Raw genomic sequence first — 57,671 nt, 5'->3', positions numbered from 1 at the left:
CAAATAATTTTACGGACAACTGTTTCTTGTTCATCTGGAGGAAACTTATAAGCAATTGCCCAGCGTGGCACTTTTACAGTATTACCTACTTCTTGATGAACTTTAAAAGGATTAGCTTTAATTACAATGCCATCAATATCGTAACTTAATGATGGACGTTTCTTTTGATATTTATCAACGTATTCAAAGATTTCGGCTTTATTGTGGGCAACTTGATAGTCTGGGTCAACTTTAAATCCCCATGATCTCATTTTAACCAATGCATCACTTTGCGTTGTTACTCCAAATTTTTCTGGTTCCATTAAATAATAGATAAATGTACTTAATTTACGTTCAGCAGTAATGCGACTATCTAATTGGCGCAATGATCCTGCTGCCGCATTACGTGCATTTGCAAAAACTTGTTTTCCAGCTGCTTCTTGTCGTTCATTTAGTTTCACAAAAGATTCTTTGGGCATATAACATTCACCCCGAACTTCAACATCAACTGGTTCTGAAAGTTTCAACGGAATTGAATTGATTGTTCTTAAATTTTGAGTAATATCTTCACCAATTCGCCCATTTCCACGAGTTGATCCTTGGACAAAAATTCCATTACGATAAACTAATGAAATTGCTAATCCATCAATTTTTAATTCACAATTATAATCAATTTTTTCATCCACATTTTTATCTAAGTTATCAACAAATTCGCCTAACTCTTCTTTTGAAAAAACATCTCCCAATGATAACATTGGAATTTCATGATCAATTTTTTCAAATCCCTTTAAAACCTGTCCTCCAACACGTTGCGTGGGTGAATCAGGTGTAATTAGTTCAGGATGTTTTTTCTCAATCTTAACTAACTCTTGATAGTTTTGATCATAAACATCATCAGGCACTGTGGGTTTATCAAGTGAATAATATTCACGTGCCCACTGATTTAATTTATTTCTTAATTCTTGTGCATTTTGTACAATTGAGGCTTCTGTCAATGACAACACCTTCTTTATTTTTTAGTAATTGGAGCAAAAGCCGCCAGTAACCGTTTAATTCCTTCATTCTTAAAGGCGATATCTAATTCCATATTTTCACCTTCGCCGGTCACTTTAACAATGGTTCCTTCTCCCCAAGCCTTATGCAAGACTTTTTCACCAACACTCCACGTCTTTTTATCTGCACCTGTGCCTTTTGGTTTTTCCACCATTCCGGCAGGTTTACGATAAACTGGAGTCTTCCGTGCAAATGGTGCTTGCGTTCTTCTAGCAAAACGTTGCGTTGCTTCGTCTTGTTCATTTTCACTTTGAAGTAAATCATCCCCAATTTCATCGATAAAGCGAGAAGAAGCATTCACTTGACGCTTCCCATAAAGCATCCGTGACAGTGCATTTGTAATATATAATTTCCGTTGTGCTCGCGTAATGCCTACATATGCTAGTCGGCGTTCTTCTTCTAATTCATCCTCATCTAATTGTGCTCTTGATAATGGGAAAATCCCTTCTTCCATTCCCATTAAAAAGACTACCGGAAACTCTAGTCCTTTAGCAGCATGCAATGTCATCAAAGTAACTTCATTTGAATCATCAACATCATCTTGATCAGAAACCAATGCTAAATCTGCTAGAAAATCTGCAAATGGATCACTGTTTTCCTCTTCTGGTTCCCATTGTTCATCAAATTGCTTTGTAACTGTTAAAAATTCATCCAAGTTTTCTAAGCGGCTTTGATTTTCTAATGATTTAGTTTGTTCAAGTTCAGCCTTATAGCCTGTCATTTCTAAAATATCTTTAGTCAATTCAGTGACATTTTCTGTTTTTTCTAAATCATGTAGTTTTCGAACTGTATGTGCAAATTTCGTTAATTCATTAGCTGCTTTTCCTTTAATCTCAGTTAAAGCCACATTTTCAGCTGCTTCTTCAAAGGAAAGACCGTGCATATTAGCAAAATCTTGTAATTTGCGCATGCTTGTAGCTCCAATTCCACGTTTAGGTGAGTTAACCACCCGTTCAAAACTTAGTGAATCTTGTGGATTAGTTGCTAGTCGTAAGTATGCTAATACATCAAGAATTTCTTTTCGTTCATAAAACTTGTGGGCTCCTACTAATTTGTAAGGAATGTTAGCCTTAACTAACGTTTCTTCGATTTTCCGTGATTGTGCGTTTGTACGGTATAAAATGGCAAAGTCACGGTAAGTATAGCCTTCTTTTTGCATTTGGTCCTTAATGGTTTTAACTACGAAGTTAGCTTCTTCACTATCAGTATTTCCACGGTAATAATGAATTTTTTCACCTTGTTCATTTTCAGTCCATAAAGTTTTAACTTTACGGTTAATGTTATGTTCAATTACTTTATTAGCAGCATCTAAGATTGTTTTAGTTGAACGATAATTTTGTTCAAGTTTAATTACCTTTGCATCAGGATAGTCGTTTTCAAAATTCAAAATGTTTTCCATGTTAGCTCCTCGCCAACCATAAATACTTTGATCCGCATCCCCAACAACACAAATGTTGCGATATTGATCTGCTAACAAATTAACCAATTCATATTGAGCTTCATTTGTATCTTGGTATTCATCGACGTGGATATATTTAAACTTCCGTTGATAAAATTCTAAAACCGCTGGAGCTTCTTTGAATAAATCGATTGTCTTCATAATTAAATCATCAAAATCCATTGCTTGATCTTGTTGTAAACGATCTTGATATTCAACATATGCTTTAGCAACAATCTCTTCAAAAACGCCACTGGCTTTTTCTTGATATTGTGTTGGAGTCAATAAATCATTTTTAGCATTTGAAATTGCACTTAAAATTGCACGAGGATTATATTTTTTAGGGTCAATATCTAAATCTGCCATAATATGTTTCATCAAAGTTCTTTGTTCACTTGAACTTGCAATGGTGAAACCATGAGCATATCCAATTTTTTCACCATCGCGCCGCAAAATTCGAACACATAATGCGTGAAATGTAGAAACCCAAATTTCATCAGAACCTTCATCAATTAAATTATCAATTCGTTCACGCATTTCACGTGCAGCTTTATTAGTAAATGTAATTGCTAAAATGTTCCATGGATTAACATTTTTTTCTTCAATTAAATATGCTACGCGATGAGTTAAAACGCGGGTTTTTCCACTTCCAGCACCCGCCATAACCAAAAGTGGACCTTCAGTTGTTTGGACCGCTTCTGCTTGTTTATCATTCATTTTTGCTAATAAATCTGTAACAGCCAATTTATTTCCTCCTATAAAAAGATACAATCAAATTTAATTATATCAAAAGCGATGTGGATTTTTAAGGCGATTCACTTTAAAATCTTTTTCATTGAAAATAAAGTTAAATCATTCTAACTATTAAAATAAATATGAGCTTATTATACAGCAAAAGAGACTGCAACTACTGCTACAGTCCCTCTATTTTTTACTATTAACCTGCTGGTTTTTCCTTATTATCCCAAATTCCAGTTGATTCAACTTGTTCACGTACAGTTTCAATGGTTGGTCCTAGTGCTAACAAGTACCCTTCAGTATTTTGTACTCGCATTGAAAGTGGATACCGGAAGAAATTGTAATACCAATTATCTTTTAAAACCCATTGAGTTCTTAAAGCATCCCGATCATGGCTTTCAATTGTAATTGCCACGGTTGGTTCCATTAATTCAGTTTTTACTAATGGCATTTGTGCTAATGCCCGTAAATGTTGCTCAAACATTGTTACATTAGTTGCTTTATCAAAAACATATCCACTTGCATGTAATCCAGGCACAACGCGTTTAACATAAATTGCTCCACTTTCGGTTAAGAAAAAGGCAATTTGTAATGTTCCCACATAGTTCAAGTTTTGTGCAATTTTAGCAGCTAATCTGCGCACTTCTGCTTCAATATCATTATTAACCATCGCTGGAACTAATGATTCATGTAAAATGTGATCATGATAAATATTTTCAACTACAGGGAAAAAGTTGATGGTTCCCTTCACCTCTTTAGTTAAAACCACTGATAATTCTTTGGTATATGGAATCCATGATTCTAAAATGTAAGTTCCCATATCAATAATATCAGCACATTTAGCAATATCAGATTGCTTGCGAATTACTTGTTGATGGCTTTTTCCTAATCCTTTTTGAATTGGTTTTAATACGCAAGGATAGCCAATTGAAGTAACTGCTTGATAAACATCATCTAAGTTAACAATGGTTGCATAAGGTGCGATATTTACATTTAAATTTTCAAAAAATGCACGTTCAAGTAAGCGATCTTGCATGTATTCCAAAACTTCGCTTCCTTGAGGAACTTTTGTAAACTGTTCAAGATACTTAATTACTTCTGAATTTACATGTTCAGATTCATAAGTAACTACGTCACAGCGTTGTGCAAAATTTTGTAATTTATTTTTATCATTCATTCTACCAACAATTTTGACATCTGCTTCTGCCAATGTTGGACTTTCCTCAAACTTACTATACGCAATAACTTTATAGCCCATTCGTTTAGCTGTTCGTGCTAACATAATCCCATTTGGACTGTCACCAATAATTCCCACTGTACTACCAGGAAAAAGTGTTTCTGTCATTTTTCCTCACTACTCTCTATTTAAAATCTCAAATATTAAGTTCACTTTCTATAATACCATAGGTTACAATTCAAAATATTATAAATATTCTTTTAGAATTACTGATCATATTGATCTAAATTATATTTTTCAATAATTGAAATTAATTTTGATGCATAATCTGGATCAGTTGCATACCCATTATCTTGTAAGGCTTGTGCTGCTTGTTGATAATTTTGTGCTGTTAAAACTGCTTGATAATGATTAGCATCTCCATCAATTCCATTCACAAATAACTTAGTATGTGCTTCAATTGACGCTTGCCAACTAGAATACACTACAAAACTTGCTTTCGTTGTAATCCATTGTCCATTGACATATTCTTTCGTAGTCATTTCAGCACTATTAGTTCCAGTACCTTTTACTCCAAATAAATTATTATATTTTTGCGATAACTCACTTTGACCCCAATCAGATTCTAAAGCCGCTTGTGCAATGGTAATGCTTGCTAAAACATGATACTTCTTTTGTTCTACTTGAGCGATTGGAGCTACTTTTTTGATAAAATTTTTTTTGACCTGTTCAGTTTGATCTGTTGAAGTAGTACTTTTAGTTTCTTTTTCTGTCCATTTAACTAGCTGCATTGACCCAATTAAAACAACAATGATGATTAAAACCAAGTCTGCTGCTCTTAGATTCTTTTTAGTCATGAAACGTTTGAGTTGATTTTTCCATTTTGAAGCAACTGATTTTGACTTGTTTGCCATCTTGCTCTCCAATCTATTTCTTATCCAATAACTTGATTAACACACTTGCAATTAATGGCACGGTGATCATTGCGGCAATCATTTCTGGAATTCCATTAGTCCCAACTACCCCCATTAAATAAGGTAAAAGTTCTTTGACATTTACCGCATATAGTTGTGGGGCTTGATTATGATAAAATAAATAAATTTGTCCTAATACTAAAAAAGTATTCGTTACGCTCCCTGCTCCTGCAGAAATCATCATTGCAACTTTATCTTCTAGATGATTCTTTAATGCTAAATATCCATAACCTGCAACTACTCCTACTAATACCCGTGGCAAAACGGAAATTAATGGATTAGTGAAACAAATTGCTGCAAGTGGACTGGTCGGCCATACAAATGCGCGAATAAAAGTTATTAATCCCCACACTAAACCAATTATCATTCCTGGTTTTGGTCCTAAAACTATCGCTGCCACAATGACAGTAATATGCATTAAAGTAATACTTAACGGACCAAGGGGAATATTGCCTAAAAAAGGCACCAAATTTTGCATAATAATAATTGCCACAAAAATTGATAAAAATGTGATACGCCGAATTTTTTGCTTTGGATTAATCAAATATCCGATTCCCTTTCTGACTTAATATCAGTGATTATAGCATTTAAATATTGATAAAAAAAGAACAAGATGTGATAAAAGCATTAAAATAAATTCATCCAAAATTGTATCCTTATGTTAAAACTATAGATAATAAAAAAGAAGCTGTGATTCTCATCACAACTTCCATAATACTTATCCAAATTTAAATAAATTGTAAAATTCCCATTAAAACTGGCACAACTACGATGAATAAAATTGTACTCATAACCACGATGTTAGTTGCATATTTTACATCACCATGCGCTTCATCTGCTAAAATTGGCAATACCGCTAACATTGGAGTTGCTGATTGGACAATTAGGGTTTGTTGCATTAAGCATGGTAAATCAAAGTGTAATAAAGGTGCACCAAACTTAATTAAAAGAATTAAAACAATTGGAGATAATACAAATCGTCCAAGTAATGCCACAATTGAATCACGATCAAATTTGAAATTATTTAATCCCGCATCGCATAAAACAATCCCAATATAAATTAATGAAAGTGGCGTCACCAAATTACCAATATATTTCAATGTTTCAAATAAAAATGATGGTTGATCATTTGGAAGACCTAAAAGTAGCCAAATAATTGCAACCACCAATCCAACTAATGGCATTGGCAAAAGTTTTTGCCAGTTAAGTTTATGTTTTTGTTTATTATTTTTATCTACCGTTGGATCGTCGTTATAAATTAAGAAAATCCCAAATGCCCATGTAGAAACAGTATTAATTAAGTAATAAATTAAAAAATATGGCATTGCTTTACTTCCAAATAAAGCATTATTTAAAGGCATTCCAATAAAAATAGTATTGGCATTAACGATCGCATTCATCAAAATTCCTCGCCGCCCAGGACGAACTTTCATGACTTTAACTACAAGATATGCAATTAAATATCCAATCATTACTCCTAATGCTGGAAATAATAATCCTTCTCCCAAACCGCCAAAGCTTGAACGCGTCAAGTGTTCTTGAACTGATACGAAAATTGATGCCGGCAATGCTATTTTTGTAATTAAATTAGAAATATTGCCTGAAAAAGCATCACTAAACCACCCAAATTTTCTAAGTAAATAACCAAGCGCCATAATCAAAACGATTACCACAACACTTGAAACTGAAGTCAAAAACGTTGCCATCCTAAATTCTCCTATTCGTAATTAATATTTTGGTTCCCATTTCATCTCACTGACTGTTTTTTTAGCATCTGTTATTTCAGATAATCCTTGATCAATTGCACTTTGAGCAACTGTCTGAGCGACTGTTTGAGTAAATTCAGTCAACTGAACAACTGGCGGTAATACTGCTGCTCCTGCCTTTGAACTATCAACAATGCCACCTAAAGCATGGGCTGCTTGGGCTAACATTTCTTCATTAACAACTTTAGCTTTTGCAGCAATTGCACCAAAGCCAACCCCAGGATAAACTAACGCATTATTTGCTTGGCCAATTGTATACTTAACTCCTTTGTATTCAACTGGTGCAGAAGGAATTCCAGTTGCTACTAAGGCTTTTCCATCGGTCCATTTGATTAAGTCTTCTGCTTTAGCTTCCAATAACTTAGTTGGATTAGAAATTGGGAAAATAATTGGTCTTTCAGTATGCGCAGCCATTTCCTTTACAATTGATTCAGTAAAGGCTCCCGCTTGCTTAGAAGTTCCGATCATCACCGTTGGATGAACTGCTTTAACAATTGCTTCTAAATCAGTTAATTCATCTGGATTTTCAAATTCACTTCGTTGCCGTACAAAAGGCTTTTGGGCTTTAGTTAGCCCTTCTGTATCTTCAAAGAGCAATCCTTGCTTATCAACTAAGTAGAAATGTTTTTTAGCTTCTTCTTTTGATAATCCTTCCCGCACTAATTCATCACATAACATCTTAGCAATTCCACATCCAGCAGTTCCGGCGCCAAATGTAAGGAAAACTTGGTCAGTTAATTTTTCTTTTGAAATATTTAAAGCTCCTAAAACTCCGGCTAAACAAATAATTCCAGTTCCTTGAATATCATCATTAAATACAGGAATTTGATCTTGGTATTTTTCCAAAATGACATCTGCATTAGAACGTCCAAAATCTTCAAAATGAATCAAAACATCTGGGAACAATTTACGTGCTGCAGTTACAAACCGGTCAACCATTTCATTGTATTTATCACCATAAATACGTTTATGATGATTTCCTAAATATAATGGATCATTTAATAAGGTTTCATTATCAGTTCCTGCATCTAAAGAAACTGGTAAAACATTTTGCGGATCAATTCCCGCAGCTGCAGTATAAACCATTAATTTCCCAATTGAAATGTCAACACCTTGAGTTCCCCAATCACCAATTCCTAAAATTGCTTCTGCATCTGAAACTACAATTAATTTAATATCACGTCCATTTGCTGCATTTTTTAAACTTTCTTCAATTTCGTCTTGAGCATCAATTGAAAGAAATGCTGCATCTTGTGGTTGTACAAATACATGACTGTAATTTTCAATTGAATCTGCAATTACTGGATCATATACAATTGGCATAAATTCTACTAAATGTTGTTCCATTAAATAGTAAAATAGTGTGCGATTAGTATTAAAAATCTCCATTAAAAATTTTCTTTTTTCAAAATCAGTTGGTTTAGATTGAAAATGTGCATAAGTTTGATCAGCTTGTTCCTCAAGTGTTTGTACATTAACAGGTAAGATTCCAACCAACCCTAAAGCTTTTCTTTCTTCTTTAGTAAATGCGGTTCCTTTATTCAAAAAAGGATCATTTAGTACATCAAGTCCACGTTTCATATTTAACGCCTCTTTTATCTTTATTAATTTACAACTGCATTTTAAGTTACTAAAATAAATATAGTCAAATTAATGGTATACTATAAATATAATTTATATGATAACCACAAAATCAGTCATAATAGGTGATTAGAATGAACATTAAAGATTTAAAATATTTTAATGCATTAATTGAGAGCAAAAATTTTTCGCTTGTTGCTCAAAAATTTAGTGTTTCTCAACCTACCATTACGATGGCAATTAAACGACTTGAACAAGAATTTAATACTAAATTTTTCATTCGTGATCAATCTCATAAAGAACTTTTGATTACAGAAGCTGGTCATCAATTCTATGCTCATAGCAGTCAAATCATTAAGGAACTTGAAATTGCTAATAAAGAAATTCAACACGCTAATTTACACAAGATTACTTTTGGATTACCTCCAATTATTGGAACTTATTATTTTCCTAAGGCTACTCCTGCACTTTTACGACATAACTTATTAAATAAACTCAACATTATTAGTCGTGGTTCTAAATTTTGTCATCAAATGTTATTAAATGGTGACTTAGATTTAGCGTTACTTGGAACTCTTAATCAAATTAAGCATCCTGGAATTGTCGCTGAACTATTTGGAACATCATCATTTAAAATCATTGTAAGTAAAACTCATCCTTGGGCACATAAAAAAATGGTTAGTTTATCTGAATTAAAAAACCAACCATTTATCATTCAAAATGAAAGTTATATTCATAACCAAGCATTGACAAAAATTGCTCAAATGGGACACTTTCATCCTAATGTTATTGTTCAAACTGATAATATCAATATTTTAAAAGCACTCGTTTCTGAAAATGTGGGCATTGGATTGCTTGCAGATATTGCCATTGTACCAACCGAGCAACTTCATTCGATTTCAATTAACGCAACTGAATTTCCAACCTTTAATATGTCAATTGTTTATCGAACTAACCATGTTTTAACTCCTAATCAAAAAGAGTTGCTTTCAATTTTAAGAACGTCAATCTAGTTTAAATATTTACTTGCTTGAATTCCTGCTTGGCGTCCAAATACAACTGTTTCGGCAATTGAATTTCCGCCAACGCGATTATTTCCATGAAGTCCTCCTGAAACTTCTCCTGCTGCAAATACTCCCGAAATTGCCTCTCCATTTTCATTTAGCACACATGTGTGTTTATCAATGTGAATTCCTCCCATGGTGTAATGAATTGCCGGCGCAACATGAATAGCATAAAATGATGCTTGATCAATTATTTGCATACCTGTAGTGCGCTTAAATTGATCATCTTTTTTTTGATTGACATTTGTATTCCATTGATCAATCGTTGCTTGTAATTGTGTTTGGTCAATGTCAATTTGACTTGCTAAATCTTTAATTGTATCGGCCTTAACTACCAGGCCGATTTTTTCATAAAAATCAAGTGCCTTAACGCGTTTACGCACCTTTTGATCTAAAATTAAGTATGCATGCTTAGTAGGTTGTGCAATAATGGCATTTGAAACGTTTTTGCGTGTATCTAATTCATTGACAAATCTCTTACCTTCTGAATTAACAAGAATTGCACCTTCACCCCGAACTGTTTCTCCAATTAAGTATGTATGTTCATTATCTTGTTGGACAGTTGGATGAATTTGAACTTGGTTTAGCTGAATTAGTTGAGCACCTAATTGGCGTGCTAATTTTAATCCATCTCCTGTTGTCCCTGGCTGATTAGTTGTTTTGTAATTTGCATATTGAGGAGCATGTTTAGCAATCATCTCTTTAGCCGCTCCAAAACCACCAGTAGCTAAAATTAATGCATCACAAGTATATTCAACGCGTTTGCCATCTTCTTCAACCATTAATGTTAGTGAGTGATCGTCATTTTGAATTACTTTAGTTGCCTTAGCATTAACTTTAATTGGAATATGTGCATCTTGAGCTGCTTGCGCTAATTTTTTAACCAAATAAGCTCCAATTGGTGAAGTATCAGCAGGACGATGCGCACGTGCAAGACTCATTCCGCCAAGAGTTGTTAAGTCTCCTAATTGAACATCAAATTGTTTTAACCATTCAACTGCACCATTCGTATGCGTCGTGAAATATTCAAGTAATGCGGGATCATTCATTTTCCCACCAGCTTTGAAAGTTTCTTGATAAAACTGCTTTGCACTATCAATAATGCCATTTTTTAGTTGCAAATCTGTTTCTGTTGCATTCATTCCTGAAGATGCACGCATTGAATTCCCCCCAATTTTAGCCATTTTCTCTAAAATCAAAACATCTTTTCCAATTTCATGAGCTTGCAATGCAGCCGTTAAACCTGCACAACCTGCTCCTAATACAATTATTTGATACTTTTCCATTAACATTCACTCCTTAATAAAAAAATAGCAACAAGACTATTTGCATTCACAAATAGCCCTGTTGCTTTAACTTATTCTTCTGTATTATCAATAACATCAAGCGTAGTTCTTAAAACACGCTTAAAAGTTGCTAAATCTGCAGCAGAAACTTGTTCTTCTAATCCATCTTGTAAGTTTTGCCAAAATTTAGTATTATTGTCGATCATTTCTGTATATTTCGGAGTAACATTTAAGTGAAATACACGCCGATCGCGCTTATCCATACTTTTTTCGATCAAGCCTAAATTGATCAATTTTTTAATATGATAATTTGTATTTGGTGTTGATTGTCCTAATAAACGTGAAACTGTACCGATCGTTGTATTTTTAGTTTGATTAATTGCTTCTAAATAATAAACATCAATTGCACCTAATTTTTCAAATTCATCATATTGGTTTAAGTGATTATGAAGTTGGACTTTTTGTAATAAATCAATCATTGTTTTTTGCAATGAAAGCATAACTTACACTTCCTAATTATAAAATTATCTTAGTTTATGCGTTTTAATATTATACAACGTCAAAAAAAGATTGTAAATAATTACTAACGCACAACTAGTACTGATATGGGCGCATATTTTGCCATATAAGCAGCTTGTGATCCAAAATATTTTTTAAGTCCTTCTTTAGCAAGTGCACCAATCACTAAAAGATCTGGCTTAATTTCTGGAATAACATTTTTAACAATTGTTTCACCTGGATTACCTTCCGCAATCACAGTTTCAACCCGTTTTACTCCCGCTTCAATTGCTACTTTTTTATATTTTTCTAAATGTTTTTCAAGTTCTTTTTGTTGTCCATGAACATAATCAGCATTTAAAGCTTGAAAAACATTCATTTCATGTGATTCTAAAATTGATACAATGTACAATTGAGCATCCAAGTCAATTGCACGGCGCATTGCAACGCGAAATGCTAATTGCGCATCATCTGAATCATCTACTCCAACTAAAATGCGTTTAACATTTTTGATTGGTTCTGAAGTCATTTTAATCAACTCGCTTCCCTTCAAAATTAATCCCTACAATTAGGTAAACAATTACACTTTAAAATATCAGGTGCATCCTTCTTTTTGGCAGCCAATGTTTTTTCTAGTTGCTTAATGTCTTTTTTAGATAATGGAACTTGATTCAAAACAAAATCAAGGGTTTCACCAACGTGCATTTGACAAATTTTATTAAAAGCATTCATAATCTGATGATTAATCGTTGGTTGTTCAGAAACATTTGGATAATAAATAAAACTGCGCCCATCTTCTTTGATTCTGACATAATTTTTATCAACTAGACGTCGCAATAAAGTTTTGATAGTCGCATCTTTCCAGTCAAATTTTTCAGATAATAGATCAATCAATTGCCGACTAGTTGCATGATTTAATGTCCATAGTAGCCGCATAACTTCCCATTCTGCATTACTAATCTCAACTTTTTCTGCCATCCCCACTACCTTCTTTTATTAAACTTTTACGTATTATTTTACAATGAAATCAGCATTATTGTAAATGGTGTAGCCTTTAATTTAAAGGTTTTTTTGCCTATCAATAGACATAAATTTATCTATAATAGTATAATTAAAGTGTAATCGTTAACATAAATTTTGGGAGGGATTAGCATGACAAAAAGTAAAGCAATGATGATCGGCGCTGGAATTGCCAACATGGCAGCTGCCGTATATCTCATTCAAGAAGGACATTGGGATCCTGAAGGGATTACTTTTTTTGCATTAGATAAACACGGTGCCAATGATGGATCTACTGCTTCAGAAGCGGCTGAAGAATATTGGAATAAAAATCATCCAATGGAAAATACTAAAGGATTCATCGCACGTGGTGGTCGAATGTTAAATTACCGCACATACGTTGATTTAATGGATCTTTTAAGTCGGATCCCTTCAGTTACTGAACCTGGAATGACTGCTGCGGAAGATACGCGTGATTTTGATGCACATCATCGTACATATGATGTTGGTCGTTTACTTCAAGGCGGTAAAGGAATTGTTGATGGCCATAAACTTGGTTTAAACAATACCGATCGTTTATTACTTACAAAATTAATTTTAATGCGCGATGACGAAGAAACTCAATTAGATAATGTTTCAATCGCTGAATACTTCAAAGATGATCCTCATATTTTCCAAACCAATTTTTGGTATATGTGGGAAACAACTTTTGCATTTAGAACGCAATCTAGTGCTCAAGAATTACGGCGTTACATGCACCAAATGATTTATGAATTTACCCAAATTGAACATTTAGTTGGAGTTAATCGGACTCGCTATAATCAATTTGAAAGTATCATGCTTCCATTGATCAAATATTTAGAAGGTCAAGGATGTAAATTTATAATGAATCGGCGCGTAACTGCATTTGACTTTAAAGAAACTAAAATGCAAGACGAAATTACAGTAACTGGCTTAGAAATGGAAAATGTTGAAACTAATACAATGGAACATGTCAACGTTGATGATGAAACGGCGGTTTTCTTCACCAATGGTTCAATCACAGATTCAGCAACTTTAGGAGACTACAATACCCCTGCACCTGAAAATCCTGATTATGGTGCTGCTTCCTCACTTTGGAAACAAGCAACTCAACATTTTTACAATCTTGGTAATCCAGATAAATTCTTTGCAGATCGGGATGCATCCGAATGGGTTAGTTTCACATTAACTACCAAAGATCACGTTTTGTTAAATGAAATTACTCGAATTACTAACCAAGTTCCTGGAAATGCATTAAATTCATTTATTTCAACTGAACCAATCACGCCACTTGGTCAAAAAGATGTAAATATGTCAATTGTAGTTCATCATCAACCACACTTTACATCACAAAAGCCAAATGAAGCTGTTATTTGGGGATACTTCTTATATCCACGGCGTGAAGGTGAATTTGTTCATAAACAATACATCAAGATGACTGGAAAAGAAATGCTTGAAGAATTAATTGGTCAATTATCGAAAGTTGATCCTGGTCCAATTAACATTAAGACAAAGAAAGATGAAATCTTAGACAGCGTAATTAACTGTATTCCAGTTTACATGCCATATGCATCCGCATTATTTAACAATCGAGCTAAATCTGATCGTCCAAAAATCATTCCTGATTTTTCAACTAACCTTGCCTTTACGGGTGAATTCGTTGAACAACCATATCAAATGATCTTTACTGAACAAAGTGCTGTTCGCTCGGGTGAAATTGCGGCTTTCCATTTTGCTGACGTTCCAGAATCTAAGCTCGTTAAAACTCCACGTTATGATCATGATCCGCTTACATTAATGAAAGCTGCTAAACGAATGTTTGATTAGTTTATCTAAAACACTAATTAAAAAGTCATAAAGTGCGTTACAAAATTGAATACTTTATTAAATTAAACCATTAAGAACTGAATTCTAGATTTAACAAAATTCAGTTCTTTTGTTTTTACCCTAATTTCTTCATTACATACAAATATACTGATATATTACCTATTATTAATTTATATCAAAAATAATCTAACCAATTCGTTTCCTCCTGCCGCTCTACTAATAACAATTTCTTTCGTATTTTTGAACATTAATATCTTTTTTTGATAAAACTAATATATTAACTATTTTATATTTTGTAAATCTAATTAATAGCTTTTGTTATTACGTTTTTCTTAATAAAAATGCGATTTTACACTACGTGGTAAAATCGCATTTTTATTATCTTTTTATCCCAAGCCAATTCATAAAATTAATTTGATAACGCAATAATTTTAATTATACTAATATATAAATTAATCATCCTCTTTTTTTGCTAATCCGAATATTGATAAAATACCGGATAATGCAATTAATATATTTCCCCACAAACTATAATGATTTGATTTCTCGCCTGTTTGCGGCAACTTATTAATAATTTCTTTTGATTCATTTGAGTTATTATCATGTTTATTACTTAAAAAGTCTTGTTTAATTTCTGCACTTCTATTTGTTTTTCTAGATTCCTCTTCTAAAGTTTTTTCCTTTAAAACACTTCGCAATATTTTATTTTCTCGACTATTGATAACCTCGGCGTGTTCCTTGTTTGATGTATAAGTGATCATTTGTGGGTTGCCACTATTTCCTCTATCTACATCGACTGCTATACTTGCGCTTACACTTGGTGTATTTGCTGTGTAAGTGATCGTTTGCGTGTTGTCGCTGCTTCCTTCATTTACATCAACTGCCGTACTTGCGCTTGCACTTGGTGTGTAACCTGTGATCGTTGGTGAAGTTACTGCTGGGAATTCTTGGTTATCCGGTGTCCAGTCTGTATATGTGATCTCACCTGTGACGTTGTTCTTCGTTGCGTTCCGGTGGAACGTTATTTGAGCAGTTGCGTCTGGTGCGGCTTGACTGCCATCACTATATACATAGTGAATCGTTTGATTTACCGTGTGCGTCAAATCTAAGTTGTCTGGGTTGTTATCCGGTGTATATGTTGTTGTCNTTACATCAACTGCCGTACTTGCGCTTGCACTTGGTGTGTAACCTGTGATCGTTGGTGAAGTTACTGCTGGGAATTCTTGGCTATCCGGTGTCCAGTCTGTATATGTGATCTCACCTGTGACGTTGTTCTTCGTTGCGTTCCGGTGGAACGTTATTTGAGCAGTTGCGTCTGGTGCGGCTTGACTGCCATCACTATATACATAGTGAATCGTTTGATTTACCGTGTGCGTCAAATCTAAGTTGTCTGGGTTGTTATCCGGTGTATATGTTGTTGTCCCTTCATTCAAGTGAACTGTGTACGTTGGTACTTGTCCATCTTGTGTGAACTTGATTTGATCGTTGCTTGGTAGATCGCTGCTTCCGATCGTGTAACCTTCGTTCTTCAACTTGTTTTCTTCACTTGTTGGATCGTAGGTCGTTGTGCCACCAAATGTTCCGTCGACTGTTTCACTTGCGACAACTTTACCTGTCGCGTCGTCTACGTAGTTAACTACCGCGTGTTCCTTGTTTGCCGTGTAAGTAACTGTGACTGTACTATTACTATCCGTCGGTAAAACATCGTTATTAGCCGTTGTTGCAGTCACATCAGGAGTATAACCAGTAATTGTAGGTGATGTTACAGATGGATAAGTTCCACTTACTGGTGTCCAATCTCCTTCGGATACAACTTGATGAGTTACCTGATCAACCGTTACACTTCGATTAAACGTAACTGAATTTGTAACCGAATCAGCTGCTTTTGTCCCGTCACTATATACATAGTTAATCGTTTGTTGAACAGTATGTGTCAATTCATCAGCTGGAACATTGTCTGGATTATCACTTGCTGTATCTGTTCTTGTATTATGTTCAAATACGATCTTGTATACCGGAACGGTTCCATCGTAGTTATAAACTACCCCATTTGCAGGAAAATCATCACTTGAAAGTTTATAACCTTCATTAATATATTTCTGAATCGTTGATGCAGGGTTATAACTATCCGTTGTCCCATATGCTCCGCTTAAATCAGCTGTTGATAAAACTTGACCTGTTGTTCCATCAATGTATTGAACTTGTGCTCTTTCTTGATTAGCAGTATACGTAATTGTTTGAACATTATTACTTGAATCCGGGGTTACACTAACTGCCTGACTTTCTTCTTCACCTGGTGTTACTGTATATCCAGTAATCGATGGTGACTGAACTTGTGGAAATTCACCTGTTGCTGGTGCCCAATTACCATAAGTTTTTTCCCCAGTTACTTGGTTGGTGCTTACATCTCTTGTAAACGTCAAAGAAGTATCTTTATCTGGAGCAATTTGTTTACCATTAGAGTCAACATAATGAATCGTTTGTGATACTGTTTGAGATTCAGTTGAAGTTGTAACATTTTCTTTCAAAATGACATTATATGACTTTACAACTCCATCTTCATCAAACTTAGCCCCACCTGTTGGATAATTATCTTGTACTAAAACATATCCTTGTTGCTCTAAAGCCTTAATTTCATCAGCCGTTGTATATGATGAGGTTGTATCATATGCACCCGTTAAGGTATCTGTTTTAATTGTTTTTCCGGTTGTCTGATCAATGTAATTTACATTAATTTTTTCTTGATTAGCGGTATAAATAATATTTTGAACATTATTTTGAGACGAACCATCTACATTGGTTATCTCCTGACTCCGTACCTGACTTGGAGTGTATCCGGTAATCGTTGGTGACGTTACAGATGGAAACTCTCCACTTGTTGGTGACCATGGACTATATTGAATAGCACCAGTAACATTATCTTTCATTGCTGTTCGTGTAAAAGTTAATTGCTTATTTACAGAATCAGCAGCTTTTTGTCCATCAGAATAATTATAATTAATTGTCTGTGTAACCGTTGAACTTTCCGTATTTGTAGTATAAGTATGTTGGAAATTAACGGTATATGACTGTGGACTATTAGTATAAATCAAACTTGAAGGTAAGTTACTACTTACTTCCTCATAGCCATTTTTTTCTAATCCGCTAATAATTGTATTTGCATCGTAATCTGGGCTTGAATTATAATTTCCACTTAATGTATCTGTCTTAATTACCTTTTTACTTGTTTCATCATAGTAAGTGATTGTAATTGAAGACTGCGTTGGACTATACACAATTGTCTTTTCAATATTTGCATCTGTGGCTTTAACATTATCAATTTCTGGAATACTTGAAACGTCTGGAGTATATCCTGAAATTTCTGGAGCAGTAACTGCTGGAAAATCATCGCTACCTTCTGCTGTATATGTCCCATCAGCATTTCGTTTGAAGGTAATCGTTACTGTTGTCGGTGCGTGTAAAACAACACCACTACTATTAATATAGTTAATAGTTTCCGTAACTGTTGCTGTATCATCTGTAGGTGTTTGAGAACTCCCATTTTTTGTATAAACAATTGTTTCATCAGAGTCTGAAGAGTTACTGTTTACTGGAACCGTTCCACTATCCTGTTGACTCGGAGTATAGCCATCAACGATTGGAGAAACAACTGATGGAAATTCAGCTGGATCAGTCGTTGTTGTCCAATCCGTATAGGTAATATTACCAGTAACATTATCCTTCGTTGCGCCACGGGTATAAGTGATCGATTGTACAACATCTGGAGCAACGGTCTTTCCTGTTGAATCAACATAGTGAATTGTATGGGTAATTACTTTTGTTAATCCTTCTGAATCACTTGGTAAAGTTGTTGTTGTATGGGTAAAGTCGACTTCATAGTGTTGATTACCAGAATTATCAAACTTCAATCCACCTGATGGAATTGTATCTTTAGCAATCTTATAACCAGCATTTTCAAACTTTTGAATTATACTTTGGTAATCGTAATCAGGTGAAGTATTATAATCACCTTGCAAAATATTTTGTTGTAACACCTTATGCTCGTCCATATCATAATAAACGATGGTCATTTCTTCTTTATTTGCAACATAGGTAACTGTCTGATTATTATCGGACGAATTTGCTGTAATTCCCGTAATAGCAGTCGATTGACTAGGACTAGCAGTATACCCTGGGATTTGTGGAGATTGAACTGATGGAAATTCATCCGTTCCCGTCTCATTTGTCCATGAGCCATACGTAACATTTCCAGTAACTAAGTCTTTGGTTGCTGGTCTTGTAAATGTAATTGTCGTTGTCTTAGTTGGTTCTGCTTGCGTCCCATCTGAGTATTGATACTTAATCGTTTGTGTAACTGTTTTCGTATCTGTACTACTTTGTGTCTTATGGGTTAACTTTACTTGATAAGTTGGAACGGTCCCATCATTTGAACTATTCCAAGTGATTGAACCTGGCCAATTATCTGATTCGACATTATAGTTTGGATAATTTGAATTTAAGTAACTATTAATATCATACGTAGATGTTGATCCATATGTTCCGTTAACAGTTACAGTATCAATAACCTTGCCGCCTTCAGAATCATCAATAATTTGAATTTTAGCGGTCTCTTGATTAGGAGTATATTCATACGTCACTGTTTGCGCATTCTTTGTTACTGTTCCCGTTGCGTTTGACGGTGTTTTGCTTAAAGTATACCCCGGAATAGTTACAGGAGTGGTAGTATACGTATATCCTACATACGGCGTATCACTTGTTTCGCCTGTACTACTCTTATATGTTGCTGTCCCGGTTTGCAATACCTTTCCTGTTGTTGAATCAACATACTGAACTGTAACTTTACCACCTTGAACTAAAGGTGCTTTGTTAAACACGATTGTTATATAGTTATACGAATACCCATTTACATTGTTATATAAACTATCACAGTGGTCATACACATAACCTTCACTTTCAATCTTCTTTACATATGAGGTAACAAAAGCCCTTGCTTTACTTGAAGAAGCATCCGTACATCCTACCGGATAATAAAGAGTATTCCCATTTTGGTCAACAAAGAAGAAAGTCCAAGTTCCATAGTAAGGATCATAAGCATACGAACCGCTTTTAGCCAACTTTTGCATCATATCATCGGTAGCTGCATTCGTTGTTTGAGTAACATTTCCTATTGCTGCATTACTTTCTGTACTTACTAAAACTGCTGTGGCACTATTTTCACTACTTACTGAACTTGATACTGTACTACTTTCTTTACTTGCTGTACTCTCACTTGCTGAACTTGATACTGTACTACTTTCTTTACTTGCTGTACTCTCACTTGCTGAACTTGATACTGTACTACTTTCTTTACTTGCTGTACTCTCGCTTGCTGAACTTGATACTGTACTACTTTCTTTACTTGCTGTACTCTCGCTTGCTGAACTTGATACTGTACTACTTTCTTTACTTGCTGTACTCTCGCTTGCTGAACTTGATACTGTACTACTTTCTTTACTTGCTGTACTCTCGCTTGCTGAACTTGATACTATACTACTTTCTTTACTTGATAAAACTGTTACTTGATTTGCACTAACTGTTGAATATGAACTTAATCCAAAAGTTACAACTGTTAATGAAGCTGCTACCCACAATTTTCCTTTTTTGTATAATTTTATTTTATTAACTTTATTTCCAAAATAACTCTTACTCCGCATATTTTTTCTCCTTTAGCTTACACATATCTATATAGTTATCTTTATAGTATTATCAATTTTTTGTTTTTACAATTTTTTCTTTTTTTTTGCATCTATCTTAACTTTTTCTTATCTATCTTAATTTCTTCTTACTCAATCTTATTTTTATCATTCATTAAAGATCCGACTTATTATCCAATATTTAAAATTATTTTCACTTTACATTAAAATAATTTAATTATTATAGTATTTTCTTCTTTTTTTAGATAAACTTAAATTATCCTAAAAAAGAAAGGCAATATATGAATTCAACAATCACAGATTTTATAAGTAACTACGGATATGTAGCAGTTGCGTTATTAATTGCAATTGAAAACATCTTTCCACCAATTCCTTCTGAAGTAATTTTAACTTTTAGTGGATTTCTTTCGCTTTCTGCGAATTTAAACATTGGTGGTTTAGTTTTAGCATCTACAATTGGTGCTTTAATTGGTGCAGTTGTTTTATACATGCTTGGTAAATTGATTTCATTTGAAACACTTGAACGCTTAATTCAAGGAAAATGGGGAAAAATTCTTCATTTTAAAATGGAACATCTTCAAAAAGCACAAAAATTCTTTGATAAACATGGAAGTTTAACTGTTTTTTGGGGAAGATTTTTACCAGTGGTACGCAGTTTAATCTCTATTCCTGCCGGAATGGCTGAATTTTCAATGAAAAAATTTCTCTTATTTACTGTAGGCGGTTCTATTATTTGGAATACAGCATTAATTTTAGTCGGACGTTTTGCTGGAAACTCATGGGAAAAACTTTCTGTACTCATTGAAGAATATAGTTTCATCGTATTAGGAATTGTAATTATCCTCGGTGGAGTTGGATATTTAATTTATCGTAAAAATCGAAAAAATAAAAGTAATTAATTGGCTTTTTGCCTTTAAAATGGTAGAATTATCTCAATAATTTTGAGAGGTGGGAAGCTTTTGACAGCATATGCAAAAAAAACATGTTGGCTTATTGTAGCCATTATTTTCTTTGTTTTAGGGATAATTGGTTTAATCTTCCCAGTTATTCCGCAAGTTCCTTTTTTATTGATTGCTTTCTTTAGCCTTTCAAAAGGCTCTCCTAAATTTCATGCATGGATTCGTGAACGAAAATTCTATCAAAAGTATATTTTAAAATTTGAACACAGATTTGAACATATTTATCAAACTAATTCTAAGTTAGCTTGGTTACGACATTTAGCTGATAAATTTGCAAATAAAAAAGAAAAATAAATCTATTCTAAGACTGTGAAATAATCACAGTCTTTTTTATATTTTATTAGATTAATAATAGTTTTAAATCTGCTTTCTTACCATTATATTAAGTTATTTACATTACAATAAAATGACAAATTACAAAATTTATCTAAAAGTAATTACAAAATGAACAATATCCGTTATAATACGTTTTGTTCAATCATTTTTTGAAAATTACATATGCAATTATTCTTTACTTTAAGGGAGTGAATTGATATTGAAAAAAAGATATGGCAAAGAATATCTTCTAGGGGCAATCATTACCTTAGGGATCGTTTATGGCGATATCGGAACTTCTCCACTTTACGTTATGAACGCATTAATTAGTGATCAAGGTGGAGTAGCTAACCTTACCCCTGATTATATTATCGGGTGTTTATCATTAATTTTTTGGACTTTAATGATTATCACAACTATTAAGTATGTTGTAATTGCCATGCGTGCAGATAACCATGGTGAAGGTGGAATTTTCGCATTATATGCTTTAGTTAAAAAAAAGGCAAAATGGTTAATTGTACCTGCATTAATTGGTGGAGCTGCTATTTTAGCCGATGGAACACTTACGCCAGCTGTAACCGTGACTACGGCAATTGAAGGACTTAAAGGCTTTAACTTTGGAAATATTGTACCTGTAACGACTCAAAGTGATGTTGTTTTCATTACAATTACAATTTTACTGATTTTATTCTTAGTACAACGGCTGGGAACTAGTTCAATTGGAAAAACTTTTGGTTTTGTAATGGTCTTTTGGTTTGGCTTTCTTGCAGTCTTTGGTGCAATGAATATGTTTAAAGATTTCTCTGTTTTAAAGGCATTAAATCCAATTTACGGAGTTGAGGTATTATTTAATCCTCATAACCGGATGGGAATCTTTATTTTAGGAAGTATCTTTTTGGCAACAACTGGGGCTGAAGCTTTATATTCAGATATGGGCCATGTTGGTCGGCGCAATGTTTACATTACTTGGCCATTTGTTTATCTTTCATTAATGTTAAACTACTTCGGTCAAGGCGCTTGGTTACTTCAACAAGTTAAACACCAAACAATTACTGACAATATTAATCCATTTTATGATATGCTTCCCCACTCTGTATATTTAATTGGAGTTATCATTGCTACTTTAGCTGCGATTATTGCTTCTCAAGCGTTGATCACTGGTTCATATACACTAGTTGAAGAAGCAATTGGTTTAAAGATTTTACCTCGTTTAAAAGTCTACCATCCAAACGTTTTAAAGGGACAAATCTATATTGGAGTAGTTAATTGGATTTTATGTGCAATTACTTTAAGTATCGTATTTTTCTTTAGAACTTCAGAACATATGGAAGCGGCCTATGGATTAGCAATTACATTAACTATGCTAATGACCACATTCTTGCTGTTTGAATACATTCGCGGAAAATGGTCAACGCCATTGGCAATTATTTGTTTATTATTCTTTGGTTCAATCGAAACAGTCTTCTTTATTTCAAGTTTAGTTAAATTTGTACATGGCGGATATGTTACTGCCCTCATCACCGCTGCTTTGATTGCAATCATGGTAATTTGGTACTATGGTAATCGCATTCGTGATGATTTAATGGATGCAACTGAAGAAGTTTGCTTAACTGATTACTTAGATCAATTAGTTGAACTTTCAAAAGATGAAAGTATCCCACTTTACATGAGTAACTTAGTAATGCTTGCAAAAGTTAAGCCTGATCGTAAAATCAAACGTGAAATTTTATATTCAATTTTAGATAAGCAACCTAAACGGGCTAAAGTTTATTGGTTTGTAACGGTTAATACTACTAACGAACCTTATACTAACTACTATACTGTTGATATGATGGGAACACGTAATATTGTTAACTTACAACTTTATCTTGGATTTAAGTCAAACCATAGTTTGAACTTATACTTACGCCAAATCGTTAATGACTTGATGGATCAAGGAATTATTGATGAACAACCACAAGAATATACAACTACTCCAGGAAGAAAAGTTGGCGATTTCGTCTTTGTATTAATTCGTGAATTATTATCACCAAATACAAACTTATCTCCATGGAAACGTTTCTTAATTTCATCTCGAATTTGGTTGCAAAACCATTCAACTACCCCAGTTCAATGGTTTGGATTAGAATTTAGCGATGTTAAAGTTGAAAATGTTCCATTGTATTTGAAGAAACGGCAAATGCCATTCGTAAATCAAAAGAAAATTATTAATCAACAACCACCAAAAATTGAAGAAGAATAAAAAATATAACTGATATGCACCTCAATCTTGGACAGAACTTCAAGATTTGAGGTGTTTTTATGTGCTTTTCAAGAGAAAGTAAATATGTATAAAGTACAGTTTTTATCACACCTAATTTTTCCAAAATAAAAAAGCCATGGATAATTCCATGACTTTGAATGATATATGAAGTAATCTTAACGCTTACTGAATTGTGAAGCCTTACGAGCCTTCTTAAGACCTGGTTTACGCCGTTCTTTCATACGAGCGTCACGTGTTAATAAACCGCTCTTCTTCAATGCTGGACGGAAATCTGGGTCTACTTCAAGTAAAGCGCGTGCAATTCCATGACGTGTTGCGCCAGCTTGGCCTGAGAAACCACCACCGTTAACGTTAACAAAAACGTCATATTGACCTTCTGTTTCAGTAACTTTAAATGGTGTAACCATAACTTGACGTAAGTTTGCAAATGGAATGTATTCTTCTGCTGGTTTACCGTTCATCGTGATCTTACCTGAACCAGGAACTAAACGAACACGAGCAACGGAATTTTTACGACGGCCTGTGCCTTGATATTGTACTTGAGCCAATTTAAAATTCCTCCTAGATTAAGTTTGTGATGTCTAATACTTCTGGTTGTTGTGCTTCATGCTTGTGTTCTGCACCACGGTATACATGCAACTTCTTAAGTTGTTGCTTACCTAAAGTACCCTTTGGAAGCATGCCACGAACTGATAATTCAATTAATTTTTCTGGATCTTTTTCACGGTAATCACCAGCTGTACGTGACTTCAATCCACCTGGATGTAATGTGTGGTGGTAGTATACCTTCTTGTCTGCTTTACGACCTGTTAAAGCAACTTTATCAGCATTGATAACAATCACAAAGTCACCTGTATCAACGTTTGGTGTAAATTGTGGTTTGTTCTTACCACGTAAGATTGAAGCAACTACAGTAGATAAACGTCCCAAAGGAATATTTGTTGCATCTACTACATACCATTTACGTTCTACTTCACCTGGTTTTGCAATATATGTTGTACGCACGGTTAAATTCCTCCATTTATTATGCTTGTTTGACATACAATAGTTTAACGGGGCTATTGTGGGGCAAACAATACCAAATACTATATTACGATTAATTGTGTAAATAGTCAATATTTCTCGTAATATTTTCCCGATTTAATCGTAGTAAACTTCTTTTAAATATAAACCAGAAGCTGGTGCCGTTTCACGAGCTTGATTTCGATCTTTAACTTCATACAAACGTAAAAAATCATGTACTGGACGTTTACCTCGTCCAATTTCAAGTAGCGTTGCTACCATGATACGAACTTGGTTATATAAAAAGCCATTACCAGCAAATTCAAATATCAATTCATTTTGAGCTTCATCTTTGCGTACCGTTGCATCGGAAATTGTTCTGACATGATTTTTTGCTTGGCTTCCAGAAGCTACAAAACTAGAAAAGTCATGTGTCCCAACAACATCTGGCAATGCTTGCTTAATTCTTTCAATTTCAACTGGAAATTTATAATGTCCCGTGTAATTACGTTTAAATGGATCTACAAAGTAACTTTGACTAACTCGATACATATATCTTTTCCCATGAGTAGTGTAGCGGGCATGGAAATCATCGGGAACAATTTCACAATCAACCACCACACAATCTAGTGGCAGCAAACTATTTAACGCTTTTAGCATACTATTTGCACTTAATTCATGCGGAAAATCAAAGTGAACTACTTGTCCAAGTGCATGTACGCCTGAATCAGTTCTTCCTGAACCAAATACAGGAATATATTCTTTTTCCTTACTCATTTTATTAACTGCACGTTCTAATACAGATTGAACTGTGCGTTGTTTTGGCTGAATTTGAAAGCCAGCAAAATTTGTACCATCATAAGCAATTGTAATTTTATATCTTTTTGTCATTTTAACCTCTTAAAATAATTAATAATACCGTCATTACAGCAAATACACCAAGTGAAACTGTGTCAATGACATGCCAATGTTGAATTCGATATTTGGTTCGATGAGGACCACCTTGATATCCACGTGCCTCCATTGCAACTGCTAAATCTTCTGCACGCTTAATTGAATTTACAAATAATGGAATTAAAACAGGAATCAGCATCTTCGCTTGTTTAAAAATGTTGCCTTCACCAAAATTGGCTCCTCTTGAACGCTGAGCATTCATAATCTTCTGGGTCTCATCCATTAAAGTTGGCACAAACCGTAAGGCAATTGAAATCATCAATGCAATTTCATCCACCGGTACTTTGATTTTACGAAGTGGACGCATTAACGCTTCAATTCCATCTGCAATTTCTAAAGGAGTAGTCGTCACGGTTAAAAGGGTCGACATAAATACAATGAGCACAATCCGGCAAAAAATATAAACCGCATTTATCATTCCAAAATTAGTTAATTGTAATGGTCCCCACTTCCAATAAATAGTTCCACCACTTGTAAAAAATAATTGCAAAATTACTGTGATCAAAATTAAACCAATCAACGGTCGTAAACCTTTAAGAAAGTAACTTAGTTTAATTTGAGAACATAATATACAAAATAACGTAAATCCAGTTAATAAAGTATAAGTTTCCCAGTTATTGCATAAAAAAACAATCACAATAAAATATAAACTTAAAATTAACTTGGTTTTAGGATTCATCCGGTGAACAAGCGAATCACCTTCAATATATCGTCCTAAAATGATATTACTCATGGATTTCACCTCTTTGAGCTAGATTTGAAGTTAATTCATTTGCTAAATGCGAAAGTGTTAATGGAAGAGTCCTAAAATCAATGCCTTTTTCCATTAATTTAACTGCAAATTCAGCTGATTTAGGTAGTCCTAAGTGATGTTGATAAAGCCACTTAGGATCATCAAAAAACGCTTGCGTTTCTTTATGAGCAATTAACTGTCCTTTTTCTAAGGCAACCACATGATCAGCATAATCAGCAACATCATCCATATTATGAGTAACTAAAATAATTGTCATTTGATGTTGTTGATTTAATTTTTTAAAAATTTGCATTATTTCTTTTTTTCCGATAGGATCCAAACCAATAATTGGTTCATCTAAAACTAGAATCTTAGGTTCCATTGTCAAAATGCCAGCCAATGCCACGCGCCGCATTTGTCCTCCTGATAATTCAAATGGTGAACGTTTTAATAGTTCTTCATCAAGTCCAACAATTTGGGCTTTTTGTTGGGCAATTTCTTGCGCTTCTTCTTTAGTTTTTCCAAAATTTAATGGTGCAAACTCAATATCTTTTAAAACTGTTTCTTCGAAGAGTTGGGATTCTGAAAATTGAAATAAGATTCCTACTTCACGGCGCAGCTGGTTTAATTTTTTATTTTTAGTTTCATTTGTGATTTGATAGTCATTAATTTTAACTTCTCCACTGGTTGGCTTTAATAGTCCATTAAGATGTTGAATCAAAGTAGACTTACCACTTCCAGTGTGCCCTACAATTGCTGTAAATGAACCATCTTCAATTGTTAAAGAGATGTCTTTTAATGCAACTTGTTCAAAGGGAGTCCCTGCTTGATATGTATAATTTAAATTTTTGAATTCAATTGCCATAATTTCTCTATCAATTCCTCTTCATTGAGATAATCCTTCCCAAGATCAATCCTTGGTGATAGTAAGTTAATCAACTTTTCACTAAAGGGTAAATCAAGTCCAATTTCTGTTAATTTATTCTGTTGCTGATATACTTCACAAGGATGTCCATCCATCAAAATTTTTCCTTTATCTAATACAATAATGCGATCTGCGTTTACCGTTTCATCAATATCATGTGTGATTGCAATCACTGTAAAGTGGTATTTTTGTTTTAATTTCCAAATTAATTTAAGCAACTGCCGTTTTCCTTCTGGATCTAACATACTTGTAGCTTCATCTAAAATTACAATCCGTGGATGAATGGCCAAAACTCCTGCAATTGCTACACGTTGCTTTTGTCCTCCAGATAATTTTGAAGGTTCATGTTTAGTAAATTGCTCCATTCCAACTAACTTCAAAACTTCTGGAACAATTTCATGCATTTCTTCATATGAAACTTGACGATTTTCAAGACCAAATGCAACATCATCTTCAACATTTGCACCTACAAATTGATTATCTGGATTTTGAAAAACCATTCCAATTTTTGAACGAATTTTCCAAATATTAGTTTCATTTAATTCCAAATTGTCAATATAAATTGAACCCTCTTTAGCATCAATTAAACCATCAATTAAACGTGCAAGCGTGCTTTTGCCACTTCCATTGCGCCCAATAATTGAAATCCACTGATCATCATTGATTTCCAAATCAATTGGACCGAGCTTAAAATCTTCATACTCATAACTTAAATTTTGGATTTTAATAATTGCAGCCATTTCAATTCCCTTTCACACATAAATTAGTTAAATTATACCATATCAGAAAATCAGGTGCGGAAAAACTACAACAAAGTGAAAAAGCGGAAAATAAAAATACAAAAAAAGACTGCAACCTTTACGTTACAGTCCTTTGATTTATTGAAATTAAATTCACCAAATTAGAAAACAAACCAACTAAAAAAATCACTTTTTATAACGATTTTCATCTAACTAAATTAGATTACTTAGGACTAGACTAGGTTTCCCACCATCGTAACGCCCGTTGTCGTTATAAAAGTGACACAAAATATTAAATATTTTTATTCAATTAACTAAATCAATCTTAGTCAACTAATTCAAGAACTGCCATTTTTGCAGCATCGCCACGACGTTCTTGCATTTTGATGATGCGTGTGTAACCACCGTTACGGTTTTCGAAACGAGGTGCAACTTCATCAAATAATTTTTGTAACGCTGTTTGTACAATGATATCATCGCCATCTTGTTTAACATCAGCAACAACATCCATTAAGTAAGCAGCAGCACGGCGGCGTGATTGTAAATCACCTTTTTTACCTAAAGTGATCATTTTTTCAACTTGACGACGAACTTCTTTAGCACGTTGTTCTGTTGTAACAATCTTGCCATTAATAATCACATCAGTTGTTAAATTACGTAACATTGATTTACGGTGTCCGCTTTTGCGACCTAATTTACGGTAAGCCATGAAAAGTTTCCCTCCTTTAATTAATAATTAGTCATCATGACGTAATGAAAGACCTAAATCAGCAAGTTTCTTCTTAACTTCTTCCAATGATTTGCGTCCTAAGTTACGCACTTTCATCATATCAGCTTCAGTCTTATCAGTTAATTCTTGAACAGTATTGATTCCAGCACGCTTCAAGCAATTGTATGAACGAACTGAAAGATCTAAGTCTTCAATTGTCATTTCAAGCATTTTTTCTTTATGAGTTTCTTCTTTTTCAACCATCATTTCAGCATTCTTAGCTTCATCTGTAAGGTTTACAAAGATTGATAAATGCTCTGTTAAAATCTTAGCTGATAAACTAATTGCTTCACTAGGTGTAATTGAACCGTTTGTCCAAACATCTAATGTTAATTTATCATAATCATTTTTTTGACCAACACGTGTTTTTTCTACTTGGTAGTTTACACGTTCAATTGGGGTATAAATTGAGTCGATTGCTAAAACACCAATCGGCATATCATCTGCTTTGGCTTTGTTTTCAGCAGCAGAAACATATCCACGGCCTTTATTAGCAGTCATTCGAACATGGAAGGAAACGCCTTCAGCAACTGTACAAATATATAATTCTGGATTTAAAACTTCAACGTCGCTACCGCAGTGAATATCTCCGGCCTTAACTTCTTTAGCACCAGTTACATCAATTTCTAATGCCTGTGGTTCTTCAGAATCCATCTTTAAAGCGACTTTCTTCAAATTCAAAATAATTGTAGTAACGTCTTCCATAACACCTTCAACAGTTGAAAATTCATGCAAAACGCCATCAATTTGAATATCTGTGATTGCAGCACCTGGAAGAGATGATAGTAAAATTCTACGAAGAGAATTCCCTAAAGTTGTACCATAACCACGTTCTAACGGTTCGACAACAAATTTACCGTAGTCATTGTTTTCTTCAATTGTGTGAATTTTTGGTTTTTCGAATTCGATCATTCTATTCGTCTACCCCTTTCAAAACGTAACGTGTAATCTGGCAAAAACAAAATGAAGTTTCCTTCAAAATGAATACTTAATCCACATTAAACACGACGACGTTTTGGAGGACGGCATCCATTATGAGGAACTGGTGTAACGTCTTTGATTGATGTTACTTCCAAACCAGTTGTTTGAAGAGCACGAATTGCTGCTTCACGACCTGAACCAGGTCCTTTAACTGCAACTTCAACAGTCTTCATACCATGATCCATAGCACCTTTAGCTGCAGCTTCTGAAGCCATTTGTGCAGCGAATGGTGTAGACTTACGTGAACCCTTGAAACCTAATGCACCTGCTGATGACCATGCAACGGCATTACCATGAACGTCTGTGATCATTACAAGTGTGTTGTTAAATGTTGAGTGAATGTGAGCAACGCCGGTTTCAATATGCTTCTTTACACGACGCTTACGTGATTTTTTAACAGCCATGAAATCAATTACCTCCTTCTATTAATTATTTCTTTTTACCTGCAATTGAAACTGCTGGGCCTTTGCGTGTCCGTGCATTGTTCTTGGTATTTTGACCGCGAACAGGCAAGTGGCGACGGTGACGCATGCCTCGGTAAGAGCCGATTTCTGAAAGACGCTTGATGTTCATTGATACTTCACGGCGAAGGTCACCTTCAACCTTGTAGTTATCAACTTCAGCACGGATCTTGTCTTCTTGATCTGGAGTCAAGTCACGTACACGAACGTCTTCTGATACACCAGCAGCAGCTAAAATTTTCTTAGCTGTTGTATTACCGATTCCATAAATGTAAGTTAATCCGATTACGATACGCTTGTCACGTGGTAAATCGATACCTGCAATACGAGCCATTACAATTACACCTCCTTAAAAATTAACCTTGACGTTGTTTATGCTTTGGATTGCTGCAAATTACCATAACGCGACCTTTACGTTTGATAACCTTGCAGTGTTCGCACATTGGTTTAACTGATGGTCTTACTTTCATGAATCATACCTCCTAAGTTAATTCTGAAGTACAATCTATTTAAAGCGATAGGTAATGCGACCCTTAGTCAAATCGTAAGGGGACATCTCCACTGTAACCCGGTCCCCAGGTAAAATACGAATATAGTGCATACGAATCTTACCGGAAACGTGAGCTAAAATTTCATGTCCATTTTCGAGTTCAACTTTGAACATCGCATTTGGCAACGTTTCTTTGATCGTACCTTCAATTTCAATCACATCATCTTTCGCCACGCAAAAGTACCTCCTTAATATGGTTTCATTACTTTACGAAAACGATTTGTCCTCGTTGATCCAGTAGCTTTTGCGGCAAACTAGACCTATTGAAAAGATAAACCTGAATTATGATACCATATAAAACAATATTATGCAATACGATATCATAATTCAGGCTCAATCAATTTGATTTATTTAATTGCATCTAAAACTTTTTGAATGTCTTTAAATACATCTTCAATGTCTTGATTACCATTTACTTCATGTAAGATTCCTTTTTCACGGTAGAAATCAAGTAATGGAGTATTCATTTTAATATTTACATCTAAACGATTCTTAACTGTTTCTGGTTTATCATCATCACGTTGGTAAAATTCTGTTCCACCGCAACGATCACAAACACCAGGTACCTTAGTTGGATTAAATAATTTGTTGTATGTTGCTCCACAGTTTTTACAAATGTAACGTGCAGTTAACCGTTCCATCAATGAATCGGGATCAACATCAATATAAATTACACAGTTTAAAGGTTTGCCAAGTTCTGCACCAAACTTATCTAAAGCTTCTGCTTGTGCCATGTTACGTGGGAAACCATCAAGCATGTAACCATTATTTACGTCATCTTCACTCAAACGATCCTTAACAATTCCGTTTGTTACTTCATCAGGAACTAATTCACCTTTATCAATATACTTTTTAGCCTCTAAGCCCATTTTTGTGCCATTTTGCATTGCTGCCCGAAAAATGTCACCTGTTGAAATATGTGGAATATGATATTCATCAATAATTTTTTCTGCTTGGGTACCTTTACCTGCACCAGGAAGACCCATTAACATTAAGTTTAATGCCATAATTTTTCTCCTTTAATATAAAATCACTTTTTAAATTATAACGCACTTTTTAGCGAGTTTAAAGCACAAAAAAAGAGGTGGAAATAATTCCAACCTCAATTTCATTATTCACGAATAAATCCAACATATTCGCGCTTCATCATCATACCTTCAATTTGCCGCATAGTTTCAAGAGTAACCCCTACAACGATTAGCAAACTAGTACCACCTAAACCGATTGATTCACTTAAGCCCCAAACATTAGATGCAACTAATGGGATTAAAGAAATAAATCCTAAGAATAATGAACCAACAGTACTTAATCTCATTAATAAACGAGAAACATACTTTTCAGTTTCTTTACCTGGCCAAACAGATGGAATATAACTTCCTTGTTTTTGCAAGTTTTCTGAAAGTTTTTCAGGGTTAACTTGAACAAAAGCATAGAAGAATGTAAACAGAATAATTAAAACTGTGTACAAAATCATTCCTGGAACTGTTTGCATGTTAAAGATTTCAGACATTACTTGGAACCACTGTTCGCTCGAATGGTTTTGAGTAAATGCCATTAAAATTGTTTGAATCGTTGCAATAAACGAACTGGCAAAGATAACAGGAATAACTCCAGCCACATTAACCTTCAATGGTAAATATGAACTTTCAGTTGATCCTGCAACCCGTCTTGTATATTGAATTGGAATTTTATAATTTGCTTGTTGAACATATGTTACAAATGTAACGATTGCCAAAATCACAACTAATAAAATTACAACATATAATACAGAATGCCAAATTTGAGTCTTACTAATATTTACAAATTCTTCTTGGTAAATTTGCTTGATTCCATCAGGAACACGGGCAAGAATCCCGGCCATAATAATCATTGAAATTCCATTTCCGATTCCTCGCTCAGTAATCATATCACCTAGCCATGTTGAAAACATTGTACCAGCAGTTAAAATTATACCAATACAGATATATGTTTGAACATTTGGATTTTCAACTAGGTTAACCGTACTTAAAGCGTTGAAGCCAGCTGTAATCCCGATTGATTGTACAAACGCAAGCACAATTGTCAAATAACGGGTAACCTGATTCAATTTACGCCGTCCAACTTCACCTTGCTTACTCCACTCTACAAATCGAGGAACAATATCCATTTGTAACAGTTGAACAACGATTTGGGCTGTAATGTATGGTGAAACCCCCATCGCTAAAATTGAATAGTTGGTCAAACCGCCACCACTGAAAGTATTTAACATACTAATTAACCCTGAAGATGCAACACTAGCTAATGCTTTAGCGTTGATCCCAGGGACAGTAATGTATGTGCCTAAGCGAAATACAATCAAGACACCCAATGTGAATAAGATTTTCTTGCGAATCTCTTTATCAGCAAGGGCATTCTTCATTGTCTTAAGCATTTATTACATCACCTCAGCTTGGCCACCTGCTGCTTCGATGGCTTCTTTAGCAGATGCAGAGAACTTGTTAGCTTTAACAGTTAACTTCTTGTTCAATTCACCATTACCTAAAATCTTGATACCATCTTTTTCGTTTTTTACGATACCTGATTCTACCAACAATGCTGGTGTTACTTCTGTACCGTCTTCAAATTTGTTTAAAGTTTCAATGTTTACGATTGCGTATTCTACACGGTTAACATTTTTGAAACCACGTTTTGGCATACGCCGGAACAATGGCATTTGACCCCCTTCAAAGCCCAAACGAACTTTACTACGAGCCTTTTGACCTTTTTGTCCACGACCTGCTGTTTTACCATTACCTGATGAAGTTCCACGACCAACACGATTTCTTACTTGACGTGAACCTTCAGCTGGTTTTAATTCATTTAATTTCATTAGGTTCGGCACCTCCTTTTAAACTAAATGTTGACTATTTAGCCAATTCAACGTCCACTAAATGATTGATTTTTCTAATTGCACCGCGCATAGCAACGTTGTCAGGAACAACAACTGAGCTATTTACACGCTTAAGGCCTAAGCCTTTTACGATTTCGCGTTGCTTTTGAGGACGTCCAATGACTGAACGAACTAATGTTACTTTCAATTGAGCCATAATTTAAGTCCTCCTTATTCTGCTAAGTGTTGAACAGATACTCCACGTAATGAAGCAACTTCTTCAGCACTCTTCATTTGTGTTAAACCATCCATTGCTGCACGTACAACGTTGATTGGTGTGTTAGAACCTAATGATTTACTTGTAACATCACCGATTCCTGCAAGTTCCATAACGGCACGAACCGCACCACCAGCAGCAACTCCAGAACCAGCTTCAGCTGGTTTTAACATAATACGGCTACCGCTGTATTGACCGAGAACTTCATGAGGAATAGTTGTTCCTACAATAGGAACTTCGATTAAGTTCTTACGAGCAGCGTCAACAGCCTTACGGATTGCTTCTGGTACTTCTTGAGCCTTACCAGTTCCAAAACCGACATGACCATTGTGATCACCAACGATAACTAAAGCAGCAAAACGTAAACGACGTCCACCTTTTACAACTTTAGTAATCCGGTTAATAGCAACGACACGATCTTCTAAATCTAATTGAGCTGGATCAATAAAAGCCATAAACGTTATTTCCTCCTTCTATTAAAAGTCAAGTCCATTTTCGCGAGCAGCTTTTGCTAAAGCTTCAACACGTCCATGGTAAAGATATCCACCACGGTCAAATACAACTTCTTTGATACCTTTTTTTACAGCACGTTGAGCAACTAATTCACCAACTGAACTTGCTTGTTCAGTTTTTGTGTTGCCACTAACTTCACTGTCTAATGTAGAGGCACTAACTAGCGTCACACCCGCTACATCATCAATTACTTGAGCGTAGATGTTTTTGTTTGAACGATAAACATTTAAGCGTGGGCACTCAGCAGTACCAGAGATTTTGTTACGAACACGCATATGACGTTTTTGACGTGTTTTGTTTTTATCTGGTTTGGAAATCACAATTTTTCACCTCTTAATCAATTTTAAACAGCTTTATGCTGCATTATTTACCAGTTTTACCTTCTTTACGGCGTACATATTCGCCAACATAACGAATACCTTTACCTTTATAAGGTTCTGGAGCACGAACAGCACGAATCCGAGCTGCCATGTCACCAACAAGTTCGCAGTTAATTCCTGAAACAATAACAGATGTTGCTGAAGGTGTTTCAAACTTAACATCATCTGTTTGTTCGAATTCAACTGGATGAGAGTAACCAACATTTAATACTAATGTGTTACCCTTCATTTGTGCACGGTAACCAACCCCACGAAGTTCAAGTTCTTTCTTGAAACCTTCTGTAACACCAATAACCATGTTGTTAAAGTTTGCACGAGTTGTACCATGAAGTGCTTTTGTTTTGTTATCATCTGATGAACGATCAAAAGTAACTTTGTTACCATCAATATTCATTGTAATCTTATCAGAAAATTCACGAGTTAATTCGCCTTTAGGTCCCTTAACAGTAACTTTATTACCGTCTTGCTTTACTTCAACACCTGCTGGTAAATCAACTTCTTTAAAACCAATACGACTCACGAGTCGGACACCTCCTTACTCTTAAAAAATATTACCAAACATAAGCGATTACTTCGCCACCAATTTTCTTAGCGCGGGCATCTTTATCTGTCATTACACCTTCAGATGTTGACAAAATAGCGATTCCTAAGCCGTTAAGAACCTTTGGCACAGCATCAGCTTTAACGTATGAACGTAAACCTGGTTTTGAAATTCGACGAATACCAGAAATTACGCGTTCACCATTTTTACCATATTTCAAGAATACACGGATAATGCCTTGTTTGTTGTCTTCGATAAATTCATAGTCGCGAATGAAACCTTCGTTCTTAAGAATTTCAGCAATATTCCGCTTGATTTTTGATGCAGGGACTTCAAATGATTCATGCTTAGCCATGTTAGCATTACGAATACGTGTTAAGAAGTCTGCAATTGGATCAGTCATTGCCATATTATTTTGCCTCCTTTACTTACTTTATTATGGATTACCAGCTAGCCTTTTTCATGCCAGGGATTTGACCCTTGTGAGCAAGTTCACGAAGGCAGATACGACATAACTTAAATTTACGATATACAGAATGTGGACGGCCACAGCGTTCGCAACGTGTATATTCTTGTGTTGAAAACTTAGCCGGACGTTTATTCTTTGCAATTTGTGACTTTTTAGCCAATGTGAAACCCCCTTACTACTTAGCGAATGGCATTCCTAATTGAGTTAATAATTCTTTTGATTCTTCGTCTGTGTTAGCAGTTGTTACGATAACGATATCCATACCACGAACCTTGTTAACATCATCGAAATCAATTTCAGGGAAAATTAATTGTTCCTTAACACCTAATGTGTAGTTACCACGACCATCAAAAGCGCGTTTGCTAATTCCGTGGAAGTCACGAACACGTGGTAATGAAACTGAAATCAATTTGTCTAAAAATTCGTACATCCGTTGGCCACGTAATGTAACCTTTGTACCAATAGCGTTACCTTCACGTAAACGGAAACCAGCGATTGATTTCTTAGCACGTGTGATAACTGGTTTTTGACCAGAGATCAAAGTTAATTCTTGAACTGCTTCATCTAAATTTTTAGCGTTACTTACAGCATCACCAACACCCATGTTGATCACAATTTTATCGATCTTTGGTGCTTGCATTACTGATGTATAATTGAATTTTTCCATCATTGATGGAACGATTTCTTTATCATACTTTTCTTTTAAGCGATTAACCATGAAGAAAGTATCCTCCTTCCTTTATTACAAAGTCTTACCTGTTTTCTTTGAAACGCGAACTTTCTTACCATCTTCCATCTTGAAACCAACGCGTGTTGGTTCATTGTTTGATGGATCGATAAGCATAACGTTAGAAACGTGGATAGGTGCTTCAACCTCAACGATTCCACCGTTTGGATTTGCGTTTGTTGGCTTTTGATGTTTCTTAACGATGTTTACGCCTTTAACGATTACTCGTTCTTGTGAAGGAAATACTTTTTCAATTGTACCTTCTTTACCTTTATCTTTACCGGCGATTACCTTAACTTTGTCATTTTTCTTAACGAACATTTTTCTTGTGCACCTCCTTATTAACTAATGATTCATTATAATACTTCAGGTGCTAAGGAAACGATCTTCATAAAGTTTCCGTCACGCAATTCACGGGCAATGGGTCCGAAAATACGTGTACCTTTTGGTGACTTATCATCACTAATAATTACTGCAGCATTTTCATCGAATTTGATGTATGAGCCATCAGCACGGTGTACACCAGATTTAGTACGAACAACAACAGCTTTGACAACATCGCCTTTTTTGACAACGCCACCAGGTGTTGCTTGTTTAACAGTAGCAACAATGATATCACCGACATTTGCTGTTTTTACACGAGAACCGCCTAAGATCTTAATTACTAAAAGTTCACGTGCTCCTGAGTTGTCAGCGACTTTTAAACGACTTTCTTGTTGGATCACAGTAAGTGTCCTCCTTTCGCTATTAGATAATTAGTAGAATACGAATAAGTCCTTGGGTTATCCTTAAAAATTAAAGAATAACTGCTTTTTCAACAATTTCTAATAAACGGAAACGCTTTGTAGCTGACAATGGACGAGTTTCCATAATTCTAACGATATCGCCAACTTTTGCTTCGTTGTTTTCGTCGTGAGCTTTAAATTTCTTAGTATACTTAACACGTTTGCCGTATACTTTGTGGTTAACATAAGTTTCTACAGCAACTGTGATTGTTTTATCCATTTTGTCTGAAACAACACGTCCTTGGTAGACTTTACGGTGATTACGACCTTCACTCATGCGAAATTAGCCTCCTTTTCGTATTCTTTATTTGTTTAATTCTGCTTGACGTAATGCAGTCTTAATACGTGCAATATTCTTACGAACTGCTTTTAAGCGAGCAGTATTTTCCAATTGACCGGTAGCTAATTGGAAGCGTAAGTTGAATAATTCTTCTTTGTATTGCTTTTCTTTTTCAAGCATTTCAGCAGTGGTTAATTCATTAATTTCTTTAGCCTTCATTTGATTCGCCACCTACTTCCTCACGTTTTACAAACTTAGTCTTCACTGGGAGTTTGTGGGAAGCTAAACGTAAAGCTTCACGAGCAACTTCTTCAGAAACGCCAGCAATTTCAAACATTACCTTACCGCGTTTAACTGGAGCTACCCAACCTTCTGGACTACCTTTCCCAGAACCCATACGAACACCAATAGCTTTAGCAGTATATGACTTGTGAGGGAAAATCTTAATCCAAACTTTTCCGCCACGCTTCATATAACGAGTCATTGCAATACGAGCAGCTTCGATTTGACGGTTTGTAATCCAGTGTGATTCAGTTGCTTGAAGACCAAATTCACCAAATGTAACTGTCTTGCCACCCTTAGCTTCGCCACGCATCTTACCACGAAATTCACGACGGTGCTTTACACGTTTTGGTACTAACATAGATTATTTCCCTCCTTTGTTGTTATTTTTCTTTGATGGTAAAACTTCACCACGGTAAATCCATACCTTAACACCTAATTGACCATATGTTGTAGCAGCTTCTACCCATGCATAGTCAATATCAGCACGCAATGTATGCAAAGGAACTGTTCCTTCTGAGAAATGTTCAACTCGTGACATATCTGCCCCGTTTAAACGACCTGCAACTTGAACTTTAATACCTTTTGCACCAGCACGCATTGTACGTTGCATTGCTTGCTTCATTGCACGACGGAAAGCAATACGATTTTCCAATTGTTGTGCAATGTTTTCGCCAACTAACTTAGCATCCAAGTCAGGCTTTTTGATTTCAACAATGTTAATATGAACACGTTTGCCCGTTAAGTTGTTTAATTCTTGGCGTAATTTTTCAACTTCTGATCCACCTTTACCGATAACCATACCTGGTTTAGCAGTGTGAATTGAAATGTTTACACGCTTTGCAGCACGTTCAATTTCAATAGTAGAGACAGAAGCGTTGGCTAATTTGTTTTCGATATATTTACGGATTCGTAAGTCTTCGTGTAAATCTGATGCAAAGTCTTTTTCAGCATACCATTTTGCATCCCAGTCACGAATGATACCGACACGTAATCCTGTTGGATTGACTTTTTGACCCACGCGTTATCCCTCCTTATTTAGTAGATACCACAACAGTAATGTGGCTTGTACGTTTGTTGATTGGTGAAGCGGAACCCTTTGCACGAGGACGGAACCGTTTTAATGTTGGTCCTTCGTTAACATAAGCTTCGCTTACATATAAATCTTCAACATCTAAATCAAAATTGTTTTCTGCATTTGCAATTGCAGATTTAAGAACTTTTTCAATTAAGTAAGCACCTTTTCTTGGTGTAAATTCTAAGATGCCTAAAGCTTCAGCAACACTCTTACCACGGATAAGATCGATCACAAGACGTGCTTTACGTGCAGGGATGCGAACTACGCGAGCAGTTGCTTTTGCTGATGTAATTTGTTCAGCCATGTTTTATCCTCCCTTATTATCTTACGCCTGTCTTCTTATCGTCTCCGCCGTGACCATGGAATGTACGTGTTGGAACAAATTCACCTAATTTGTGACCAACCATATCTTCTTGAATGTAAACTGGCACGTGCTTACGGCCATCATATACAGCAATCGTGTAGCCAATAAAGCTAGGGAAGATTGTTGAACGGCGTGACCATGTCTTAATTACTGATTTTTTTTCTTGATCAGCTTGTGCTTCGACCTTTTTCATCAAATGTGCATCGACGAAAGGTCCTTTCTTCAAACTACGACTCAATGTTTGTCCTCCTTTCGGATCAATTACCAACTAGGCAATTATTTTTTGTGACGTGAACGAACGATAAATTTGTTTGATCTTGCTTTCTTTGAGCGAGTCTTGAGACCTGCTGTCTTCTTACCCCAAGGTGATAATGGTGATGGACGACCAACAGGAGCTTTACCTTCACCACCACCATGAGGGTGATCGTTAGGATTCATTACAGAACCACGTGATTGTGGACGCTTGCCCATCCAACGTGAACGACCTGCTTTACCAACATTGATCAATTCGTGTTGTTCATTACCAACAGCACCGATTGTTGCACGACATGTGATTAAGATCATGCGAGTTTCGCCTGAAGTTAAACGTACGATTGCGTACTTGCCTTCTTTACCAAGTAATTGAGCTGATGTACCAGCTGAACGAACTAATTGTCCACCCTTACCTGGTTTTAATTCGATGTTGTGAATAACTGTTCCAACTGGAATATTTTCCAATGGTAATGCGTTACCAACCTTAATGTCGGCATCCTTACCTGATTGAACTTTTTGACCTACTTCAAGGCCTTTTGGAGCAAGAATATATGATTTTGTACCATCAGCGTATACTAACAATGCAATGTTAGCTGAACGGTTTGGATCATATTCAATTGCTTTAACTGTTGCAGGAACATCGTCTTTAATCCGCTTGAAGTCAATCACACGGTATTTACGCTTGTGACCACCACCACGGTGACGAACTGTAATGTGACCATATGAGTTACGGCCAGCTGTTTTGCTTTTTGAAACAAGCAATGACTTTTCAGGTGTTGTTTTTGTAATTTCAGCAAAATCTGAACCAGTCATATTACGGCGACCGTTAGAAGTTGGTTTATATGTCTTGATCCCCACTGTGTTTTCCTCCTATTACTAAGATTTGATTATTCTTCGTTGAATAATTTAATTTCATTTGAGTCTGATGTTAAAGTAACGATAGCCTTACGACGTTTCTTTGTGTAACCTTCGTAGCGACCCATGCGTTTCTTTTTACCTTTAACATTCATGATGTTTACTTTAGCAACTTTAACGTCAAAAATGTCTTCTACAGCACTTTTAACTTGTGTTTTTGTTGCACGTGTATCTACATCAAATGTATAACGCTTATCATCCATATCAGCCATTGAAGCTTCTGTGATAACTGGACGTAAAATTACATCGCGTGATTCCATTATGCAAGAACCTCCTCTACTTGAGAAAGAGCTCCTTTAGTGATGACCATCTTATCATTATTGATAACATCTAATACGTTCAAGCCTTTAGCTGGAATTACAGTAACGTTTTCTAAGTTACGAGCAGCTAATTTAGCATTTGTATTGTCATCTTCAAGAACTACTAATACTTTGGAATTAACATCTAAGTTACTTAATACTTCAGCGAATGCTTTTGTTCTTGGTTGTTCGAATTTTAATTCATCAACAACAACTAAGCTTTCATCTAAAACCTTTTGTGAAAGGACAGATTTAATAGCTAAGCGACGAACTTTGCGTGGAAGTTTGTAAGCATATGAGCGTGGTGTTGGTCCAAATACTGTACCACCACCAACCCATTGTGGTGAACGAATAGAACCTTGACGAGCACGGCCTGTACCCTTTTGACGCCATGGTTTTTTACCACCGCCACGTACGGCACTTCTATTCTTTACAGCGTGTGTACCTTGACGTAATGAAGCACGTTGCATCAATACTGCGTCAAAAATTACACTGTTGTTAGGTTCGATACCAAAAACTGTTTCGCTTAAAGCAACGTCACCGTTTTTGCTACCATCTTGTTTGAATAATGTAACCTTAGGCATGTATTTTTCCTCCCTTCCTCTAATTATTTAACTGTACTTTTTACAGTAACAAATGACTTGTTTGCGCCAGGAATGTTACCTTTGATCAAAAGTACGCCGTTTTCTGTATCTGCTTTAACAATTTCCAAGTTTTGGATTGTTACTCGTTTGCCACCCATGCGACCAGGTAAAACTTTTCCAGGAAATACACGGTTAATGATAGCACCCATTGAACCAGGACGGCGGTGGTAACGAGAACCGTGAGCCATAGGTCCACGACTTTGTCCCCAACGCTTGATACTACCTTGGAAACCATGACCTTTTGAAGTACCTGTTACATCTACGAATTCGCCAGCTTCGAAAATATCTGCTTTGATTTCGTCACCAACGTTATATTCTCCAAGCTCTACACCGCGAATTTCACGAACGAAGCGCTTAGGAGCAGTTTTTGCTTTTGCTGCATGACCTTTGGCAGGTTTGTTGGCTTTAACTTCACGTTGATCGTCAAAACCTAATTGAACTGCTTCGTAACCGTCATTTTCCATTGTCTTAACTTGCATAACAACGTTTGAACCAACTTCAACAACTGTTACTGGAACCAATTCGCCTTCTTCAGTAAATACTTGTGTCATACCTACCTTTTTCCCTAAGATTCCTTTTGTGGTCATGAGTACACCTCCAATTGATTAATTTTAAATTATAGTTTGATTTCGATATCTACACCTGATGGTAAATCTAATTTCATCAATGAATCTACTGTCTTTGGTGTAGGATTTACAATGTCGATTAAACGCTTGTGTGTACGCATTTCGAATTGTTCACGTGAATCCTTATACTTGTGTGGTGAACGGATTACTGTATATAATGTCCGTTCTGTTGGCAATGGAATAGGTCCTGAAATTTGAGCACCTGTTCTCTTTGCTGTTTCCACAATCTTATCTGCGGATTGATCTAAAATGCGATGTTCGTAAGCCTTTAAACGAATACGAATTTTTTGTTTTGCCATGTTGTTCCCTCCTTCGTCTATTTTGAAAATAAGACTAGCTCCGCGGAAATTACCGATTCGCTCGTGGCAAAGCGGCCGGGCGTGTCGCAACCTTCCACATCATAGCTTATTTACTAAAACACAGAACAATACCTGCTTCTTCACAGGTACTTTTATATCATATTACAAAGATTCGTAAAAAGCAAGCCTATTTTTGAATTTCTCTTTAATATAAGTAACTATAATATAGTAATAACTCATCATTTTAATTTAAAGCAAAGATATCTAAATATGCTTACAAAAAAAGACTGTAACTTACATTACAGTCTTTTTAGTAATCACTATTTTATTCAGCGTTACCGCCATTTTTCTTAATGATTTCTTCTTGAATTGCTTTTGGAACTGGTTCGTAGTGATCCATTGTCATTGTAAATGTACCACGACCTTGTGTTGCTGAACGCAATGTTGTTGCGTAACCAAACATTTCAGCCAATGGAACATAAGCATTAACAACTTGTGAGTTACCACGAGCTTCCATACCATCAACACGTCCACGACGAGCTGTAACATGTCCCATAACATCACCTAAGTTGTCTTCTGGTGTTACGATTTCAACTTTCATGATTGGTTCAAGAATTACAGCACCTGCTTTTGAAGCAGCGTTTCTTAAGGCTAATGAAGCAGCAACTTTGAAGGCAGCTTCTGATGAGTCGACTTCGTGGTAACTACCATCATATAACTTAGCCTTAACGTCAATTAATGGGTAACCAGCTAATACACCATTTTGCATAGCTTCTTTCAAACCTTGTTCAACTGAAGGAATGTATTCACGCGGAACGACCCCACCAACGATCGCATTTTCGAATTCGAAACCTTTACCTTCTTCATTTGGTGTGAACTTGATCCATACGTCACCATATTGACCTTTACCACCTGATTGACGAACGAATTTACCTTGTGATTCAACTTCTTTTGTGAATGTTTCACGGTAAGCAACTTGTGGTTCACCAACTTTAGCTTCAACGTGGAATTCACGTTTCATCCGGTCAACGATAATGTCTAAGTGCAATTCACCCATACCAGCGATTAATGTTTCACCAGTTTCTTGGTTTGTTTCAGCCTTGAATGATGGATCTTCTTCAGCAAGTTTTTGTAAAGCAATATCCATCTTGTCTTGATCAGCTTTTGACTTTGGTTCAACAGAAACTTGGATAACTGGATCTGGGAATTCCATTGATTCAAGAAGCAATGGACGATCTGGATCAGTTAATGAGTCACCTGTTGTTGTATCTTTCAAACCGATTGCGGCAGCAATATCACCTGAGAATACTTCAGGGATTTCGTTACGGTGATTTGAGTGCATTTGAAGTAAACGACCTACACGTTCACGTTTACCCTTTGTTGCGTTTAATACGTATGAACCAGCTTCTAATGTACCAGTGTATACACGTAAGTATGTTAAACGACCAACGAATGGGTCAGTTGCAATCTTAAATGCTAAACCAGCAAACGGCTTGCTATCATCAGCAATTAATTCAACTTCTTCACCTGTGTCAGGATCTGTAGCCTTGTAAGGTTTAACGTCTAATGGTGATGGTAAGTAATCATTAACACCATCAAGCATCATTTGAACACCTTTGTTCTTGAAAGCAGATCCAGCAAATACTGGGAATAAGTCTAATGATAATGTACCACGACGAATTGCAGCACGGATTTCATCTTTTGAAATTTCTTCACCGCCAAGGTATTTTTCCATGATTTCATCATCAACGTCAGCGATTTGTTCAATCATTTCTTCACGACGTTTTTCTGCTTCTTCACGGTATTCTTCAGGAATATCAACTGTATCCCATTTTGAACCTAACTTATCTTCATCATATAAGTCAGCCTTCATTTCAACTAAGTCGATTACACCTTCAAATTCATCTTCAGCACCAATTGGCATTTGAACTGGCAATGGATTTGCTTGTAAACGATCACGAATTGTATCTACTGAGTAATCGAAATTAGCCCCGATTTTATCCATCTTGTTAACAAAAACAATTCTTGGAACACCGTATGTTGTAGCTTGACGCCATACGTTTTCAGTTTGTGGTTCTACACCTGATTGAGCATCTAATACAACTACCGCACCATCTAATACACGCAATGAACGTTCTACTTCGATAGTGAAGTCAACGTGTCCTGGGGTATCAATAATGTTGATTCGGTTTTCTTTCCATTGAGCTGTTGTAGCAGCAGATGTAATTGTAATCCCACGTTCTTGTTCTTGTTCCATCCAGTCCATTTGTGAAGCACCATCGTGTGTTTCACCAATCTTGTGGATCTTACCTGTATAGTAAAGAATACGTTCTGTTGTTGTTGTCTTACCAGCATCGATGTGAGCTACGATACCAATATTACGTGTTTTTTCCAATGGGAATTCACGTTTGTTAGCCATGGAATTATTCTCTCCTTCCAATTTTGACTCGTTATAATATGCTTATTTCTAAAAAAATGACCATTATAGGATAATCAAATATCTATAACAGCCATTCCTAAATTACCAGCGATAGTGTGCAAATGCACGGTTAGCATCTGCCATCTTGTGTGTATCTTCACGTTTTTTAACAGAAGCACCAGTATTGTTAGCTGCATCCATAATTTCTTTTGCTAAACGTTCGGACATTGAGTGTTCGCCACGAAGACGTGCATAACTTACGATCCAGCGTAAACCTAATGTACGACGACGATCTGGACGTACTTCAATTGGAACTTGGTAGTTAGAACCACCGATCCGGCGAGCTTTAACTTCAAGTACTGGCATAACGTTTTCCATTGCTTGTTCGAATACTTCTAATGGATCATTACCAGTCTTTTCCTTAATCATATCGAATGCTTCATATAAAATTTTTGAAGCTGTACCACGCTTACCGTCTAACATAAGGTGGTTAATTAAACTTGTAACCAATTGTGAATGATAAATTGGATCTTCAGGTACTTCGCGTTTTGCTACAGGACCTTTTCTTGGCATATGTCTTACCTCCTAGAATAGTGTTTTAACTAATTATTTTTTCTTAGGCTTCTTAGCACCATACTTAGAACGACTTTGCATACGGCCTTCTACACCAGCTGTATCCAAGGCACCACGAATAACATGGTAACGAACACCAGGCAAGTCTTTTACACGACCACCACGAATTAAAACAACGCTGTGTTCTTGTAAGTTGTGGCCAATACCTGGAATGTAAGCTGTAACTTCAATTAAGTTTGACAAACGTACACGAGCATATTTACGTAAAGCTGAGTTAGGCTTCTTTGGTGTCATTGTACCAACACGTGTAGCAACCCCACGTTTTTGTGGAGCAGGAGTGTTTGTTTGAACTTTCTTGTAACTGTTGTACCCAAAGTTTAAAGCTGGGGAATTAGATTTTGAACCTTTAGACTTACGACCTTTACGAATTAATTGGTTAATTGTAGGCATCTAAAGTTTCCTCCTTCCTTAATTTTCAAATTTTCTAGTACACACACCCAGGAGTTTCTTTTTTTGATATAAAAAAACTCGGTGCGTCAACATCGTGCTAACTTGTGTTTTAAACACATTTTGCGTAAAACGATAACCGTTCACATCAAAGCACCTTTTTTAATTTATCACAGACTAAAAATGATGTCAATTGTCTTTCGAAAATTCTTCTAAATTTCGTATATATAATTGGAGGGATCATTATGAAATTAATTGTGTTATTTTTACTTGGAACTGTTATTGGTTCTACTGCATATTGTTATGCGATGCGTTCTTATTTAGGAATTTTGCAAATTCCACGTTCTTTTTGTGATCATTGTCATCGCTCTTTACAATGGTGGCAGCTCATTCCACTTTTAGGATTTTTAATTCAAAAGGGAAAGTGCCATTTTTGTCATTCTCAAATTAATTTTTCAAGTTCAATCATTGAATTTAGTTTCGGATTAATTTGTTGTAGATTTTATCAAGCTTCATTACCATCATTGCTTTTTTATCTCGTTTTACTTAGTTGGTTATTATTTTTAAGTTTAGAAGATTATCTTTCATGCTCAGTTTCACTTTTGCTATTATTATTTGGGATCATTATCAATTTTCTTATATTTTTACCAGTTATTCTTTTTCATTTTCAAACTCAATTTTGGTTCTGGCTAATGATAAGTCTTCTTTTCTTAATTACAAACTTATTTAATTTAATGGGAATCGCGGATACCATCATTTTGAGTTTTTTATTTCTTATAGTGGGAATTTACAATTTTATTGTGCTATTACTTTTTTCTTCAATCGGAACATTTTTATTCGCACTATTTTTTTCAAAGAAGAAACTACCATTTATCCCTGCAATCTTTTTAGGCACTCTTTTTATTTTGTGAGGATAAAACGGATAAAAAAAGACTATGACAAAGCATAGTCTTTTTTAGTTTATTTAAAATTAATTTTGAAGTGTGTTATCATCATCAACATTTAATTGTTTAGCAACATCTGACAATGAGTATGCATTATCAGTTACAATTCCTGTTTCTTCAGGTTGAATGTCATGATATTTCTTCATTCCAGTACCAGCTGGAATTGTCTTACCAATAATAACATTTTCCTTCAATCCGATTAATGGATCGTTCTTACCACGAATAGCAGCATCTGTTAAGACCCGAGTTGTTTCTTGGAATGATGCAGCTGATAAGAAACTGTTTGTTTCCAATGCAGCCTTAGTAATTCCAAGCAAGACTGGTCTTGATGTTGCTGGAATGCCACCTTTTACAAGGGTAGCAACGTTACGATCCATAAATTCGCTTGTATCCATTAATGTACCTGGAAGCATTTCTGTGTCACCAGGATCCATGATACGAACTTTTTGAAGCATTTGGCGAGTCATGATTTCAACGTGTTTATCTGAAATATCTACCCCTTGCATCCGGTATACTTTTTGGATTTCATGCAAGATGTAATTTTCAGTTGATAATACATCACGAACCTTAATCAATTCTTTTGGATCGATTGAACCAACTGTCAATGGATCACCACGGTGAACTGAATCGCCTTCCTTGACTTTCAATACAGCTGTAAATGGTAAGTCGTATGTGCGCGTATCAGTTTCACCTTGAACAGTAACTACTTTAGTTCTTTCTGCTGGATTTTCTTCAACAGTATCAACTACCCCAGTTACTTCACTGATAATTGCACGTCCTTTAGGATTACGTGCTTCAAACAATTCTTGAACACGAGGAAGACCTTGAGTGATATCGCCATCACCAGCAACCCCACCTTGGTGGAAGTTACGCATTGTCAATTGAGTACCAGGTTCACCGATTGATTGAGCAGCAACTGTACCAACAGCTTCACCTACTTCAACTACATCACCTGTTGCCAAGTTACGTCCGTAACAGTGAACACATACCCCATGACGAGTATTACATGTGAAGGCTGAGCGAATTGTAACTTTTTCAACACCAGCTTGAATAACTTTTGTTGCAAGCTCTTCATCAACTAATGTGTTTGCAGGTACAATTACTTCACCTGTCTTAGGATCAGTTACAGTCTTCATTGTGTAACGGCCTAAAATCCGATCGTATAATGGTTCGATCATTTCGTTGCCTTCTTTAATTGCATAAACATCTAAACCACGATCAGTTCCACAATCTTCTTCACGGACAATTACGTCTTGTGCAACATCAACTAACCGCCGTGTTAAGTAACCTGAGTTAGCTGTCTTCAAGGCTGTATCAGTCATTCCTTTACGAGCACCGTGTGAAGAAATAAACATCTCCAAAACAGATAATCCTTCACGGAAGTTTGAAATAACTGGCAATTCCATAGTCTTACCATTAGGAGCAGCCATCAAACCACGCATTCCTGATAATTGTGTAAAGTTAGAAATGTTACCACGCGCACCTGAGTCACTCATCATTTGGATTGGGTTAGATGGATCCATATTTTCAACTAATTTCTTTTGGATATCATCTTTAGCCTTATTCCAAATTGCAATCACGCGGTTATAACGTTCATCTTCAGTAATCAAACCACGCCGGAATTGTTTCTTAACAGTGTCAACATTCTTACGTGCTTCAGCAATAATTTCTGGTTTTTCATCTAGAACAGTAACATCGGCAATCCCAACAGTTAAACCTGATTTAGTTGATTCAAAATATCCTAAATCTTTCATGCGGTCTAATAATTCAGATGCAGCCGTTACTTTATATTCTTTATAAACTTGTGCAATGATATCAGACAAGAAACCTGACTTAAATGGTCCAATTAATTCTTGATTTTCCAAAAATTCATGAATATCTTGACCTTGTTCTAAGAAATATTTGTCTGGAATATTTCCTTGCAAGTTTTCTTGAGTTGGTTCATTCAAGTAAACAAAATCATCTGGCAAGATTTCGTTAAAAATAGCTTTACCAACTGTTGTTACTAAAATTCGTTCTTTTTGCCAGTCTGTAAATGGCTTACCTTTTTCAGCTAATGCTGAAGTTTGTAAACCAATTCGTGTATGCAAGTGAACATAATTATTTTGGTAAGCAGTTCTTGCTTCATTTACATCCTTGAAGATCATTCCTTCACCTTCACGGTCTTTTTCTTCAAGTGTAATGTAGTAGTTACCAATTGTCATATCTTGAGAGGGTGAAATGATTGGTTTACCATCTTTTGGTGCCAAAATATGATGAGCAGCAAGCATAAGCAACCGAGCTTCAGCTTGAGCTTCATCAGATAATGGAACGTGGATCGCCATTTGGTCACCGTCAAAGTCAGCGTTGTAAGCTTCACAAGCTAATGGATGCAATCGCATTGCTTTTCCATCAACTAAAACTGGTTCAAAGGCTTGAATACCTAAACGGTGAAGTGTAGGTGCACGGTTAAGCAATACTGGATGACCTTTAATAACATCATCTAAAACATCCCAAATATCTTCATCTCGCCGTTCAATTTTACGTTTAGCATTCTTGATGTTTGATGCCATATCACGTTTTACAAGTTCTCTCATCATAAATGGTTTGAACAATTCCAATGCCATTTCATGTGGAATTCCCATTTGAGTTAATTTCAATTTAGGACCTACGTCAATAACTGAACGTCCAGAATAATCAACACGTTTACCAAGTAAGTTTTGACGGAAACGTCCTTGCTTACCTTTAAGCATATGTGAAAGAGACTTCAATGGACGGTTACCTGGTCCTGTAACTGGACGACCACGACGTCCATTATCAATTAAAGCATCTACAGCTTCTTGTAACATCCTTTTTTCGTTTTGAACGATAATTCCAGGTGCATTTAAATCTAATAACCGTTTCAAACGATTATTCCGGTTAATTACACGCCGGTATAAATCATTCAAGTCAGATGTTGCAAAACGGCCCCCTTCAAGTTGCACCATTGGTCGTAAATCAGGTGGAATTACAGGGATTGCATCCATTACCATCCAATCAGGTTCATTACCTGAATCTAAGAATGCTTCTAAAATGTCTAACCGCCGAACTGCACGTGTCCGCTTTTGACCAGTTGCATCACGTAATTCTTCTTTTAATTCATCACATTCTTTTTGAAGATCAACATCACGTAAAAGTGTGCGAATGGCTTCAGCACCCATGCCTGCCTTGAATGCGTCACTACCATATTCATCAACTTTTTCACGGTATTCAGCTTCTGTTAAAAGTTGTTTTCTTTCAAGTGGAGTTTCACCTGGATCAGTAACAACATATGAAGCAAAATAAATGATTTCTTCCAAAGCACGAGGACTCATGTCTAATACTAAGCCCATTCGACTTGGAATTCCCTTGAAGTACCAAATGTGAGTAACTGGAGCTGCTAACTCAATGTGACCCATCCGTTCACGACGAACTTTTGCTTGAGTAACTTCAACGCCACAACGATCACAAACTACACCTTTATATCGAATTCGCTTGTACTTTCCACAAGCACATTCCCAGTCTTTTGTAGGCCCGAAAATTCGTTCGTCAAAAAGACCGTCTTTTTCAGGTTTCAAAGTACGATAGTTGATTGTTTCGGGCTTTTTAACTTCACCATATGACCAGCTTCGAATCTTGTCAGATGAAGCTAATCCAATTTGCATACTATCGAATTTATTGACATCGATCAAAGGACCGACCTCCCTTTCATTTATTGGCTTATTTTACTGACTAATACTCTTATTTGTCACCGTTTTCTCTTGTATCAGGATTACGGTCTTCCTCTTCTTTCATTACTTCTTGCGCTTGCTTGTTTTCTTCTTTTTCTTTCATGCGAGCAACTGCATCAACATTAATTACTTGATCATCATCGTCTTCATCAATGTCACGTAATTCAATTTCGTTTTTATCAGCGTCAAGAACCTTCATATCTAATCCTAATGCTTGTAATTCTTTAACAAGTACTCGGAATGATTCAGGAACACCTGGTTGAGGAATTGGTTCACCTTTAACAATTGCTTCGTATGTCTTAACACGACCAACCACGTCATCTGACTTGTATGTTAAAATTTCTTGCAATGTGTAAGCTGCACCATAAGCTTCTAAGGCCCAAACTTCCATTTCCCCGAAACGTTGGCCACCAAATTGTGCTTTACCACCAAGTGGTTGTTGAGTAACTAATGAGTAAGGTCCAATTGAACGTGAGTGGATCTTATCATCAACCATGTGAGCAAGTTTCATGTAGTACATAACCCCGACAGCAATACGGTTGTCAAATGGTTCACCTGTACGTCCATCATAAAGAATGCTCTTTCCATCACCTGGTAAACCAGCTTCTTTAAATGCATCCCAAATATCTTCATCACGAGCACCATCAAAAACAGGAGTTGCAACGTGAATTCCTAATTTACGTGCTGCCATTCCTAAGTGAAGGTCAAGTACTTGTCCAATGTTCATCCGTGAAGGCACACCCATTGGTGAAAGCATGATATCAATTGGAGTACCATCTGGCATAAATGGCATATCTTCTTCTGGAATAACTACTGAAACAGTTCCTTTGTTACCGTGACGTCCAGCCATTTTATCCCCAACTTGTAACTTCCGTTTTTGAGCAATGAATACCCGTACCATTTGGTTAACACCTGGTGATAATTCATCGCCATCTTCACGCGTATAAACCTTAACTTCACGAACGATACCGCCACCGCCATGAGGTACACGTAATGAAGTATCCCGAACTTCACGTGCTTTTTCACCAAAGATAGCATGTAATAAGCGTTCTTCAGCTGAAAGTTCGGTTACCCCTTTTGGAGTAACTTTACCAACTAAAATATCACCATCATGCACTTCTGCACCTACGCGAATAATTCCGAATTCGTCAAGATCTTTCAAGGCATCTTCACCAACGTTTGGAATTTCACGGGTAATTTCTTCAGGTCCTAATTTAGTATCACGTGCTTCAGATTCATGAGCTTCAATATGAATTGAAGTATAGACATCTTCTTTAACTAACCGTTCATTAATTGCAATCGCATCTTCGAAGTTGTAACCATCCCAAGTCATGAACGCAATTAATGGGTTTTGACCTAAAGCTAATTCACCTTGTTCCATTGCAGGACCATCAGCTAAAACTTCATCTGCTTTAACTTGGTCACCTACACGTACAATTGGTGTTTGATTATAGTTTTTACCACTGTTTGAACGATGGAATTTCATCAAAGCATATTTATCTAAAGTTCCATCTTCACGCCGAACTCGTACTTCAGTTGCATCCACGTATTCAACTACACCATCATGTTCACAAATCAAAGCATCCCCAGAGTCGTGCGCTGCTTTGTATTCAATCCCTGTACCAACTAATGGAGCATGTGGTTGAATCAATGGAACAGCTTGTCGTTGCATGTTAGCACCCATCAAAGCACGGTTTGAGTCATCGTTTTCCAAGAATGGAATACATGCTGTCGCTACCGCAACTACTTGTTTAGGTGAAACATCCATGTAGTCAACTTTGTCAATTGAAACTTCAATATTATCATCTTTGTGACGAGCCATAACAACTTCATCTACAAATGAACCATCATCATTTAATGGTGAGTTAGCTTGTGCTACAACATAGTTATCTTCTTCGTCAGCAGCCAAGTAATCGATCTTGTCTGTAACTTTGTGAGTTTCCCATGATACACGACGGTATGGTGTTTCAATAAAACCATATTTATTTACACGTGCATATGAAGAAAGGTTGTTGATCAAACCAATATTAGGTCCTTCAGGTGTTTCAATTGGACACATCCGACCATAGTGAGTATAGTGAACATCTCGCACTTCATATCCAGCACGATCACGTGTCAAACCACCAGGTCCTAAGGCTGATAAACGCCGCTTATGTTCCAAACTCCCCAATGGGTTAGTTTGATCCATGAATTGTGATAATTGAGAACTACCAAAGAATTCTTTGATTGAAGCAACTACTGGGCGAATATTGATCAATTGTTGTGGGGTTACTGTTGCTGTATCTTGAATTGACATTCTTTCACGTACAACCCGTTCCATCCGTGCTAATCCAATCCGGAATTGATTTTGTAATAATTCACCAACTGAACGAATCCGCCGATTACCTAAATGATCGATATCATCAGTTGTACCAAAACCTTCTTGTAAGTTAAAGAAGTAGTTCATTGAAGCAATGATATCAGCAGGTGTAATGTGCTTGTACTTCAAATCAATGTTGCCATTGCCAATCATATTCACAACACGTTCTGGATCATTAGCTGAATAAACTTTGATCACTTGAAGTGTCATTGGTTCTTGAACAACACCTTCTTCAGATGGTTGGTAAGTAATTGTCTTAAAGTCATCCCGATCTAAATAAGGAGCTAATTTGTCCATTACCTTCTTATCAATCACTTCATCTTTATTAACAATGATTTCACCAGTATCTGGATCTGCTAATGTTTCAGCAACAGTTGTATTTAATAAGCGAGTCTTTAAACTTAATTTCTTATTAATCTTATAACGTCCTACAGGTGCTAAATCGTAACGCTTTGGATCAAAGAAACGTGCTGTTAACAAACTTCTTGATGAATCCGCAGTTTTAGGTTCACCCGGACGAAGACGTTCATAAATATCTTTTAATGATTCTTCAACTCGTGAATCTTCTGTATTTTTATGAACATCTTTTTCAAGAGTATACATTAATGAGTCTGTTTCACCCATCATATCAATAATTTCTGAATCAGAACCATAACCTAATGCCCGAATCAATTCAGTCATTGGAATTTTACGTGTCCGATCAATTCGTACATATGCAATATTTTTAGAATCTGTTTCATATTCTAACCATGCACCTCGGTTAGGAATTACCGTTGTACCATAAATATTGCGGCCATTCTTATCAAGTTCTGAAGAATAGTATACCCCTGGTGAACGAACAAGTTGAGAAACAATAACCCGTTCGGCACCATTAATAATGAAAGTACCTTGTTTTGTCATTAGTGGGAAATCACCAAAGAATACATCTTGAGATTTAATTTCGCCGGTTTCATGATTTGTTAACCGTAACTTTACATGTAATGGTGCTGAATAGTTTGCATCATGTTCACGGGCCTCATCGACTGTATATTTTGGTTCTAATAATTGATAATCGACAAATTCCAAAGATAATGTGCCTGCAAAGTCATCAATTGGCATAATATCTTCAAACATTTCCCGAAGTCCTTCATCTAAGAACCAGTTGTAGGAGTCTGATTGAATCTCGATTAAGTTTGGAAGATCTAAAACTTCTTTAATTCGAGAGTAACTTCTACGTACACGGTGTTTACCGTATTTTACTAAGTGTCCTGCCAAGTTGTTCACCTCTCCAAAAATTTTGCAAATCATTCTAATGTTACAATTTGATTACAATTTCGAAAAATAGTCCAATTTTACCGATTTTTGGCAAAAAAAAACCAAAAACAGATTCGTTGACTTTATCAAACTGCACTATTTTTGTTTCATTCACTGATATGGACAATATATCACATCAGATATTGATCTACACTTATACTGTTTTAGTGTATCAGTACTACTAGTGGTTTGTCAATAACTAAAAACAAAGTACGACAAAATCATTTAAATAACACATGCAACAAAAAACTGCGACAAAAGTCGCAGTTTTCGTTATTTTTAATGAACCTTTAATTCTAACTTACCTTTCCGCGCTCCAATTGTTACTTTGGATCCTTTCTGAATCTCTCCAGAAAGTAACGCTTCGCTTAAACGATCTTCTACTTTATCTTGTAAAGCTCGTCTTAACGGGCGTGCACCATATTCTGGATCATAGCCAACTTGAGCAATCGTATCAATCGCAGCGGGAGTTAATTTCAATTCAATTCCTTGAGCAGCTACTCGGGTAATGATCTTTTGTCCCATTAATTTTACAATTTGATGTAATTCATCCTTAGTTAATGAATGGAAGATTAAAATATCATCAATTCGATTTAAAAATTCAGGTCTAAAAGTTTTTTTTAATCTTTCATGAATCTTTTGTGACATTGCTTTATAGGCATCACTTGGAGTTGAACTTCCAAAGCCAACTTCTTTTTGATCACGTAAATCAGTTGCACCTAAGTTAGATGTCATAATAATAATTGTATTTCTAAAATCGATTTTTCTCCCTTTAGAATCCGTCAAAAAGCCATCATCAAGAACTTGTAATAGTAAGTTAAAAATATCTGGATGAGCTTTTTCAACTTCATCCAATAACACTACGGAATATGGATTTTCACGAACGCTATCCGTTAGTTGACCACCTTCATCATAACCAACATATCCTGGAGGAGAACCAACTAAACGACTCGTTGAGAATTTTTCCATATATTCACTCATATCAATTCGAATCATTAAATCTTCAGAACCGAAAACGGAAGCTGCAAGTGCTTTAGCTAATTCTGTTTTTCCAACCCCAGTTGGCCCAAGGAACATAAATGATCCAATTGGACGATTAGGATCTGCTAAGCCACTACGAGAACGTCGAATTGCTTTGGCAATTGCACTAATAGCTTCATCTTGTCCAATTACGCGTTGGTGTAATGTTTTTTCTAAATTAAGTAAGCGCGTACTTTCTGACTTAGAAATTTGAGTAACTGGAACGCCACTCCATTGTGAAATAATTTCAGCAACATCTTCTGTAGTAACTACAATTTTAGAATAATCTTTTTGATCGGCTTTTTGTTTATTTTGATCAATTTTAGCAACTTTTTTTTGCTTTTCAAATTGTAATTTCATTGCATTTTCAAAATCATTATTTTGTAATGCTATCAAAATTTGCTGATTTAATTCACTGGTTTCTTTTTGAAGTTGAACAACCTTATTTTCATCTTTTTGACTTGCACGTAAGTGTGCTTTTACAGCAGCTTCATCAAGAACGTCAATTGCTTTATCTGGTAAAAAGCGATCTGTTATATAACGAGTACTGTAATCAATTGCTGCTTGCACAACTGCTTTTGAAATTTTAACTTTATGAAATTCTTCATATTGAGGAACTAAATTCATAATGATTTCTAAAGTTTGCGCCTTAGTTGGTTCTTCAACTTTAACAGTTGCAAATCTTCGTTCTAAAGCGGCATCTTTTTCAATATACTTATGATATTCATCTAATGTTGTTGCCCCTAAAATTTGAACTTCACCACGCGCAAGAGCAGGTTTCATAATATTTGAAGCATCAATTGCTCCTTCTGCTCCGCCAGCGCCTACCATTGTATGCATTTCATCAACAAATAGGATAATATTGCCTGCTTCTTTGATTTCTTTAAGAATTTTCTTTACACGATCCTCAAATTCTCCGCGATATTTTGTGCCAGCAACTAATGTTCCCATATCGAGCAAAATGATTTTTTTATCTTGTAATTCTAATGGAACATCTTCATTGGCAATCTTTTGAGCAACTCCTTCTGCAATTGCAGTTTTCCCTACTCCTGGATCACCAATTAAAACTGGATTATTTTTAGTTCTGCGCATTAAAATTTCAATTACACGCTCAATTTCTTGATTACGTCCAGAAATTGGATCCATTTTACCATTACGTGCAATTTGAGTTAAATCGCGTCCTAATTCCTCAATTAATGATTTTTGATTTCTACCATTTCGCTCTTTTTCTCTTCTTTTTAATTGAGTTTTAGTAAAACCTAATTGCTTTAATAATGAATCCGCAAACTTAATAAGATCAGTATCAAGATTAAGTAAAATTCTAACTGCCATACTTTGCTTATCATCTAATATCGCTAATAGTAAATGTTCTGTCCCAATTTGGTTAGCATCAGTTAATTGAGCAAGATGTTGAGCTTTATTTATAATTGAATTTAAGCGTGGACTTGGCTTAACTTCATTTACATTTTTTAATTTAGTTGTATTTTTTTCACCATATACATTAAATAATTCATCTTTAATTTCTTCTTCTGAAACCGGAATACGATCTAATAGTCCCGACGCTACTGAAGGTTCACTTAAAAGTAACCCATATAATAAATCTCCTGTAGTTGCATATTGCCGATTATCTTCAAAACTATTTTGCAACGCTAAATTTAAAGCTGTTTGTGCAAACTGAGTTAACTTATAATCCATGGACATTTGATCCTTTCTAAATTAGTCTTCACATCGTAATCGATTAAGAACACTGATTAAAATTTTAGCACGCACTTGATCTTCAATTTCTTTATTCGTAAAAGACAATGTATTAGAATCAATTGCTGCTAATATTAGGTTAGCTTCTTTCTTAGTTAATGCCTTATCTTCATATAAACTTTGGATCACTTGGAAGCCTTCGCGTGCTCCGATATGATTGCCGATATATTTGATTAAATCATCAATAACATCTGTATCATTTACGAGATCAACTTTAGCAATTCGAATATAACCGCCACCTCCTCTTTTACTTTCAACAATATATCCATTTTGAATATTAAATCTCGTTTTAATTACATAATTAATTTGAGATGGCACAACATCAAATTGCTCAGCAATTTCAGAGCGCTTAATTTCAATTTGCTTTGAATTTGCCATAATACTTTTTAAGTAATGCTCAATAATATCAGAAATATTTCGACTCTGCATTTTATCACCTCCAAAGTTTGACTAACATTGACTTTTATTATACTTTAAGATGATCATTAAATGCAAAAAGAATCCCCAATTTTGATGTATGCATCTGATTATACCAAAGAATAAATTAATATTATCGGGAAAACAGGATTTGAACCTGCGACTTTCACGTCCCGAACGTGACGCTCTACCAAACTGAGCTATTTCCCGCTCATGTGACTAATATAATAATATAGAAAAAGACTGTGACCTAAGTCACAGTCTAACAAATATCGGGAAAACAGGATTCGAACCTGCGACCCCTTGGTCCCAAACCAAGTGCTCTACCAAACTGAGCTATTTCCCGATAAATGCACCCAGTAGGAGTCGAACCTACAACCTTCTGATTCGT

General features: G+C 35.6%; 60 protein-coding genes and 2 tRNA genes (1 of these 62 running past the window's edge). 6 read left to right on the top strand and 56 right to left on the bottom strand.

The window, feature by feature from the left end; genetic code table 11:
* From ligA to ACWCL1_RS05615, 7 genes are all read right to left on the bottom strand, one after another.
* Positions 1-974, bottom strand: the start of a protein-coding gene (gene ligA, locus ACWCL1_RS05645; RefSeq protein ID WP_454545933.1) for an NAD-dependent DNA ligase LigA. It extends 1,045 nt beyond the left edge of the window; only the first 974 of its 2,019 coding nucleotides appear in the window; its start codon is at positions 972-974; the stop codon falls past the left edge of the window.
* Positions 975-988: 14 nt separating this feature from the next.
* Complete coding sequence (gene pcrA, locus ACWCL1_RS05640; RefSeq protein ID WP_454545980.1) at positions 989-3,187, bottom strand: DNA helicase PcrA; 2,199 nt, start codon at positions 3,185-3,187, stop codon at positions 989-991.
* Between the two features lie 220 nt (positions 3,188-3,407).
* Positions 3,408-4,553 (bottom strand): 5-(carboxyamino)imidazole ribonucleotide synthase, encoded by a 1,146-nt coding sequence (locus ACWCL1_RS05635; protein WP_454545932.1) that lies wholly within the window; start codon positions 4,551-4,553, stop codon positions 3,408-3,410.
* A 98-nt stretch (positions 4,554-4,651) separates the two neighbouring features.
* A complete protein-coding gene (locus ACWCL1_RS05630; RefSeq protein WP_454545931.1) occupies positions 4,652-5,299 on the bottom strand; it encodes a glycoside hydrolase family 73 protein in 648 nt (215 codons plus the stop codon).
* Between the two features lie 13 nt (positions 5,300-5,312).
* Positions 5,313-5,900, bottom strand: a complete 588-nt coding sequence (locus ACWCL1_RS05625) for an ECF transporter S component (protein WP_454545979.1) — start codon at positions 5,898-5,900, stop codon at positions 5,313-5,315.
* 187 nt (positions 5,901-6,087) lie between these two features.
* Positions 6,088-7,065 carry an AEC family transporter gene (locus tag ACWCL1_RS05620; protein WP_454545930.1) on the bottom strand — a complete coding sequence of 326 codons (978 nt, stop codon included), beginning with the start codon at positions 7,063-7,065 and terminating at the stop codon, positions 6,088-6,090.
* Positions 7,066-7,086: 21 nt separating this feature from the next.
* Positions 7,087-8,706, bottom strand: coding sequence for a malolactic enzyme (locus ACWCL1_RS05615; RefSeq protein ID WP_454545929.1), 1,620 nt, complete (start codon positions 8,704-8,706; stop codon positions 7,087-7,089).
* Positions 8,707-8,840: 134 nt separating this feature from the next.
* Here ACWCL1_RS05615 and ACWCL1_RS05610 point away from each other — a divergent pair, with 134 nt between their 5' ends.
* The gene (locus ACWCL1_RS05610) at positions 8,841-9,719 is read left to right on the top strand and encodes a LysR family transcriptional regulator (RefSeq protein WP_454545928.1); all 879 of its coding nucleotides are present in this window, start codon (positions 8,841-8,843) and stop codon (positions 9,717-9,719) included.
* Here the strand turns inward: ACWCL1_RS05610 and ACWCL1_RS05605 are convergent.
* The 4 genes from ACWCL1_RS05605 to ACWCL1_RS05590 form a co-directional block, all read right to left on the bottom strand.
* Complete coding sequence (locus ACWCL1_RS05605; RefSeq protein ID WP_454545927.1) at positions 9,716-11,062, bottom strand: flavocytochrome c; 1,347 nt, start codon at positions 11,060-11,062, stop codon at positions 9,716-9,718. The two genes, ACWCL1_RS05610 and ACWCL1_RS05605, sit on opposite strands and share 4 nt — an antisense overlap.
* Positions 11,063-11,127: 65 nt before the next feature.
* Complete coding sequence (locus ACWCL1_RS05600) at positions 11,128-11,556, bottom strand: MarR family winged helix-turn-helix transcriptional regulator (RefSeq protein ID WP_454545926.1); 429 nt, start codon at positions 11,554-11,556, stop codon at positions 11,128-11,130.
* Between the two features lie 83 nt (positions 11,557-11,639).
* A complete protein-coding gene (locus tag ACWCL1_RS05595; protein ID WP_454545925.1) occupies positions 11,640-12,083 on the bottom strand; it encodes a universal stress protein in 444 nt (147 codons plus the stop codon).
* 26 nt (positions 12,084-12,109) lie between these two features.
* Positions 12,110-12,532: a CopY/TcrY family copper transport repressor gene (locus ACWCL1_RS05590; RefSeq protein ID WP_454545924.1), complete on the bottom strand. Its 423-nt coding sequence runs from the start codon at positions 12,530-12,532 to the stop codon at positions 12,110-12,112.
* A 174-nt stretch (positions 12,533-12,706) separates the two neighbouring features.
* Here ACWCL1_RS05590 and ACWCL1_RS05585 point away from each other — a divergent pair, with 174 nt between their 5' ends.
* Positions 12,707-14,401, top strand: a complete 1,695-nt coding sequence (locus tag ACWCL1_RS05585; RefSeq protein ID WP_454545923.1) for an oleate hydratase — start codon at positions 12,707-12,709, stop codon at positions 14,399-14,401.
* Between the two features lie 452 nt (positions 14,402-14,853).
* Here ACWCL1_RS05585 and ACWCL1_RS05580 read toward each other — a convergent pair whose 3' ends face one another.
* Positions 14,854-20,094 carry a mucin-binding protein gene (locus tag ACWCL1_RS05580; protein ID WP_454545922.1) on the bottom strand — a complete coding sequence of 1,747 codons (5,241 nt, stop codon included), beginning with the start codon at positions 20,092-20,094 and terminating at the stop codon, positions 14,854-14,856.
* 281 nt (positions 20,095-20,375) lie between these two features.
* Here ACWCL1_RS05580 and ACWCL1_RS05575 point away from each other — a divergent pair, with 281 nt between their 5' ends.
* The 3 genes from ACWCL1_RS05575 (at position 20,376) to ACWCL1_RS05565 (ending at position 23,610) form a co-directional block, all read left to right on the top strand.
* On the top strand, positions 20,376-20,993 hold the full coding sequence (locus tag ACWCL1_RS05575; protein WP_454545921.1) for a DedA family protein: 618 nt from the start codon (positions 20,376-20,378) through the stop codon (positions 20,991-20,993).
* Between the two features lie 60 nt (positions 20,994-21,053).
* Positions 21,054-21,347 (top strand): YbaN family protein, encoded by a 294-nt coding sequence (locus tag ACWCL1_RS05570; RefSeq protein ID WP_454545920.1) that lies wholly within the window; start codon positions 21,054-21,056, stop codon positions 21,345-21,347.
* Positions 21,348-21,588: 241 nt separating this feature from the next.
* The gene (locus ACWCL1_RS05565) at positions 21,589-23,610 is read left to right on the top strand and encodes a KUP/HAK/KT family potassium transporter (protein WP_454545919.1); all 2,022 of its coding nucleotides are present in this window, start codon (positions 21,589-21,591) and stop codon (positions 23,608-23,610) included.
* A 176-nt stretch (positions 23,611-23,786) separates the two neighbouring features.
* Here ACWCL1_RS05565 and rpsI read toward each other — a convergent pair whose 3' ends face one another.
* The 38 genes from rpsI to rpsL form a co-directional block, all read right to left on the bottom strand.
* Entirely contained in the window at positions 23,787-24,179 is a 393-nt protein-coding gene (gene rpsI, locus ACWCL1_RS05560; RefSeq protein WP_454545918.1) for a 30S ribosomal protein S9, read from the bottom strand.
* Positions 24,180-24,192: 13 nt separating this feature from the next.
* Positions 24,193-24,636, bottom strand: coding sequence for a 50S ribosomal protein L13 (gene rplM, locus ACWCL1_RS05555; RefSeq protein ID WP_454545917.1), 444 nt, complete (start codon positions 24,634-24,636; stop codon positions 24,193-24,195).
* Between the two features lie 135 nt (positions 24,637-24,771).
* Positions 24,772-25,524 carry a tRNA pseudouridine(38-40) synthase TruA gene (truA, locus tag ACWCL1_RS05550; RefSeq protein ID WP_454545916.1) on the bottom strand — a complete coding sequence of 251 codons (753 nt, stop codon included), beginning with the start codon at positions 25,522-25,524 and terminating at the stop codon, positions 24,772-24,774.
* A gap of 1 nt (position 25,525) precedes the next feature.
* Positions 25,526-26,320, bottom strand: coding sequence for an energy-coupling factor transporter transmembrane component T family protein (locus ACWCL1_RS05545; protein WP_454545915.1), 795 nt, complete (start codon positions 26,318-26,320; stop codon positions 25,526-25,528).
* Positions 26,313-27,185, bottom strand: a complete 873-nt coding sequence (locus tag ACWCL1_RS05540; RefSeq protein WP_454545914.1) for an energy-coupling factor transporter ATPase — start codon at positions 27,183-27,185, stop codon at positions 26,313-26,315. The genes ACWCL1_RS05545 and ACWCL1_RS05540 overlap by 8 nt, the downstream gene beginning before the upstream one ends.
* Complete coding sequence (locus tag ACWCL1_RS05535; protein WP_454545913.1) at positions 27,161-27,985, bottom strand: energy-coupling factor transporter ATPase; 825 nt, start codon at positions 27,983-27,985, stop codon at positions 27,161-27,163. Before ACWCL1_RS05535 ends, ACWCL1_RS05540 begins: the two co-directional genes overlap by 25 nt.
* A gap of 325 nt (positions 27,986-28,310) precedes the next feature.
* Entirely contained in the window at positions 28,311-28,694 is a 384-nt protein-coding gene (gene rplQ, locus ACWCL1_RS05530) for a 50S ribosomal protein L17 (protein ID WP_454545912.1), read from the bottom strand.
* Between the two features lie 27 nt (positions 28,695-28,721).
* A complete protein-coding gene (locus tag ACWCL1_RS05525) occupies positions 28,722-29,666 on the bottom strand; it encodes a DNA-directed RNA polymerase subunit alpha (protein ID WP_454545911.1) in 945 nt (314 codons plus the stop codon).
* Positions 29,667-29,752: 86 nt separating this feature from the next.
* Positions 29,753-30,139 (bottom strand): 30S ribosomal protein S11, encoded by a 387-nt coding sequence (gene rpsK / locus ACWCL1_RS05520; RefSeq protein ID WP_454545910.1) that lies wholly within the window; start codon positions 30,137-30,139, stop codon positions 29,753-29,755.
* A gap of 25 nt (positions 30,140-30,164) precedes the next feature.
* Positions 30,165-30,530 carry a 30S ribosomal protein S13 gene (gene rpsM / locus ACWCL1_RS05515; protein WP_454545909.1) on the bottom strand — a complete coding sequence of 122 codons (366 nt, stop codon included), beginning with the start codon at positions 30,528-30,530 and terminating at the stop codon, positions 30,165-30,167.
* 22 nt (positions 30,531-30,552) lie between these two features.
* Complete coding sequence (gene rpmJ, locus ACWCL1_RS05510) at positions 30,553-30,666, bottom strand: 50S ribosomal protein L36 (protein WP_003689393.1); 114 nt, start codon at positions 30,664-30,666, stop codon at positions 30,553-30,555.
* A 35-nt stretch (positions 30,667-30,701) separates the two neighbouring features.
* Entirely contained in the window at positions 30,702-30,920 is a 219-nt protein-coding gene (infA, locus tag ACWCL1_RS05505) for a translation initiation factor IF-1 (RefSeq protein WP_003692975.1), read from the bottom strand.
* A gap of 173 nt (positions 30,921-31,093) precedes the next feature.
* Positions 31,094-31,753: an adenylate kinase gene (locus ACWCL1_RS05500; protein ID WP_454545908.1), complete on the bottom strand. Its 660-nt coding sequence runs from the start codon at positions 31,751-31,753 to the stop codon at positions 31,094-31,096.
* A 104-nt stretch (positions 31,754-31,857) separates the two neighbouring features.
* A complete protein-coding gene (gene secY / locus ACWCL1_RS05495; RefSeq protein ID WP_454545907.1) occupies positions 31,858-33,156 on the bottom strand; it encodes a preprotein translocase subunit SecY in 1,299 nt (432 codons plus the stop codon).
* Between the two features lie 3 nt (positions 33,157-33,159).
* A complete protein-coding gene (gene rplO, locus ACWCL1_RS05490; protein ID WP_454545906.1) occupies positions 33,160-33,594 on the bottom strand; it encodes a 50S ribosomal protein L15 in 435 nt (144 codons plus the stop codon).
* A 34-nt stretch (positions 33,595-33,628) separates the two neighbouring features.
* Positions 33,629-33,811: a 50S ribosomal protein L30 gene (gene rpmD / locus ACWCL1_RS05485; RefSeq protein ID WP_454545905.1), complete on the bottom strand. Its 183-nt coding sequence runs from the start codon at positions 33,809-33,811 to the stop codon at positions 33,629-33,631.
* A gap of 14 nt (positions 33,812-33,825) precedes the next feature.
* On the bottom strand, positions 33,826-34,326 hold the full coding sequence (gene rpsE / locus ACWCL1_RS05480; protein WP_454545904.1) for a 30S ribosomal protein S5: 501 nt from the start codon (positions 34,324-34,326) through the stop codon (positions 33,826-33,828).
* 21 nt (positions 34,327-34,347) lie between these two features.
* Positions 34,348-34,704 (bottom strand): 50S ribosomal protein L18, encoded by a 357-nt coding sequence (gene rplR / locus ACWCL1_RS05475; protein ID WP_454545903.1) that lies wholly within the window; start codon positions 34,702-34,704, stop codon positions 34,348-34,350.
* Between the two features lie 43 nt (positions 34,705-34,747).
* On the bottom strand, positions 34,748-35,284 hold the full coding sequence (gene rplF / locus ACWCL1_RS05470; protein ID WP_454545902.1) for a 50S ribosomal protein L6: 537 nt from the start codon (positions 35,282-35,284) through the stop codon (positions 34,748-34,750).
* A gap of 31 nt (positions 35,285-35,315) precedes the next feature.
* Positions 35,316-35,714: a 30S ribosomal protein S8 gene (gene rpsH / locus ACWCL1_RS05465; protein ID WP_454545901.1), complete on the bottom strand. Its 399-nt coding sequence runs from the start codon at positions 35,712-35,714 to the stop codon at positions 35,316-35,318.
* Between the two features lie 34 nt (positions 35,715-35,748).
* Positions 35,749-35,934, bottom strand: coding sequence for a type Z 30S ribosomal protein S14 (locus ACWCL1_RS05460; RefSeq protein WP_290032988.1), 186 nt, complete (start codon positions 35,932-35,934; stop codon positions 35,749-35,751).
* A 15-nt stretch (positions 35,935-35,949) separates the two neighbouring features.
* The gene (gene rplE / locus ACWCL1_RS05455; protein ID WP_454545900.1) at positions 35,950-36,492 is read right to left on the bottom strand and encodes a 50S ribosomal protein L5; all 543 of its coding nucleotides are present in this window, start codon (positions 36,490-36,492) and stop codon (positions 35,950-35,952) included.
* A 24-nt stretch (positions 36,493-36,516) separates the two neighbouring features.
* Positions 36,517-36,822 (bottom strand): 50S ribosomal protein L24, encoded by a 306-nt coding sequence (gene rplX, locus ACWCL1_RS05450; protein WP_454545899.1) that lies wholly within the window; start codon positions 36,820-36,822, stop codon positions 36,517-36,519.
* A 35-nt stretch (positions 36,823-36,857) separates the two neighbouring features.
* Complete coding sequence (rplN, locus tag ACWCL1_RS05445; protein WP_290032991.1) at positions 36,858-37,226, bottom strand: 50S ribosomal protein L14; 369 nt, start codon at positions 37,224-37,226, stop codon at positions 36,858-36,860.
* Between the two features lie 70 nt (positions 37,227-37,296).
* Entirely contained in the window at positions 37,297-37,563 is a 267-nt protein-coding gene (gene rpsQ / locus ACWCL1_RS05440; protein ID WP_454545898.1) for a 30S ribosomal protein S17, read from the bottom strand.
* Between the two features lie 27 nt (positions 37,564-37,590).
* Entirely contained in the window at positions 37,591-37,785 is a 195-nt protein-coding gene (gene rpmC / locus ACWCL1_RS05435) for a 50S ribosomal protein L29 (RefSeq protein WP_057826636.1), read from the bottom strand.
* A complete protein-coding gene (rplP, locus tag ACWCL1_RS05430; RefSeq protein ID WP_454545897.1) occupies positions 37,775-38,209 on the bottom strand; it encodes a 50S ribosomal protein L16 in 435 nt (144 codons plus the stop codon). Before rplP ends, rpmC begins: the two co-directional genes overlap by 11 nt.
* A 3-nt stretch (positions 38,210-38,212) precedes the next feature.
* Positions 38,213-38,869: a 30S ribosomal protein S3 gene (rpsC, locus tag ACWCL1_RS05425; protein WP_454545896.1), complete on the bottom strand. Its 657-nt coding sequence runs from the start codon at positions 38,867-38,869 to the stop codon at positions 38,213-38,215.
* A gap of 13 nt (positions 38,870-38,882) precedes the next feature.
* Entirely contained in the window at positions 38,883-39,230 is a 348-nt protein-coding gene (rplV, locus tag ACWCL1_RS05420) for a 50S ribosomal protein L22 (RefSeq protein ID WP_290032995.1), read from the bottom strand.
* A gap of 16 nt (positions 39,231-39,246) precedes the next feature.
* Positions 39,247-39,528, bottom strand: a complete 282-nt coding sequence (gene rpsS / locus ACWCL1_RS05415; protein ID WP_454545895.1) for a 30S ribosomal protein S19 — start codon at positions 39,526-39,528, stop codon at positions 39,247-39,249.
* 38 nt (positions 39,529-39,566) lie between these two features.
* A complete protein-coding gene (gene rplB, locus ACWCL1_RS05410) occupies positions 39,567-40,400 on the bottom strand; it encodes a 50S ribosomal protein L2 (protein ID WP_454545894.1) in 834 nt (277 codons plus the stop codon).
* A 29-nt stretch (positions 40,401-40,429) separates the two neighbouring features.
* A complete protein-coding gene (gene rplW / locus ACWCL1_RS05405) occupies positions 40,430-40,717 on the bottom strand; it encodes a 50S ribosomal protein L23 (RefSeq protein ID WP_454545893.1) in 288 nt (95 codons plus the stop codon).
* On the bottom strand, positions 40,717-41,340 hold the full coding sequence (rplD, locus tag ACWCL1_RS05400; RefSeq protein ID WP_454545892.1) for a 50S ribosomal protein L4: 624 nt from the start codon (positions 41,338-41,340) through the stop codon (positions 40,717-40,719). Before rplD ends, rplW begins: the two co-directional genes overlap by 1 nt.
* Before the next feature lie 23 nt (positions 41,341-41,363).
* Complete coding sequence (rplC, locus tag ACWCL1_RS05395) at positions 41,364-41,987, bottom strand: 50S ribosomal protein L3 (RefSeq protein WP_454545891.1); 624 nt, start codon at positions 41,985-41,987, stop codon at positions 41,364-41,366.
* A gap of 29 nt (positions 41,988-42,016) precedes the next feature.
* Positions 42,017-42,325: a 30S ribosomal protein S10 gene (gene rpsJ, locus ACWCL1_RS05390; RefSeq protein ID WP_023859562.1), complete on the bottom strand. Its 309-nt coding sequence runs from the start codon at positions 42,323-42,325 to the stop codon at positions 42,017-42,019.
* A 325-nt stretch (positions 42,326-42,650) separates the two neighbouring features.
* Entirely contained in the window at positions 42,651-44,744 is a 2,094-nt protein-coding gene (fusA, locus tag ACWCL1_RS05385) for an elongation factor G (RefSeq protein WP_454545890.1), read from the bottom strand.
* A gap of 102 nt (positions 44,745-44,846) precedes the next feature.
* The gene (rpsG, locus tag ACWCL1_RS05380; protein WP_454545889.1) at positions 44,847-45,317 is read right to left on the bottom strand and encodes a 30S ribosomal protein S7; all 471 of its coding nucleotides are present in this window, start codon (positions 45,315-45,317) and stop codon (positions 44,847-44,849) included.
* A gap of 33 nt (positions 45,318-45,350) precedes the next feature.
* Complete coding sequence (rpsL, locus tag ACWCL1_RS05375) at positions 45,351-45,767, bottom strand: 30S ribosomal protein S12 (protein WP_454545888.1); 417 nt, start codon at positions 45,765-45,767, stop codon at positions 45,351-45,353.
* 242 nt (positions 45,768-46,009) lie between these two features.
* On the opposite strand from rpsL, the gene ACWCL1_RS05370 reads away from it, so the two are divergent.
* Positions 46,010-46,675: a prepilin peptidase gene (locus tag ACWCL1_RS05370; protein ID WP_454545887.1), complete on the top strand. Its 666-nt coding sequence runs from the start codon at positions 46,010-46,012 to the stop codon at positions 46,673-46,675.
* 59 nt (positions 46,676-46,734) lie between these two features.
* On the opposite strand, the gene rpoC is transcribed toward ACWCL1_RS05370, so the two are convergent.
* The 6 genes from rpoC to ACWCL1_RS05340 all read right to left on the bottom strand — a co-directional run bounded on the left by rpoC (position 46,735) and on the right by ACWCL1_RS05340 (position 57,626).
* On the bottom strand, positions 46,735-50,397 hold the full coding sequence (gene rpoC, locus ACWCL1_RS05365) for a DNA-directed RNA polymerase subunit beta' (RefSeq protein WP_454545886.1): 3,663 nt from the start codon (positions 50,395-50,397) through the stop codon (positions 46,735-46,737).
* 49 nt (positions 50,398-50,446) lie between these two features.
* On the bottom strand, positions 50,447-54,058 hold the full coding sequence (gene rpoB, locus ACWCL1_RS05360; protein ID WP_454545885.1) for a DNA-directed RNA polymerase subunit beta: 3,612 nt from the start codon (positions 54,056-54,058) through the stop codon (positions 50,447-50,449).
* 309 nt (positions 54,059-54,367) lie between these two features.
* Positions 54,368-56,803 (bottom strand): ATP-dependent Clp protease ATP-binding subunit, encoded by a 2,436-nt coding sequence (locus ACWCL1_RS05355; RefSeq protein WP_454545884.1) that lies wholly within the window; start codon positions 56,801-56,803, stop codon positions 54,368-54,370.
* Positions 56,804-56,824: 21 nt separating this feature from the next.
* On the bottom strand, positions 56,825-57,292 hold the full coding sequence (locus ACWCL1_RS05350; protein WP_454545883.1) for a CtsR family transcriptional regulator: 468 nt from the start codon (positions 57,290-57,292) through the stop codon (positions 56,825-56,827).
* A gap of 124 nt (positions 57,293-57,416) precedes the next feature.
* Positions 57,417-57,490: transfer RNA gene (locus ACWCL1_RS05345), tRNA-Pro, on the bottom strand.
* 62 nt (positions 57,491-57,552) lie between these two features.
* Positions 57,553-57,626 (bottom strand) — tRNA-Pro (locus ACWCL1_RS05340).
* Positions 57,627-57,671 lie beyond the last annotated feature (45 nt).

It is taken from the genome of Ligilactobacillus sp. LYQ135, assembly GCF_053711055.1.
This window is presented reverse-complemented; position numbering and strand designations above follow the sequence as displayed.

Coding starts and splice junctions, on each gene's coding strand:
- pcrA (WP_454545980.1), bottom strand. CDS start 3,187: ATGAATGATAAACAAGCAGAAGCGGTCCAAACAACTGAAGGTCCACTT.
- ACWCL1_RS05635 (WP_454545932.1), bottom strand. CDS start 4,553: ATGACAGAAACACTTTTTCCTGGTAGTACAGTGGGAATTATTGGTGAC.
- ACWCL1_RS05630 (WP_454545931.1), bottom strand. CDS start 5,299: ATGGCAAACAAGTCAAAATCAGTTGCTTCAAAATGGAAAAATCAACTC.
- ACWCL1_RS05620 (WP_454545930.1), bottom strand. CDS start 7,065: ATGGCAACGTTTTTGACTTCAGTTTCAAGTGTTGTGGTAATCGTTTTG.
- ACWCL1_RS05615 (WP_454545929.1), bottom strand. CDS start 8,706: ATGAAACGTGGACTTGATGTACTAAATGATCCTTTTTTGAATAAAGGA.
- ACWCL1_RS05610 (WP_454545928.1), top strand. CDS start 8,841: ATGAACATTAAAGATTTAAAATATTTTAATGCATTAATTGAGAGCAAA.
- ACWCL1_RS05605 (WP_454545927.1), bottom strand. CDS start 11,062: ATGTTAATGGAAAAGTATCAAATAATTGTATTAGGAGCAGGTTGTGCA.
- ACWCL1_RS05600 (WP_454545926.1), bottom strand. CDS start 11,556: ATGCTTTCATTGCAAAAAACAATGATTGATTTATTACAAAAAGTCCAA.
- ACWCL1_RS05595 (WP_454545925.1), bottom strand. CDS start 12,083: ATGACTTCAGAACCAATCAAAAATGTTAAACGCATTTTAGTTGGAGTA.
- ACWCL1_RS05590 (WP_454545924.1), bottom strand. CDS start 12,532: ATGGCAGAAAAAGTTGAGATTAGTAATGCAGAATGGGAAGTTATGCGG.
- ACWCL1_RS05585 (WP_454545923.1), top strand. CDS start 12,707: ATGACAAAAAGTAAAGCAATGATGATCGGCGCTGGAATTGCCAACATG.
- ACWCL1_RS05575 (WP_454545921.1), top strand. CDS start 20,376: ATGAATTCAACAATCACAGATTTTATAAGTAACTACGGATATGTAGCA.
- truA (WP_454545916.1), bottom strand. CDS start 25,524: ATGACAAAAAGATATAAAATTACAATTGCTTATGATGGTACAAATTTT.
- ACWCL1_RS05545 (WP_454545915.1), bottom strand. CDS start 26,320: ATGAGTAATATCATTTTAGGACGATATATTGAAGGTGATTCGCTTGTT.
- ACWCL1_RS05540 (WP_454545914.1), bottom strand. CDS start 27,185: ATGGCAATTGAATTCAAAAATTTAAATTATACATATCAAGCAGGGACT.
- ACWCL1_RS05535 (WP_454545913.1), bottom strand. CDS start 27,985: ATGGCTGCAATTATTAAAATCCAAAATTTAAGTTATGAGTATGAAGAT.
- rplQ (WP_454545912.1), bottom strand. CDS start 28,694: ATGGCTTACCGTAAATTAGGTCGCAAAAGCGGACACCGTAAATCAATG.
- ACWCL1_RS05525 (WP_454545911.1), bottom strand. CDS start 29,666: ATGATCGAATTCGAAAAACCAAAAATTCACACAATTGAAGAAAACAAT.
- rpsK (WP_454545910.1), bottom strand. CDS start 30,139: ATGGCTGTTAAAAAATCACGTAAGCGTCGTGTAAAGAAGCATATTGAA.
- rpsM (WP_454545909.1), bottom strand. CDS start 30,530: ATGGCTCGTATTGCAGGTATCGATTTACCACGTGACAAGCGTATCGTA.
- rpmJ (WP_003689393.1), bottom strand. CDS start 30,666: ATGAAAGTAAGACCATCAGTTAAACCAATGTGCGAACACTGCAAGGTT.
- ACWCL1_RS05500 (WP_454545908.1), bottom strand. CDS start 31,753: ATGGCATTAAACTTAATGTTAATGGGTCTTCCTGGTGCAGGTAAAGGT.
- secY (WP_454545907.1), bottom strand. CDS start 33,156: ATGCTTAAGACAATGAAGAATGCCCTTGCTGATAAAGAGATTCGCAAG.
- rplO (WP_454545906.1), bottom strand. CDS start 33,594: ATGAAATTAAATGAATTAAAACCAGCTGAAGGTTCACGTCAAGTAAGA.
- rpmD (WP_454545905.1), bottom strand. CDS start 33,811: ATGGCTCAATTGAAAGTAACATTAGTTCGTTCAGTCATTGGACGTCCT.
- rpsE (WP_454545904.1), bottom strand. CDS start 34,326: ATGGCTTTTATTGATCCAGCTCAATTAGATTTAGAAGATCGTGTCGTT.
- rpsH (WP_454545901.1), bottom strand. CDS start 35,714: ATGGCAATGACTGATCCAATTGCAGACTTCTTAACACGTATTCGTAAT.
- rplE (WP_454545900.1), bottom strand. CDS start 36,492: ATGGTTAATCGCTTAAAAGAAAAGTATGATAAAGAAATCGTTCCATCA.
- rplX (WP_454545899.1), bottom strand. CDS start 36,822: ATGTTCGTTAAGAAAAATGACAAAGTTAAGGTAATCGCCGGTAAAGAT.
- rpsQ (WP_454545898.1), bottom strand. CDS start 37,563: ATGAGTGAAGGTCGTAATCACCGTAAAGTCTACCAAGGACGTGTTGTT.
- rpmC (WP_057826636.1), bottom strand. CDS start 37,785: ATGAAGGCTAAAGAAATTAATGAATTAACCACTGCTGAAATGCTTGAA.
- rplP (WP_454545897.1), bottom strand. CDS start 38,209: ATGTTAGTACCAAAACGTGTAAAGCACCGTCGTGAATTTCGTGGTAAG.
- rplV (WP_290032995.1), bottom strand. CDS start 39,230: ATGGCTGAACAAATTACATCAGCAAAAGCAACTGCTCGCGTAGTTCGC.
- rplW (WP_454545893.1), bottom strand. CDS start 40,717: ATGGAATCACGCGATGTAATTTTACGTCCAGTTATCACAGAAGCTTCA.
- rplD (WP_454545892.1), bottom strand. CDS start 41,340: ATGCCTAAGGTTACATTATTCAAACAAGATGGTAGCAAAAACGGTGAC.
- rplC (WP_454545891.1), bottom strand. CDS start 41,987: ATGACCACAAAAGGAATCTTAGGGAAAAAGGTAGGTATGACACAAGTA.
- rpsJ (WP_023859562.1), bottom strand. CDS start 42,325: ATGGCAAAACAAAAAATTCGTATTCGTTTAAAGGCTTACGAACATCGC.
- fusA (WP_454545890.1), bottom strand. CDS start 44,744: ATGGCTAACAAACGTGAATTCCCATTGGAAAAAACACGTAATATTGGT.
- rpsG (WP_454545889.1), bottom strand. CDS start 45,317: ATGCCAAGAAAAGGTCCTGTAGCAAAACGCGAAGTACCTGAAGATCCA.
- rpsL (WP_454545888.1), bottom strand. CDS start 45,767: ATGCCTACAATTAACCAATTAATTCGTAAAGGTCGTAAGTCTAAAGGT.
- ACWCL1_RS05370 (WP_454545887.1), top strand. CDS start 46,010: ATGAAATTAATTGTGTTATTTTTACTTGGAACTGTTATTGGTTCTACT.
- ACWCL1_RS05355 (WP_454545884.1), bottom strand. CDS start 56,803: ATGGATTATAAGTTAACTCAGTTTGCACAAACAGCTTTAAATTTAGCG.
- ACWCL1_RS05350 (WP_454545883.1), bottom strand. CDS start 57,292: ATGCAGAGTCGAAATATTTCTGATATTATTGAGCATTACTTAAAAAGT.